Here is a 57,473-nt window from a genome sequence, read left to right as displayed (position 1 = left end):
GAAGGTGGCGCGCTCCGGGTCCAGCACGCGGCGGCGGAGCGCCTCGGGGGCCAGGGGCAGCGAGTGCGGAGGACCGCGGAACACCTTGTCCTCCTGCAAGGGCACGAAGCCCGCGGGCACCGCGTCCTCCACCACGTAGTACGCCGAGCGCGCGCGGTTGTTCCCACGCGCGTCCAGCGTCAGCTCCACGTAGACCTCCTCGCCCTGGGACACGGTGTCACCCGCCTCGAGCTTCACCTTCCCGCCCTCGCGCAGCACGTAGTAGCTCCGCGAGATGGACATGCCCTCCGCCTTCGGCTGCACCGCCGGCAGCGGGGTGAGCGTGGCGGCCTGGAGGGTGGCCACGCCGTCGAAGCCGTCCACGTCCACCGAGCGCGTGCCCGGCTCCAGCACCGCCACCAGGCCCATGCCGCGCGGGGAGAATTTCACATCGCCCTTCACGCCCTTCACCGCCGGAGGCGTCATGCCGCGGAAGGCCTTCGCGTCGCGCTCCAGCAGCCACAGCGAGTGCAGCAGCGCGGTGCTCCGGTCGAAGGTGGACAGGTCCGGCTCGGACAGCATCTCCAGGATGCGGCGGCGCGCACGGGTGACGTCCAGCGTGCCGAACGACGCGGCGTGCGCGGCGATGGCCGTCATGCCCACGCGCCGCAGCGGGAAGCGGAAGAAGGACTCGCTCAGCTCCATCTCCTGGCCCGGCTTGTACGCGGCCAGCGTGGCGAAGCCCTGCGCGCTCTTCGCCACCAGCGAGTTGATGCGCGCCTGGAGCGCGGGCTCCTTCATGACGCCCGCCTTCTCCGCGGCCAGCACCGCCAGCGCCAGCGGGTACAGGTCGCCAGCCTCGGCGCTCTCCACCAGCGCGCGCGCGCGGGCCGCCTGCTTCGGCCCCTCCAGCCGCGCCAGCACGTAGGCACGCGTGGCCTCGTACTCGGGAGACAGCCCCTCCTGCGCCTCCAGCCAGCGGGCGCTCTCGGTGAGGCGGGGGTCCGCGCGGTCCACCAGTCCGGCCTCCGCCGCGTAGGCCAGCCCGTCCAGGGCGATGAGGGTGAGCGGCAGGCTCGGCGTGTCATAGCCGCCGAACCAGGTGAAGCCGCCGCCCTTCACGGAGAGGTTGAGGATGCGCGCGGTGCCCTGCACGGAGCGGCTGCGCGCCTCGGCCAGCAGCGACTGCGTGTCCGTGTCCAGCTTCGACAGCGCGCCCGCCTGCTGGAGCACCTGGTACACCGCCACGTTGGGAATGGTGGTGGAGACGAGCTGCTCCAGGCAGCCGTACGGGTACGTGAGCAGCTCACGCACGTTGGTGAGCGCCGCGTCCACGATGGACGGCTGGAGCACCAGCTCCACGCTCGCCAGCTTCGCCTCCTGGGGCGCGGGCACCTGCAGCGTGCCGCCGCCCCAGGCGCTCACCTTCACCACGTCCTCCACCGCCGCCGGCTCCACCTGGAAGAGCTTGCGGTCCTTCAGCGGGTCCTTGCCGCCCGTCACGTCCACCGCGAGCTGCGCGGGGCCCGTGGCGGTGGCCTTCAGCGTCACGGGCAGCACCTTCTCGCCGCCCTTCGCCAGCTCCACCTTGTGCTGCAGCTGGTCCGCCTCGAGCGAGCCCGCCGACGCCAGCTTCACGTCCAGGAGCTGGCTGGCCGGGGACTTCTCGCCCGCGGACAGGCGCACGGAGGCGAGCGCCTCGTCACCCTCGCGGAGGAACTGCGGCAGCGCGGCGTAGAGGTTGAGGCCACCGCGCGTGGCGAACTCGGAGGTGCCCTCGCCGAAGCGGCCGGACGTGTCCGCCGCCACCGCCGTCACCACCCACAGCGTCTGGTTGGAGGGCAGCGTGAAGCGCACCGTGGCGCGGCCGTCCCGGTCCGTCACCACCGCCGGAGCCCAGTGCGCGGTGTCCTTCTCCAGGTCCTTCGCCTGGCGGCTGGGCGGCTTGATGGAGGCGAAGGCCTGGTCCGGCAGCCCCGCCATCTTCCGCGCGAGCTGCTCGCCATAACCGTAGCCCTGGAACTCGGCGGAGTAGAAGTTGGACACGTTGTTGCGCGCCGGCGGGTAGAAGAAGTCCAGCACCCTGGGGCGGAACTCGCTCTGGATGGCGTAGACGGCCTTGTCCACCACGCCCACGGAGACCTGCGCCACCACGCCGCGGCCCTCATGGTCCACGACGCGCAAGTCCAACGTCTGCTCGGTGAGCGGCGCGGCCTCGGCGCGAGCGGGCTGCACCTCCACGGTGAGGGTGCGCTCGCGCGGCACCACGCGGAAGGCCACCGTGCGCTCCTCCCAGCGGCCCGTGGCCGTGGGGTACGCGACGGAGGCATACACCGCGCTGCCGAAGCGCTTCTCCACGTTGAAGCTGTGCACCAGCGTGCGGCCGGTCAGCTCCACCACCTGCGTGTCATAGAGGCTGGCGCCGGAGAGCGTCACCCACACCGGGCCCGCGTCTCGGGCGCCGGGGCCCCAGCCGTCCGGCATCAGCGCCACCAGCCGCGCGGTGTCGCCCGGCTCCAGCGTGCCGGACAGCGACGCCAGCGTGAGGTTGGGCACCTGCGCCACCGGCTCGTCCGCGCCGCCGATGACGAGCAGCGACTCCTCGCCCTGCCACGTCTCACCCTTCTTGTCCTTCACCACCACGCGCGCCAGCACCGCGCCCACCTCGGAGGTGGGCACCTTCTCGCGGTGCGTGCCGTCCGCCGCCGTGGTGAACGAGCGCTTGCCCAGGCTCTTCTCCTCGCCGTCGGCCTTGCGAGACACGAACTCCACCTCGCCCTGCGTGACGCCGTAGGGCTTGCCGGACAGCGTGGTGGCGCGCACCGCCAGCATCGCCTCGCCGCCCTTGGCCACCACCGCGTCCGAGTACCGCGCCACGCCCAGCACCTCCACCTTCGACAGGAAGAACGCCGTGGTGGCGTTGGCGAACGTCTCCTGGTCGTCGCGCGCGCGGATGGTGAGCGAGTACCGGTACGGAATCCGCTCCTCGCCCGGAGCCAGCGCCGGCACGGACACCTCAATCTCCGCCTCGCCATTGGCGTCGAACGCGCTCGCGCTGGACCACGGGTCCTCGGCGGCGTCGCGCGCGGCCACGGACGAGTAGAGGCGCTCGGGGACGCTCAGCTTGCCCTCCGTGCTGGAGGCCGAGCCGTACGTCACCGCGCTGCCCCCGCCGCCCTTGCCGGCGTCATCCACCCACGCGGGCGCGTCCAGCAGGCTGCGATAGAGGAAGACCTCGTACTTCGCGCCCTCGGGGACGCCACCGGCGTAGCGGCGGGCGCGCACCTTCACGCGCAGCGTCTCGCCGGGCACCACCGTCTCCGACGCGGGCTCCACCTCCAGGTAGAAGGTGGGCTTCACGTAGTCCTGCACGCGGGCTTCGCCCTGGTGCGGCTGGCCATCCACCTCGGCCTCCACGCGCAGCACGCCGGTGCCCAGGTCCTCCGGCACCTTGAGCGTGCCGTTGAAGGCGCCGAACTCGTCCACCGCGGCGCGCGTGGTGAGGGCACGGCCCTCCTGCGAAATCAGCTTCACCGTCACCTCGCGCTTCTTCGGCGTGAAGAGGCGCGCGAGGAAGGTGTCCGGCTGGCGCACGAGGCCGCGGTACTTCACCTCGTGGCCCGGCTTGTAGATGGGCCGGTCGCTGTAGATGAACACGTCCGGCGCCACCGCCAGCGTGGAGTAGAAGTCCGTGTCGACAATCGCCGTGTCACCGCCCGTGGACGCGGTGGCGATGATGCGCGGCTCTGCCACCTCCAGCGTCACCTCGCCCTTCTTGTCCGTCTTCGCAGCCGGGCCCTTGCCCTTGGGCAGGTACACCTGCACGTCCGCGCCGACGGCGGGCTTCTGGTCCCTCCCCGCCACACGCACCAGCACCTGGCCATCCGTCTGCTTGAGCTGCACCGTCAAGTCACTGACGACGAGCACCACCTGCCCCTCCACCCGCCCCTGCACGAGCTGGAGGACGTAGGTGCCGGCCGGCAGCGGCGCCAGCACCACGCGGCGCTCCTGGAAGCCGCTGCTCTCGTTCGACGAGGTGAAGCCGGGGACGTTGAACTCGCGGTCGGCGCCGCCCAGGTCCAGGTTGAGCCACTGGCTGCGCGCCACGGTGAAGCCGGGCGGCACGCCCACCAGCTTCTGCGGCCCCTCGGCCACCCTGGCCAGCGGCTCGCCGGAGCCCGGCACGTCCGGCGGCCTGGGCAGCGAATCACCCACCACCTCGCGGAAGCCCGGGTTGAGCGTGTCGAGCAGCCACATGCCCGGCGCGCTCACGGCGTTGAGGCCGCGGCTGAGCGCGCGGCCCGGGTTGTTCAGCGTGGGCGGCGTCTGGTACGCGCGCCGCAAGTCCCCCTGCGCGCGGATGAAGGCATCCAGGCTGTCCGGCTTGAGGACGCGCAGCTCCACGGGGCCCTTGTCCTCGAAGGCCACGTCCACCGCCACCGGCTCCTGGCTGCCATAGGAGCGCGGCACGGTGATGTAGAGCGGCTTGGCCGCGGCCACGCCGGACAGCACCAACGCGGCCAGCGCCGCGAGACGAGCAACGGTCTTCATGACCCGAAACCTCCAGGAACCAGCGAATCGCCCTGCACGGTGCCGCGCAGGCCCAGGTACGGCAGCGACTCCAGGTCGCGCCGCGCCGCTTCGATTTCAGGGGGCACCGACTTCGGCATCGGCGCGTTGCGCCCCACGCGGGACTCGGACAGGAAGCCGTCCATGGTGAGGCCGCTGAGCAGCCGTCCCGTGTTCACTCCAAAGGCCACCGACGTGGGCGCGCGAAGCCCCGCCACCACCGGCCCCGCCGCGTTGAGCATGTTGGGCGTCTTGCCCTCGCAGGCCTTGCGCAGCCGCTCCAGCTCCGCGTCGTTGGACGCCATCACCACGTGGTTGCAGAAGGTGCCCGTCACCAGCCGGTTGTAGCCGCCGGAGAAGAGCTGCCGCAGCGCGGCCTCGTCCTCGGTGCGGCCCCAGAGCACCGCCATTTCAATGGGCAGCGCCGAGTCACCGCGCGGCGTCCACACCAGCGCCACCTGCCGCGTGCGCGTGGGGCCCTTGCCGCCGTCCTCCTTCCAGAACTCCTTCAGCGAGTCCTCGCCCAGCGACTCGGGCAGCTTGAGCTGCACGGCCAGCATCACCGGCGTCTCCTCCGGCACCAGCTTCAGCAGGTCGTCGGACAGCGGCGCCGCGTCCAGGCGCGCGGGGCCCTCCATGAGCTGGCCCGCGATGCCACGGCCCACCAGCTTGTTGCCCTCCACGCCGAACTGGAGCCGCGCGCCCGGGGCCAGCCCCACCACGTGCGTCAGGAGCTGCACCTCGCGGCCGTACGCGTCCGGGTCGAAGCCCAGCTCCACGTCCACGGTGTCCGCCGCCTTCAGCTCGGGCAGCGCCGCGCACAGGCCGTGGAGCACCGCCACCGGGTGACGGGCCAGGACCATGCGGTCCTCGGTGCGCGCCGCCCACAGCGTCTGCTCCGCCACCAGCCAGCGCTTCATCTCGTACGTGCCGGCGGCGCCGCCCGGGCAGCTCGACGCCGACATGCCGCCGCGGTTGGCCACGCCGTCCAGCGCCTCGAAGGCGGAGGTGGAGGCGGTGCCCGGGGCGGGGATGATGAAGGCGGGGGTGCTCGCCCGCGCGTCACCGGCGAACCACACCATGCGGAAGGGCGCGTCGAGGAGCTGGTTGGCGACCAGGTCCAGCACCGCGCCCTTGAACTGGCCCTTCAGGTCCTCGCCGGTGGAGCCGAAGAAGGCGGCCCATCCACCCACGAAACCCTGGCCCAGCGGCTTGCCGAGCTGCTCCTTCAGCCAGGTGTTGCCGGCCATCGCCTCGCGCACCTTGCCGGGCCGGTGCACGTCCACCCAGATGGCGGGAGGCGCGGCGGTGCCGGGCACCTCCATGGTGGCCACCTGCGTGTCGGGCATGCCCTCCACCTCGGCGCCCGCGCTGGGAGGGCCCTCCCGCGGGCCGGTGACGAGCGGAGCCCCACCGGAGCCGCCGGACGTCCCGCTGCGGCGGCCGAGCACGAAGGCGCCCGCGATGGCGGCACCAACGAGGACGGCGACGAGGCCGATGAGCATCGCCTTGGGCGGGCCGCGCCGGGGAGGCGGGGCCGCCGGAGGAGGCGCACCCGGAGGAGGGCTGGACGGAGACGTCATGGCATCCACTCCTTGAAGCGGAAGTAGCCGAGGAAGCCGGCGTTGTTCGGCACCGGGCGCCACTCCAGCGGCGCCTCGGTGGCAAGGTTCTGGAGGAGCCCGGTGCGCACCGCGGCGCCCTTCTCCCCCGGGTGGTAGACGACGCGAGCGGGCGCGTGGGCCCGGTCCTCCGGGCGCACCACCAGCATCAGGTGGAAGACGGGGCCGGAGTCGTGCTCCTGGCGGAAGGCGAGCACGTCGCCGGTGCGCAGCGACTCACGCGTGGCGTCGTCGCGGCCCAGCGGCCGGAAGCTGTGGGTCAGCAGCATCTCCGCGTCCGCGAAGTCGGCGGGGCGGCCGCGCTCATCCCTCCACAGCGGTGAGGTGAGGCGCTCCGGGGCGGCATGCTTGTACGCGGTGCGGAAGGCGAAGCGGATGAGGCCCGCGCAGTCGCGCTGGTCCGGGTGCCATGCGGCGTCCTGCTTGCGCACCTGCGCGAGCGCCACCTGCGCCACCTGCCGCCGCAGCAGCACGTCGCGCGACTCGGGCGCGGGCGCCGCGGGTGCGGACGCCTCCAGAAGCAGGAGCAGGGACAGGGCGAGCATGGAATGCGGTCAGTAACCGCCCTCGCCTTCGGCGCCGCTGGTCTGGAGCTCCTTGAGGGCCTCGGCGAGGTTGGTGGGCCAGTCCGGGTGCTTGGGCTTGGGGTCCTGCGCGGGGACGTACACCTCGGCCTGCCCGTCGCCGAGCACGTTCACCCAGGCCAGCACGCGGGTGGTGCCCGGGGTGGCCAGCGGGATGCGCACCATGCGGCGGATTTCGTGGGGCGTGCCCTCGAAGAGGGCGAGGTTGAGGGTGGCCACGGTGTGGGCCTTGTCGCCGCTGGGCCAGTAGTTGGTGGCCACGAGGTACACGCCCTTGGGCGGCGCGCGGTGGATGTAGAGGTAGGGGCCGTAGGCGGGCTGGTCGAAGTCACCGCCCTGCTCGTTGAGGAAGAAGGTGCCGCCGGAGGGGCTGGCGGTGTCGGCCCAGTAGACGTGGGCCATCTCCGTCACCTGGAGCTGGTCACCGGCCTCGCTGGAGCCGGTGGGCTCATAGATGTGGAGGTCGGTGTAGACGCCGTCGGTGTCGCTGGTGAGGACGACCTTGAAGGGGACGGGCGGAATCTGCGCGTAGCTGGTGGCCTGGGCGCGCGCGGTGCCGGCCTGGTTGGTGGCCATCACCGTGACGATGTTCTTCCCGCTGGCGGCGGGGAACTTGCGGCTGAAGCGCCCGCCGTAGGTGCGCATGAGGTAGCGGTCGCCGTTGATGGAGACCACCACCGGGTCGATGGTGGTGTCGCTGACGGTGCCCTCGACGAGCATCATCCGGTCCACCGTCCACCCGCCGGAAGGGGCGGAGAGACGGACGGTGGGCAGCGTCTTGCCCTTGCCGATGGGCACACCCTGCTGGCGTGGGTTGGCGGGCGCTGTCTGCGCCAGGAGCACGGCGAGGATGACGGAGAGCATCGCGCGTCCTTGTGGGAGGAGTTCCGCCAGAGCGTCGGCGGGCGGACAGACTGATTCAGCACGGGCCTCCATTTCAAGTCGCCTGCCAGTCGCCTTCCGGGGCGATTCGGGACGGGCGCGTGGTTGGCCCCCCCCCACGAAGCGCGGGCCCAGGGCCACGGAGGGCGTCACGGGGCGTGGCCCTTCAGCCGCGCTGGGAGTCCGGGCAGACTCCTACGCGCCCTCATCTCGGAGGTAGGAAAGACCATGATTCAAGGACTGGATCACGTTCAGCTCGCCATGCCCCGGGGCCAGGAGCCCCAGGCGCGGGTCTTCTACGGCGGGCTGCTGGGCCTGCGGGAGGTTCCCAAGCCGCCGGAGCTGGCGAAGCGCGGGGGGCTCTGGTTCGAGCTGGCGGATGGGCGCGGGCTGCACCTCGGCGTGGAGGAGCCCTTCCTGCCCGCGAAGAAGGCGCACCCGGCCTTCCGCGTGGCGACGCTGGACGCCCTGGCGGGGGCGCTGCGGGCGGCGGGGCATCCGGTGACGTGGGACGACTCCGTCCCCGAGGTGCGCCGGTTCCACGGCGCCGACCCGTTCGGCAACCGGCTGGAGTTCCAGGAGGCGGCCGGGGGCCAGCGCTGAAGTCGTCCCTCCCCGTGGGCTCCCGGGTCAGTTGGGGAAGCTGCCCACGTTGACGGAGAAGCCGAAGAGGAAGGCCGGCTCCCATTCGCCGCGTGCCCGCTTCCCCCACTCCACCCAGAAGACCGAGGCGAGACCGGACTCGATGCTGGACGGCAGCTTGATGCTGCTGGGGAACCGGACGGCCATGCCCGTCACCAGTGACAACTGGGGCGGCTTGATGCCGGCCTGGGGAACGGTGGACAGCAGCACGCCCGCGTGGAGCTGCGGATTGAACGAGAGGAACTGCTTCGCGTTGTCGAAGTCGTAGACCTCCAGCACGGCCAGCGCCCCGATGCCGAACACAGCGGCCTCCAGCCTCCTGTAGGACGTCGAGCTGGTCGCGTCGTAACCCGCCCCCGGCCAGCGCACGAGACCGGTCGGAATCTCGATGGTGAGGAACGCCCGCGGCCCGACACCCCGGACGATGCGTCCAGCGAAGTAGCTGGGCATCCGGCGCAGGTCCGCTTCCATCCGGGACTTCGGGAACGAGCCGTCACCCACCACGTACCCCGCCTCGGAGGCATGCGCGACGGTGACACGGACGACCGAGTAGTCCTCGAGCTGGATGCTGCCTCCCTTCTGCAGGAGGATGGGGACCTCGACCGTTCCATTCACCACCTCGAGGTCGTCCCGGTTCCGGAGCGTGACGGACTTCGTGAAGAGGTTCGTCTTCTCCTTCCCCTGCTCCTTCGGGAGGATGTCGGCGGTGATGGTGAGGGACTGCTCGCCCACGGACTGGAGCAACTCCAGCGCCTCGGTCTTCAGCTCCAGCGGCCCCTTGTCGTCCGAGGCCTCGCCGATTCCATTGCGCCGCAGGGAGATGACGACCTTGCAGTGGTCCAGGTCCTCGGCGGGCACGGCTCGCGGTCCCGAGTAGGCGGAGGCGATGACGGCGTTCGACTGATACTCCGGGGCGAGGCTGGTGACGGACCGCTCGGCGGTTTCGGTACGGGAGTTCTCACAGCGCACCGAGGCGCGTTCCTGGATGTCCAGCGCGCTGCGCAGCGGTTTGGAGCGCAGGTTCGTCTTGTGCTCCAGGTAGCCGAGTTCCAGGGTCTCTGAGCGCGGATCCTTCAACCCTGGCAATACATCTTTCACCAGGGGTTTGTAGACGGCCTGGAAGGAAAAGCCGTCGTCCGTCTCTCGCTGGGGAACCACGCAGAAGACACCGTCGTTCCCCTGGAGCCCCTCGTTCTGGTGTCCCCTGTCCTTGCGCTGCCAGACCTCTCCATCGCACGGATTGATGTGGAGCGACACGGGTCGCAGGCGCCACACGTTCAGGTTCTCGGCCTCGAAGAAGAGGAGGTTGTTCCGGTTGACAGCCAGGTCCTTGAAGCCCGCCGCCCCGATGTCTTCCCACGCCTGCCACCTGGAACTGCCCTGCTTGCCATGGGGCTCCCGGACTTCGACTCGCACTGGCCCCGCGAACGCGGGTGGCGTGTTGACGGCGAGCTGCATGGGGAAGGTGCCTTGTCGGAGATTCACGTTCGTGCCGTCGGCATATGCCAGCCGGAGGGTGGCCTTGCCCCCCGCATCCGCCACGACCTTGGAGATGGGAAGCTCAACCACGACTGTCGGAGACCAGCTCTCGGCCAGAGACTGCCCCTCGTCGGTCTTGAAGGAGGAGGGCTTCAGATGCTGCCCCGTGCTTACCTGGAGGCCCTCGACATGGACGCTCCACTGTCTCCATTGCTTCGCATCAAGGCATGACCAGTAGTCGAGGCTGCCGCTCTTGTACCCGACGATCTGAAGGTAGAGTTTGGTGTCGCGAAAGCCAGCCAAAAGCGGCGTGAGCGGAGTGACCTCGTAGCTGCACTCGTCCTGCTGCACGACTACGAGCAGATGCGTCTGCGGAGTCTCCCCCACATACACCCGGTCGTTCGGTAGGGAGAACAGGAGCCGAACGGGTTTGGAGAGCTGCGTTGGCGTCAGGGTCAGGGAGATGGGGGCCACTCCCCCTGCTTGTGGGTACAAGCACGTAAACTCGGCAGCATTACATGGAACCGCGGTCTTGACCGCCGCCGTTGCAGTCTGGGCCAGAAGCTGCAATTGCCTGCGCACCAGCATCAATGACACACTTACGGGGGCCTCGGGCTTATTGGGGGCTGAAATGACAGGGTTCAGTTCTGAATCCACGAGCCGCCACTTGCTGAACGAGAACTGGGTTGGCGCCAGAGACTGCCCCTTGGTGGCATCCAAGACCTTGACCCCAGGTGGGGCTCCGGCCGGCGTGAGACTCACTTGAAGCTCGGTGGGAAGCGCCTCCACCGCCCCCTCGAGAAGATAGGCCACCGAGCCATCCGTGGCGGTCGTCCAAGCGCCCTTACCGGCGGAGAAGTTGAGCGGCCGCAGTGCCCAGGCCTTCTGCGCCTCCGGGTCCTTGATGGACATTCCCTTGAGGACGAGCAGGAACTTCTGCTGCCCCATGCTGTCAGGCTCGATGAACGTGTCCGTGGGCGCCGAGCCCGCCGCCGTGGAGAAGGCTGGCAGGACAACGAGCCGGACGCGCTGCCCCGAAGTCCCCTCCGCGCAGGTGTCCGCGGCAGCGACACTGAGATTCCGGCCCCCAGTTCCCGCCGCGGCCACAGTGAATGTCTTGTCGTCCACTCTGGCGGCGGCGGTATGCCCGTCCTTGCACACGGAGTACCCCGGCGGAACCTTGTACTGAGCAGGCGCGCCAGCCTCCTCGTAATACCAGGTCAGCTCCGCCGGAGCGTCCGGCTGCGCCGCGGCATGCGTGGCCCCGAGGAGCAGGACCGCCAGGATGAACGAACGCGTGGGCTTCATGTGACGTCTCTGTCCTGAGCGTGGGGTGTGGGCTTCAGCCAGCATCCGGGGTGACTCCTGCATCGGGGCTCGTGCCCGCATCCGGGAAGAGGTCCTCCACCCGGGCGCCGAAGCAGGTGCCGTCGGGCCGCTCGCGCAGGCTCCCCGCGTCCGGCACCTCGCCCACGCACTCGCGCGAGGTCACGAACCGCGCCGCCAGGCCCGCGTCGGCACACTCCGGCGCGGGCTCGGCGCAGCGGCGGGCCGAGCAGAGGCAGAACGTATTGGCCCCTCCGCAGCGCAGCGGCTCTCCATCCGCTCCGAGCACGCCGCACCCCTGCTCCGCCGCGCCCTCCCCCGGACACAGCGGCTCACTCGAGTTGGCCAGCACGTAGTTGTTCGCGGCCTCGGGGGACACGCACTCGGGCCCGTCGTCCCCCGCGTCTTCGCCAGGGAAGGAGTAGCGCCAGCCGGACTCCGGACACTCCTCCGGCTCGGGCATGGCGCAGCGATTGTCCGTGCAGATGCAGCGCTCGTTGGGGGCATCACAGCGGGCCACGGCGTCCCCCTCGACCCGGACGCCACAGACGAAGTTGTCCTGTCCGGACACCACGGCACAGGCGGCGGGCAGCAGCGACGCGCCGAGGCCGCACACAAGAGCCAATGCGAGATTTCGCGGGTTCGACATGGAAGGGTTTCTCCGGGCGACGCGGGCGGTCTTCAGGGGGAGGGCGGGGGAACGCGGTAGGTCAGGGCAGGGTCCGCATCCAGCGTCAGCCCGAGGTTCGTCCTCATCCCGGACTCGCTGAAGCCGCGCAGGTAGCCCGTGGATACAGTCACGAAGAGGTAGCGCGTCACGCGCACGAGCAGCGACGGGGCCACGAACCACTGGGCGCCATGCTCCTCGTGCCGTCTGTCGCTGAAGCTCAGGCTGCCGTCGAGCCCCAGGCGCACGAGACTGTCCGTACCGAAGACCGGCCGGGGCAGTCCCGTGCCCAGGTGCGCCGAGAGCACGTACTCATGGTGGGCCCGTGGCCAGAACACCCGCCTCCAGGTGAGCTGTCCGGCGAGGTACCGGTTCGGCTCGACGATGAAGCCGAGCGCCGCCGGCCCGGCGCGCACCGCGTCTCCTCCCGGTGCCTCCACGGTCAGCAACTGGGCGCTGCCTCGAATGCCCATGCGCAGGGCGTCGGCCCCCTCCTCCACGCAGCTCGCATAGAAGGACCTCCGCCGCGCGGCGACCGAGGAGACGGAGCCCTGCAACGGGGGCCCCAGCCACGGAACGAGGGCCTCCACCGCGCCCATGCACTCCAGACGCTTCCAGTAGCGGGGGTCCCTGAAGTCCCGGAAGTCATACCCGAGCGTGAGGGCATAACGCCGGAGACGTCCCGCGGGCTCCCCCGCGGCAGGGGGCGGGTCATCCGACGGGGTGGTGGTGAGCGGGACCTGGAGCCGCAGGATGGGCAGCCAGAGATTGATTTCGTCACGAGGTTCGGGAGGAGGCTTCTCCCGGAGCGGGAAGTTCGGATTGAAGGTGATGATGCCCTGGAGCCAGGAGTCCTCCTCCGTGGAGGCCAGTCCCCAGGCCAGCGAGGCCGCGACCGTGTCCGGTCCGCCCAGCCGCTCGGTCACCCCCGCCTCGTCGGTCATGACGCTGGGCAGGCCGGAGTTGTTGCTGTTGAAGACATCCCCATCCGCGGCGCGGTCGAGGAAGTTCCAGCGGATTCGCTCGTCCACCTGCGCCGTGAGGGAGGCTGTCTTGCCAGGGTGCTTCGCGACGCTGGCGAGCCTGTCATTCCACCCCTCCATCCATTTCACGCAGAGCTTGCGACGCTCCCTGTCGCGGATGACCTCGGCCACGAGCGCGGACGTGGGGTTGCGTGGCTGCAACACCTCCGCTTCCAGGATGAGCTGCTGGCGCTCCAGCATCTCGAGGGCCTGGAGCAACTCCGCCCGCTGCTGCGCGCTGGAGACCTCTTCCCCGGGCGTCGTCGCGGGCGCGCCAGATGCCGCGGAGGTGCGGGCTCCATCCTTGGACACGGACGCGGCTGTGACCTCCAGCACCTGCCGCAGCCGCGTGACGCCCCCCTCAAGGGCCACCTGGTTCGAGGCGATGTCTTGCGTCAGCGTATCGGGAAGCTCGGTGCCAATCCCCCAGCACCTCGCGCGCTGCTCCCGGAGCGTTGCCCCGCCCTCCGCGGCCACCTCGCCCAGCACCTTGGCGCGCTCCACCCAGGCCTCATGTTGCCGCAGCAGCGCGTCCCGCTCCTTCTGCCCCAGCGCGGGAGCCGCCATCGCGGAGCACGCCCCCCCCACGCAGAGCCCGAGCCCCACCACGCGCCGCCACGTCCGCAGCTTCGATTCCAATACCCGCCTGGCCATGGCCCTCTCCGGTCGGCACGTCGCCACGTCAACCCGAGAGACACTCCAAGCGACTTCTGTGCCAACCAGTCAACACAGGCCTGGATGGAGGCTGCGTGAGACGGTGCAACCCGGATGCATCTGTTCCACGTGCGCAAGCGTTGCGTGAGCAAGCAGCCCTTGCGCCCGGGTCCGCGGCACACCATTCGAGGGCATCAGGTACGGGACGACCCACTCCGGATGTCCACGGCATCTCGCGGCGCGACGGGCTTCACCGCGGCACCCAGCCCCACTTCCACCCGGCCCAGGGCGAGCGCTTCGAGGTCATCGTCGGCGCCCTGCGCGCCGGAGACGTGCTCGACATTCCGCGGGGCGCGGTGCACCCCCTGTGGAACCCGGGCGACACGCCCACCCTCGCAACCTGGAGCACCCGGCCCGCCGGGCGCACGCGGGAGTGGGCCGGCTGCGAGGCTTCCGCCCGCCCATCCTTCCGCGCCCGGAGCCTCTCCGGGCTCACGGAGGCGCGGCGTTCCGCCACACGCGGTGGAGCGGCTCCACCGCGTGTCAGCGGTTTCCTTCAGGTCGAGGCGGGCTGCGTCTCGCCGGCCGGCTGGCCTTCCCGCGCCTCGCCCTGCTTCTGGGCGGCGGGAGCCCCGGCGGCCGCGGGAGCCGCGGGCTTGCCACCGGCCTCCTTCTCCCCCGGAGGCTGCTGGCGCTTGGCCATGGCGGCCTGGCGGGCCTGCTCGCGGGCACGCTGGGCGATTTTCGGCGTGGGGGCCAGAATCATGAACATCAGACGCCCTTCCATGCGGGGCGGCTGCTCCACGACGGCCACTTCCTTCAGGTCCTTCGCGACGTCCTCGAGGATGGCCGTGCCCTGCTCCTTGTGCGTGATTTCACGCCCGCGGAACTGGATGACGACCTTCGCCTTGTTCCCGTCCTCGATGAACCGCCGCGTGTTGCGGACCTTGAACTCGTAGTCGTGCTCCTCCGTCTTCGGACGGAGCTTCACTTCCTTGAGCAGGACCGTGACCTGGGCACGCTTCGCTTCCGAGGCCTTCTTCTTCTCCTCGTACTTGAACTTGCCGTAGTCCATGATCTTGCAGACCGGTGGACTGGCCATGGGGCTGATTTCGACCAGGTCGAGCCCCTCGGCACGGGCCATCTCCAGGGCCGCCTCGAGCGGCATGACCCCGAGCTGCCCGCCGTCGGACCCGACGACGCGGACCTCGCGGGCACGGATACGGCGGTTGGTTCTCTGGTCGCGGCTCCCGCCGCGGCTGCTTCTCTGTTCGCGAATGATGTGAGGCTCCTTCGAAATGGGTTTCAGGCCGGTCGCCTCAAAGGTGCGACCTGCCACTCCGGTACAACAAGGTGCCGGACGAGGATGTGAGGCAGCCCACCCCTTCCGTGTCCCAAGACTGGCAGGCAGCCCTCCGTACACAGGAGCGCCTCCAGGGACCCGCCCTCCTGGAAGGAGGGGAAGCCTGCGCTGGACTCTCTCCGACCCGGGGCGGCAATGCCAGAGATAACACGCGGCCCGCCCCCCTGCCGTGGAACCCCACGAGCGCCCCGGCGGAGACCGGCGGCACCTGGGGCATGGGGCCCTGGACGGGGTGTGGGAGGACGAGCCATCTCAAGGCCCGCCATCATGGGCTGGGGACGCTCCCGGTTCCAGGACCCCCCATCCCATGAAGGGCACTTTGTCGGCTGGACCGAAGTTGGGCCCCCCACGAACCGGCGCTTCAGGACAGGGGCCCTGCCCTCCGGGGCCGCGCTCCCGGCCCTGATTCCACATTCCAGGAAATTGAGCACTCCCAGCATGTCTCCTACCGGACCCGGGGTGGCACCTGGCAGGGGGACAGTGGCCCGCCCCGCCCGCTGCCCGCACACCCGGCGCTCAGGAGAAGCCGCGCGGTGGCATGGACGGCGAGCGGTGCAGCCAGTTGTCCTCGGGGTACCTGGCGGTGCCGTCGATGAGGTGCAGGGCGTAGGCGTGCCGGCTCTTCGGTGAGGTGTTGGGGCCGCTGCGGTGGGGCAGCAGGCCGTGGAGCACCACCAGCGTGCCCTTCTCCACCTCCAGCGGCACCATGCCCTCTTCCGGCAGGGGCGTGGGGTCGAGCACACGGAAGGTGGTCCCTCCGCCCTCGGCGCGGACGAAGCGCTTCTTCAGGCCCAGCGCGTGCCCGCCGGGCAGCGCCCACAGGCAGCCGTTCTCCAGCGTGGCGTCCTCCAGGGCGAACCAGAAGCCCAGGCAGGTGGGCGGCTCCGTGTAGAGGAACGTGGAGTCCTGGTGGGAGTTCACCTCGCCGCCGATGTGGGGCTGCTTGAAGATGTACATGGACTGGAGCAGCAGGGGCTCGCGCATCCCCAGCTCCGACGCGAGCGCGGCCAGCTCCGGCGTGCGGGAGAACCGGTCGAAGCGCGGGTCCAGGTCATGGAGCGCGTGGCCTATCTTGTTGATGGACAGCGTCTTGTCCTGCTTCAGCGAGCCGTCGGGCCGGAAGGCGCCCTCCTCGAAGAAGAACCGGATGGCGTCGCCGGAGGAGAGGAAATACGCGTCCGACGTCCGGGTCTGCTCGTGGGTGGTGAAGATGGAGACGGTCTCCGGCTGGAAGCCGGCCACCAGCTCCTCGGCGCGGGCCTTCAAGGCGTCACAGGCCGCCGCGGAGACGAACCCCGGCAGCACGAGATAGCCCTGCCGCTCGAAAAGTCCCGCCCGGTTCGTCATCCCAGCCTCCTGTGGCGCAAGGGGACTATCTCACGGGCGCCCGCTCATCGCCCATGCACCGGGCGAGCGGACACCCCGCGTCTCCCAGGCAACGGACACACGGGTAGCGCCAGGGTCGAAAGCCCCGGTCCCGGATGAAATCTTACTCAGCAGAGAGGTTATCAGCCTGTCCACCCATGGGGTAGTGTCCCGGCACGGGCGGAGCGGACCGCCCCCACTCAGGGACGGCTCTCATGGAGACACCACGGTCAATGCAGGACCTCGCGCCAGCCTCACTCCCACCGGGTACGGAGGTCGGCTCCTGGCGGGTGCTGGAGCGCAGGGGACGGGGCAACTACGGCGCCGTCTATCGCGTCGAGCGCATCGGGGACCCGGGCGCCGGGCCCTTCGCCCTCAAGCTGGCCACGCGCCCGCTGGACCTGCGCTTCGAGCGCGAGGCGGAGATGCTCTCCCGCATCCAGCACCCCGCCATCCCCCGCCTTCACGGAAATGGCCTGTGGCCCCACCCGGCGGGTCCGTTCCCCTACCTCGTCATGGAGTGGGTGGAGGGACAGCCGCTCTACGACTGGGGAAGGGAGCGGCACCCCACCTCCCGGCAGGTGCTCCAGGTCCTCGCGCAGGTGGCCCGGGCGCTGGAGGCGACACACGCGGTGGGCGCCGTCCACCGCGACGTGAAGGGCGACAACGTGCTGGTGCGCGCGAGCGACGGCCAGGCCATCCTCACCGACTTCGGCGCGGGCACCATCCGCGGCGCGGCCCCGCTCACGGCCCCACCGCTGCCGCCGGGAACGCCGCCGTACCGCAGCCCGGAGGCCATCCGCTTCCAGTGGGACTACCGCAGCCACCCGACCGCGAACTACGAGTCGCAGCCCGCGGATGACGTGTTCGCCCTCGGCGTCACCGCCTACCAGCTCGTCACCGGCACGTACCCACCGCCGCCACGCGTCGGCCACCCGGCAGCGGACGCGGGCACGGTGACACCGCTCACGCCTCCGCGCCTGTACGACCCGGCCGTGTGCGCGGAGCTCGATGACCTCATCCTGCGAATGCTCGCGGAGCGCCCCGAGGAGCGCCTCGGAGGCCAGAGCGCGGCCGTCGCGCGGGCGCTGGAGGAGGCCGCGGCCACGGCGGGCCCCCGGGCGGACCTGCCGCTCTCCGGGCCCGTGCCTCCCGTGCCCCACGCCGCCGCACGGGCCGGCGCGAGGAGCACCGGGCACACGCCCGCGCGTGCACACCCGTACGGCTCCGAGCACGAGCGCCCACACCTCCACGCGAGGAGCACCGGGCCTGACTCCATGCCCTCCCCCACGAACGGCACGGAGCAGCGGCCCGCGCCCACACCGCACACCTCCCACGGGCCCCTCTGGCGGGCCTGGCTCACGCTGGCCACCGTGGGCATGTCCCTACTGTCCGCCGCGACGGGCTGGTTCCTGCGTCCCGCTCCTGACTACGAGGAATTCGCCGTGGCACGGGCCACGCCGGACCTGGCTGCTTGCGATGGAGGCACCGTGGCGGTGGGAGACGCCGCCGTGGCCTCGCCCGTCACCATCCTCGCGCCGGTGCCTTCGCTCAACCTTCCTCCGGGCTTCCACCTGCCGATGCCGGACCGTCCCTTTCCCGGCCAGCGCAAGCCGCCCTGCAACCGCAAGGGCGAGGTGGAGCTGCGCGGTGGCTGCTGGTACGAGCTGGCCCGCGTGAAGTCCCCCTGCGACGACGACGCCTACGACTACAAGGGCGCCTGCTACCTGCCCTCCTTCCCCGTCCAGCGCCCGCACACCTCGGCGCCCGCCACGCACACGGCCCCCTGACGTCCTCCGGGGCACGGAGCGCCTCCCCAGCCCTCGCGCGAGCCCGGGAGGATGTGAGACACCCACGGGCATGAAGCGTCATGCCCCGGCCCCGGAACGCAACCGCGAGCCCCTGCTCGCCGTCCTCCGCGAGGTGATGCCCGCCTCCGGCACGGTGCTGGAGGTGGCGAGCGGCACCGGCCAGCATGCCGTCTTCTTCGCCCGCGCCTTCCCCGGCCTCCTCTGGCAGCCCACGGACGTGGACCCCGAGTCGCTGGAGAGCATCGCCGCGTGGCGCGCCGAGGAGGGCCCGCCCAACCTGCTCCCGCCCCTCCCCCTCGACGCGAGCACCGGCACGTGGCCCGTGACGTCCGCGGACGTCATCCTCAACGTGAACATGATTCACATCTCACCCTGGGCGTCCTGCCAGGGGTTGATGCGGGGCGCCGGGCGCGTGCTGTCACCGGGCGGACTGCTGGTCATGTACGGCCCCTACTTCGTCGAGGGCCGCGAGACGGCCCCCAGCAACCTCGCCTTCGACGCGTCCCTTCGTGCCAGGAACGAGGCCTGGGGCGTGCGGGAGCTCGGCGCCGTCACCGCCGAGGCCGAGCGGCATGGCCTGCGCCGCGAGCGCGTGGTGGACATGCCCAGCAACAACCTCACCGTCGTCTTCCGCAAGCCACCGGACGCGGGGCCCACGGGCTGAGCAGCCCTCCACGGTACACCCCCACCGGCAATGCGGCCCCGCGGACATCCGCCGGGAAACAATGGGGCCCCCCGCACGGACACGGGAGGCCTCCCCCCTTTACGGCGAGGGGGACCGCCACCACCCTGTGTGACTGATGGCCGGGCCACCCCGCGGCATTCGAGGGTGGGAGAGGGGACACGTCCATGCCGGACGCAGGCGCGAAGGCAGGCACCTTCGAGGGGGCCCTGTTCGCCTCCGTCCTGCACGCCCGCGCCCGGCAGGCCCGGGAGCGCGCACGCACCCTGTGGGTGGTGCCGCTCGTCATCGGCCTCCATGCCCTCGCGCTCCTGGGCCTCACCGTCTTCTGGCACGGCTCCGGCCGGGGCGGTGCCTTTGCCAGGAATGACGGTGGAGAGCTCATCCTCCGGCTCGTGCCGGCCCCCCCTCCGCCGCCCCCCGCGGCCACGGCCTCCTCCACCCCGGCCAGCGTCACCCGCGAGACAGTGGCTTGCAGGGCACGCCCCTTCCCGAAGCCCACCGTCTCCAAGCGTCCGCCCACTTCCAGCCAGCCGGAGCGCCCACCGGCCGGGACCGAGCAGGCACCGCCCCCGGACACCGTGACGGAGGAGGCCACCGCCGGCCTCGAGGAGGGAGTCCCCGGCGGAGTCGCGGGCGGCGTGGTGGGAGGCCTCGTGCAGGGCGTGCTGGGTGCGACCAACCCGGGCCTCGTCCTCGCGCCGCCGCCGCCCCGCCCCACGGAGGAGCAACTGACGACGTGGCGGGAGCAGTACTTCAAGACGATGTTCCGCGACCGCTTCGAGAACGTGCGCTACCCGCATCAGGCGGCCATGGCCGGCATCCAGGGCAGGCTGGTGGTGCGCATCTCCGTGGGCGCGAGGGGCCAGCTCCTCGGCCTGGAGATTGCCGGCCGCTGCCCCCACTCCGTGCTGTGCGACGCCGCGATGCAGGCCGTGCGCGACGCCGCGCCCTTTCCGGCACCACCGCCGGAGCTGGGAGGGCGCGTCACCGTCGAGCTGCCCTTCAACTACCACCTGCGCTGAGTCACGGGCCCGGCCCCTCGGCCGTGGGCAGCCGCATCCCACTCCGGAGCCCCCACGTGCCCTGCTACCGCACGGCCACGCCCGCGTCCTGGAGCGCCCGCAGCGCCCGCCAGTGCGCGAGGTTCCACTCGGGCCAGGTGGCGCCGGCCTCCTCCGGCAGCCGGTCCGCGAACCGGCCCAGCATGCCGGCGCGCCACTCCACGGAGGAGCCGGTGCCACGCACCAGCGCCGGCACCACGTCCGCGGAGAGGGTGCTGAGGTAGCCCACGTCCGGGCGGCCCGGCTCGGTGGGGCTCGCGAGGTTGAGGCGGACGATGAGCGCGTCCGGGTTGATGGCATTCACCGCCACCACCGCGCCCAGCGCCGTGGCGAAGGCGCCGATGGCGAACCGCTCGGGCCGCCACCACAGCGTCACCGCGCGCCACGCCAGCACCGCGCCCAGCGCGAACATGAAGACGTGGGTGAAGAGGCGCAGCCGCGTGTAGCCAAAGGCGTCCTCGTAGAGCGCCATGCGCTTCACCGCCGACGCGAGGATGACCAGGGTGAGCGCCACCATGAGAGAAGCCCCCACCCGGAAGGCCCCTTCCGCCAGCGGGGACTCCCGGCGAGTCCACCGCGCCAGCGCCATGACGAGCGCCAGGGTGAGCATGGACACGACGAGCAGCTCGAAGAAGCCCCGGCGCGCGTACTCCGCATAGGTGTAGCCCTCCGCGGGAGACGAGGCGCCGCCGATGAACAGGTACGCCACCTGGAAGCCGGCGAACACGAGGAAGAGCGCGTCCACCGCGAGGATGAGCGTGAGCGCCTCCGTGAGCCCCAGGCGCGGCCGGGCCGGCGCCACCTCGTCCTCTCCCAGCTCCCGCCCCTTGCGCCGGCGCAGCGCATGGCCGAGCACCCCCGCCGCCACGCACGCGGAGAACAGCACGCCGATGGCGCGGCCGATGGCCGTCCCGAACAGCGCCCACAGGTCCACGGCCAGCACCCGGCTGATGGCCGAGGCGAACGCCGCGTCGGCGGACTCCAGCAGCACGCCGAACACGGTGAGCACCGGCAGGGCGATGAGCAGGCCGCGAGCGAAGGGCACCAGGCGCGGCGCCTGCTCGCGCGCGACCTTCAGGTCCACCGAGTCCCGCACGAGCGCGGGCGGGTACGACATGCCCTTGAGTACGGAGCCCAGCGCCACCAGGGGATAACCCACGAGCCCCAGCCTCTGCACCCGGCCCGCCCCCCAGAAGTGCGCGAGCAGCAGGAGCAGCACGCCCGACGTCAGCACGTTGAGCACCAGCAGCCACGGGCTCGCGCGCACCGCCACGAAGCCGGAGATGACGAGCAGTGGCGCCGCGAGCCATGCATTGGGCCGCGCGCGCTGCCACCCCTCACGCCCACCCAGCAGCGCGAGCGCCCCCAGCAGGGCCACCACCATCAACGGGAAGGACACGCCCCACCGAGGCCGGTCCAGCAGCACCTCCGCGAGCACGCCCAGCCCCAGGGCCGCAACCAGCATGGGACGCGGGGCGCGCACCTGGGGCGGCAGCAAGGCGGCGGGAAGCGACGGCCGGTCCGGCGCCGGGAAAGGAGACGCTCCGGAGCGTGGCGCCATGCCGGGGGACGACGCCTGGGACAAAGCGGCGGGCGCGCCGAGAGGGGCCGGGTTCTGGGGAACGTACGTGGACATGACTGCGCACCTCGGACTGGGAGACGGCTCGAGACGTCCCCAGGATGCGCACGGCCCCGGCCTGGAACGTCGCTCCCGGGGCCGAGCGGTCGGGCCCCGGTGCCGGACGGTCCATCCCCTTCCCTGGCCGGCCCGGCCCTGGCGCCCGGCGCCGGAGGGCGGCGCGCGCTACCCGGCGCGCATCCAGCCTTCGCGCTCCAGCAACCCCGCCACGCGCGCGGCCACCTCGTCGCGGATGCGCTCCACCTGCTGCACCGTCTTTCCCTTCGGGTCCTCCAGCGGCCAGTCCTCGCGCTGGAGCCCCGGGACATGGGGGCACGCCTCGCCGCAACCCAGGGTGATGAGCCAGTGCGCGTCGCGCGCCAGGTCATCCGTCAGCAGACGGGGCTTCGCGTCAGAGAGGTCGAGGCCGATGTCACGCATCGTCTCCAGCACCTCCGGGTGCACGCGCTCTCCGGGCTGCGTCCCCGCGGACAGCGCACGCGCCTTGTCCGGGTCCGCCATCACATTGAAGAACGCCGCCGCCATCTGCGAACGGCCGGCATTGTGCACACAGGCGAAGATGACCTTTTTCATTTGAGCTGCCCCTCCGGTTGCTACGAATCGACGCGCCCCTCCCCCCAAGCGCTGGTGCCAGAAGCGGGTTCACACCGCCCTTCACGGACAGCGTGCATTCCGAGGCTGGCACATCCGGAGGCTGGATGCTCGCAAAGAGAGGGACCGGACCCTCGCCCGCCCCCCTGGGTCTGTCTTTACGCACCCCGTCACAATGGCCATCCGGTGACACCCGCACGCCCGCCCCGGTGACAGGGCGGCGTTGCCCCTACCGTTCCCCACCTCTTCCCGGCCGCCTGGAGGCAGCCCTCACGGAGGGATGCATAGGTTGGACAGAGCCATGCAGAACATTCCGACATGGGTCTGGGCGGTCTTCTGGGCGGTGGTGCTGGTGCTGCTCGTCGTGGACCTGCTCGCCCACCGGGGGCGGCATGGCGAGTCCCACAAGGCGGCCGTCATCTGGAGCTGCGTGTGGGTCGCGGCGGGGCTGCTCTTCGGCGGCCTCGTCTGGCGGGTCTTCGGCGCCCGGTCCGGGCACGAGTACCTCGCGGCGTACTTCATCGAGAAGAGCCTCAGCCTCGACAACGTCTTCGTCTTCCTCGTCATCTTCCGCAGCCTGGGCATCCCCTCCCGCTTCCAGCACAACGTGCTCTTCCTGGGCATCTTCGGCGCGCTCGTCTTCCGCGCGCTGTTCATCTTCCTGGGCGCGGCGGCGCTGGAGCGCTGGAGCTGGGTGGCCTACGTCTTCGGCGGCATCCTCCTCTACACCGCGTGGCGCGTGTACAAGGAGGACCCGGCGGAGCAGGTGGAGAACAAGGCCGTGCGCTGGCTGGCGCACCGGCTGCCCGTCACGCAGAAGCTGCACGGCAAGTCGTTCCTCGTCCGGCTCGAGGACGGGCGGCGCGTCGCCACGCCGCTGCTGCTGGCGCTGATGGGCCTGGAGCTGACGGACATCCTCTTCGCGGTGGACTCGGTGCCCGCGGCCTTCTCGGTGACGCAGGACACCTTCGTCATCTACAGCTCCAACGCCTTCGCCATCCTCGGCCTGCGGGCGCTGTACCTGCTGCTGGCCGGCACCGTGGGGCAGCTGCGCTACCTCCACTACGGGCTGGCCGGAGTGCTCGCCTTCGCCGGGTTGAAGATGGTGCTGGAGCCGTGGCTCCACGTCCCGCCGCTCGTCTCGGTGGCCATCATCGTCACGTTCATCACCGTGTCGGTGTGGGCCAGCCGGCGCGTCCAGAAGCGCGAGGACCTCGCCCGCGCCCGGCTCGGGGAGGAGGAGCGCCCCAGGGGCCCCACGCGCCACACCGAAGTGGAGGCGTGAGGCCCGGAGCGCGCCCGGACGCTAATCCAGGTCCTGCGCGGTGCCGCCACCCACCATGTTGATGTTGCTGGAGGCGCCGCCCAGGATGAAGCCGTCGAAGGCCGAGTTGGCCATCACCTGCACGCGGTCCTCGTACTTCTTCAGCAGCTCCACGTTGGCGGCGGCCACCTTCTTCGCGCCCTCGGACAGCCCGCCCGGCGCGTCCTCCTGCTGCTGCCCCAGGGAGTCGGCCGTGGCCTGGAGCTGCGTCCGGGCCTCCTCCAGCGCCTTGCGCTCCTCGTCGGAGAGCGAGTCGCTCTCCAGCTTCTGGTCCAGCTCCTCGAGCTGCTTGTCCAGGGCCTCGCGGCCCTCCGCCATGGCGCCCTGCATCTTCTCCATGCCGTCCGCCATCATCGACGCGTAGACGGTGGAGGTGATGGTCTGGAACTCGGCGGGAGACATGCCGTGCTTCTTCAGGTTGTCGATGTACGCGGCGCGCACGTCGGCCGCCAGGCCCATCATCAGGCTGGCCGCCTCCATGGCCGCGCCGACGTTGGCGTCCTTGTTGCCCTCACCGCCGTACTTCTCCTCGAAGGCCTTCGACTTCTGCTCGAAGTCCTTGAACACCGGCATCGCCCCCTCGCGAATCGCGAGGTAGGTGTCCATCCGCTTCGCGTCCAGCTCCAGCACCTCGCCCTCTGGGGGCGCCTGGAACGGGTGGCTCTGGTTGAGCTGCACCAGCTCCTGCTCCTGGGCCTGCATCCGCTGCGCGGCCTCGATGGAGCCGCCCACCTTGTTCTTGACCCACATGCCGCCGGCGACCAGCAGGCCGAAGCCGACCAGCATGAGGACTCCGCAGCCAATGCCGACGCCGATGAGAACCTTCTTCATGAACCCCTCCCGAACGGGTACTCCACCACGCCCCCGTGCTAACCGGGCAGGCCCCCGGGGAGCAAGGCCCCCCCTCTCCCACTCTGAGAGTCCATGAGGACGGCGCCGCGGGTCCTGGCCGGCGCGCCCGGGTGGCACCGTGGTGGCCCGGGGCCGCGCCCGCGAGGCCATTCACGCCCCGGCGGACGTCTCCGGGGCCCGCACCTCCACCTGGCGCGGCAGGCGCACCAGGACGGTGGTGCCCTCCAGCTCCGTGGAGCGCACGCGCAGCCCGCCGCCGTGCGCGTCCACGATGTGTTTCACGATGAACAGGCCCAGGCCCAGGCCGCGGCCGTCGCGCATCTCCTGGGGGGCGGCGCGCTTCAACGGCTCGAACAGCCTGTCGCGCAGCTCCTGGGGAATGGCCGCCCCCTGGTTGTGGACCGCCAGCACCACCGCGTCACGCGTGCCACGCGTGCGCACCCGCACCGGGCAATGCTCCGGGCTGTACTTGAGGGCGTTGTTGACCAGGTTGGTGATGACCTGCGCCAGCCGGTCCGGGTCCCACTGCCCCCGGCCGTCGCCGCCGCGGTCCACCTCCAGCCGCCGCCCCGGCCAGGCGAGCTGCACCTCGTCCACCACCTGCCGCGTCAGCTCGTGCAGGTCGAGCGGCTGTGGCTGCATGGGGATGCCACCGCCCAGGCGGGCCTGGGTGAAGTCCAGCACGTCGCGCAGCATGCGCGTGGCGCGCTCGGCGCTGGAGAGGATGCGGGCCATCACCTTGCGCTGCCGCTCGTCCAGGCCCTCGCGCCGCAGCAGCGTGGTGGTGGCCATGGTGATGGCGGCGATGGGGTTGCGCAAATCATGCCCGACGATGCCGATGAGGAGCTGCTCGAACTCCGCCCGCCGCCTGGCCTCCTGCTCCGCCTCCCGCTGCTCGGTGATGTCCTGCATGGCGCCCACCATGCGCACCGCGCGCCCCGTGGCGTCACGCACCACCTGTCCCCGGTCGGAGATGACCGCCCACGTCCCGTCCCCGCGCAGGAAGCGGTACTCGTCCGCCCAGCGCTCCTCGCCCCGCTCGATGACGGCCTTCATGTCACCGGCCACGCGCTCGCGGTCCTCGGGGTGGATGCACCCGGTCCACCACTGGATGTCCAGCCGCGGGTGGCCGGAGCACAGGCGGAACTGGCTCACGGCCAGCTCGCTCCACTCGATGCGGCCGGTGTCTATCTCCCAGTCGTAGATGACGTCGCTGGTGGCCAGGGTGGCCAGCCGGTAGCGCGTCTCCGACTGGCGCAGCACCTCCTCCGCGCGGCGGCGCTCGGTGATGTCCAGCGACACGCCCGCCACGCTCACCACCTTCCCGCCGGGCCCGAACACCGGAGAGATGTACGCCATGAACCAGGAGCCGCCCAGCTCCAGCTCCAGGGACAGGGACTCACCGGCCCGCGCGCGGCGCGCGGCCTCGATGAGGTCCGGGCGGTTGGCGTACACCTCGTAGGTGGAGCGGCCCACCAGCGCCCCCCGCTCCAGCCCGAGCGCGCGCAGCCCCTCCCCCTCCAGGAGGGTGATGGTGCCGTCCGCATCCGCGGACCAGAGGATGACGGGGAGCTGGGTGATGACGCGGCGCAACTTCTCGCGCGCCTCGTCCCGCTCGCGCTGGAGGCGCCTCGCCTCGGTGACGTCCGTGGAGATGCCGCAGACCGCGACGATGCGGCCCTCGGTGTCCGGCAGCGGGAACTTGAGCGACTGGTAGACGTGCGGCCCATCCGCGCCCGTCACCTCCTCGTCGGCGATGAGAGGCTGGCGGCCGGCGAGCACCCGCCGGTCGCTGATGGCGCAGACCTCCGCCAGCTCGGGTGGGAGCAGCTCCGCGTCCGTGCGGCCCACCACCTCGTCGCGAGTCCTGCCGATGGACTGCCCCAGGGCGCGGTTGATGAAGAGGTAGCGGCCCTTCGAGTCCTTGGCGTAGATGGAGGCCGGAGCGTGGTCGAGGATGGCGAGCAGCGTCGACTCCGTCTCTCGCAGCGCGCGCTCCTGCTCGCGGGTGTACTGCACCACGGAGTCCGCGAGGCTCGCGTCGAGCGCCTGGTTGAGCACGCGCAGCTCGGCCAGCTCCGGCCCCCAGCCCGCCTCCTCGAGCACCTCCAGGAGGGTGTCGCGCAGCAGGCCGTGCTCGAGCACCACCGCGTCCAGGCTCATGCCCGCCTGGTAACGGCTCCGGCCGTGCCTGCCGCCGACGGCCCGCGCCCTCTCCAGCTCGGATGCCACGAGCCCCCCCCGGATGATGTCCACCAACGAGTCCACCAGCTCGGGCATGTGGTCCAGCCGCTCCTCGCGGGTGAGCGAGCTCTCCCCGAACATCTTGCCCACCCGCACCTCCCAGCGCCGGATGAGGTCGTCACGGCAGGCCTCCATCAGGTCCGGAAGGGCACGGGCCGGCGTGGCGCAGGTGCTCATGCGAGCGCCTCCCCCGCCGGGCCCCAAAGCCCCGCCCCGCCAGCGAAGCCTCCGCCTGAAATGGCCTTCCTGGGTGGATGAGCAGAGGGCATGGCCGTCACCCTTTGGATACACCGCGTGAGACATGGGGGCTCCCCGTCCCCGCGTGCCGCCCGGGTGATGCCTCGAAGGGGAGGCGGCCACGAAGGCGCCCCCCATCCCGGGCGGGCACGCGTGCCCGCCTGCCCCGGTGCGGTGCCATCCCGGACGCTCAACGCAGGCAGGGGACCGGCGCGCAGGCCCCCCACACTCCTCTCCTCGCGCGCCGGGCCTCGGCCTCCAGTGATTCGAACTCCGCGCGCCGCGCGCTGCCCGCGGGCGGCACGTGCAGCACACAGGCATGGCCCCTCTCCACCAGGAGCGTGTTCACCTCGCGCCCGTCCACGGACACATATGCGAGCAGCCGGCCGAAGCGGTCCGCGCAGGCTTCACCGTACGCGAGCGCCACCTGACGCCCCTCCACGAGGTCGCGGTTGAAGGCGTGGGCCTCCGGGCCGAAGCAATCCCTCGCGCCTCCCGCGCTCTCCGGCGCGTCCGCGAGCAGGTAGCGGACGCGCTCGCCACCTTCCAGGAGCAGGGTGTCTCCGTCGATGGCCTCCACCACCCGGGCCGTGTCCGGGCCACACGGGGACCGGGTGTCACCGCCGCAGGCCAGGAGCGCGGAGGCCAGCATGACGCTCACAGCGCGCATGGACGGTTCTCCACGCCCGGCGTCCCCCGGTCGCCCAGGCCATAGCGGGCCCCGGTGGGCGCGGGACAGAAGCTGCCCGCCAGGTCATTGCGGGCGGGGTCGCTCCGGGACGGGTCCAGCTGCGAGGCCACGCCCGGCACCGCCGCGGCCGTCCACGTCACGGCATCCAGGAGCCTCCCGTCCACCGAGAGCCGGAGCATGTGGCTCCCCGCGCTGTTCGCGAGGTTGAACGAGAACGTGCCGAGCACCACGGGCAGTCCGCCATTCGCGGACACGTCGGCGCTGCGTGCGATGACGGCACGGCTCCCGGCCCTCAAGGACAGACACAGCGTCGAAGCGAGCACCGTGCTGCTCCCGCTCCCGCTGGACAGGCTCACCCCATTGAGGTCCACGTCCGCCAGGGCGAGCACCTCGACCCACTCTCCCGTGGCGTCCGCCACCGCGACCGGGTCCGCCATGAACTCGGTGAGGACCAGGGAGCCCGCGTCCGGCACCCTCGGCGTGCGAGCCCGTCCGGTCGACCGGTCGATGCAACCGGGCGTGGAAGTCCCCGCGTCCCCCGCACCCGCGTCCGGAACGCCGGCATCCGCCATGACGCCTCCGTCCGGGACGCCCCCATCCGAGCCACCGCCCCCGGTGCACGCGCGGTTCGCGCGCCCCGGCGTCCCCAGGTTGCCTCGCGTCCCATAGGTGTCGGTGGCCCGGCACCAGGCCTCCTGTGAGTCATTGCGGCTCGCGTCCGCCAGGAGCGCGGACACCTGGGAGGCCACGCCCTCCTCCGCCGGGCCGTACACGGCCGCGTCGATGAGGACGTCTCCCGCCCGCACCATCACCACGCCGCCCGCGTTGCGCAGGTCCACGCCGAACGTGGCCACGGGCTGGGGCAGCCCGCCGTTGAGCACCGCCTCCGTGCGCCGCGCCAGCACCCCATGTTCCCCGGCCGAGAGCGATATGCACCGAGCCCCCTCCACCCTCGTCCCCGCCGAGTCCGAGCCCACCGTCACCCCATTGAGGTCCACGGGCACGGTGGCCATCACCTCCACCCACTCGCCCAGCGTGTCGTCCCCGCGCGGGTTGGCCATCACCTCGGTGATGACCAGCTCTCCCGGACGCGGCCTCGCCACGGGCCGCGCGGCCTGGGCCCCCACGGGCACACACGTCTCCACGACGCCCGCGTCCGCCGCGGGTGTCACCGGAGGGCCGGCGGAGTCACACGGAGCATTCGCCGTCCCCGGGCTCCCACGGAACGTCCCCGCGTCCCCCACGCCCGTCGTCCCGTCACACCAGCGCGCCGGGTCATCATTGCCGGCCGAGTCCGGAACGAGCCGGCCGTCGTAGGCCCGGGCCACGCCGCTCTTCGCGGGCGCGGTGAGGTGGACCTCGTCGACCACGCGCTCCCCGCATCGCACGCCCAGCAGCCCACCGGAGTTGCCCAGCGCCCCGAGCGCCTCGCCATACGCATGGTCCACGTGCGCGGGCAATGCCCCCTCCCGGACGTCTCCGAGCACCAGATAGCTTCCTGGCGCCAACGGAACGGCTTGGGTGAAGACATGGGCCCGCTCCTGCGAGCCATCCGAGCGCGCGGCGTAGAGCGTCAGCCCATTCAGGTCCACGCGGGCGCGCGTGGGGTTGTGCAGCTCGACGTACTCCTGCCCCGTGTCCGTGCCCTCGGGGTCATTGAGGTACTCGGTGATGACGAGGTCCCCGGGCAGCAGCCCGGCGCACGCCGCGTCCACACCTTCGTCCAGGGACGGCCCTCCACAGCCCCATGCGCCGAGCAGCGCCAGCATGACGCCCCCACCCACCCTCCTGCCCCACTCCCTCATGTCGGCAACCCTCACGTTCCGCTCTCTCCTTTCCATGCGCGTCAGAAGCGCGTCTCCAGCTCCAGGTGAAAGAGGTGGCGCGGCGGGTCGGGCGGTACGCGCGCCACGCTCGCGTCCTTCAAGTCCAGCACCCACGCGTACCGCGCCCGTGCACTCACCGTGCCGAAGGCGGTCCAGCGCGCGTCCACCGAGGCGCGCAGCTCCTGCCGGAGCCGGCTGCGCTCGGAGAGGTCCTCGTCCTTCCACACCACGCGCCCGCCCAGCCGCAGGGACTCGTCCGGCCGCAGCCGCACGTCGAGCACGGCCTGGGCGTCGTACCGGGGCCCTCCGGCCTCGGGCTCATCCACCCGCGCGTGCCCGTACTGCGCGGCGAGCGATACTTCCTCGGAGGGCTCGGACCGGACCCGCGCGATGACGCCATACCGCCCGCGGGAGCAGTCCAGCCCCGAATCGGACTCCGCGTCCTCGGAACAGGGGACCTCCGCCCCGAGCCCCGAGTCGCGCAGCTCCACCTGGAGCGACGGCTGGAACAAGGGCCACACGAGCCAGTCCGCGCGGGCGGAGGCGCGCAGGTGCGCCGTGCCCGCCGTCCCCGGAACCGCACCGTCGGCCGGCAGCGTCCACGCATCCACCTGCCCGCGCAGCCGCCATGCGCGCTCCTCCCGCTGGAGGTAGCGCACCCGCGCGCCCAGCTCGTTGCGCACGCGCAGCCCCTCCAGTGCATCCGGCCCGGAAGGAGCACCGCTGTATGGGTTCGCGAAGTCGCGGCCGTAGTAGCGAAGCGCCAGCTCCAGCTCCTTCCTCTCGCCGGAGAGCACGGTGCGCTGGAGCGCGCCGAAACCTCCTCCGCCCTCGGGCGCGGAGTCGAAGCTGCGGGTGCCCTCGAAGAAGAGGTCCACCGCGCCATGTCCCCAGGCGGCGTCGAGCCCCACCGCGCCGAAGCCACCGCCCGCCGGATAGCGGGCCCCCGGCTGGAAGTCGAGCCGGGCCCCCTCCACGGCCCACACCGGCCGAGCCGCCCAGCCCGTCACCCCGAGGTGCGCGCGCGATGACGTGGACAGCGTCGCGTTGCCTCCGCCGGCCCACTCGTTGAAGACCCCTGGCAGCGTGCGCGCGGTGAGCTTCTCCAGGCGGGAGCCCGGCAGGGGCACGCGCACGTCCGGAGCCTTGCAGCCGCCGCGTGCACGGACGCACGCGGCGGAGTCCAGCACCGCGTGCCGGGGCAGCGAGCGGAGCTGATACGAGCCGAAGCCCGTGAGCGACAACTCCGCGCCACGGCCCACGGGCCCGCGCACGGTGCCCGCGAGGCCCCGGAAGCCTTCGTCCCATCCGAAGTCCGGAGTGACGTCGGAGAGCCGCTCCTCGGCCTCGCAGCCGTCTCCCCCCAGGAGACACTCCCGCTCCAATCCACCCGGTGGGCGCACGCCATCATCCGGAAGGAAGCCATCCGGCGCGGGCAGGGCGGTGGTGTCCAGCGTCAGCCGCTGCCCGAAGCCCAGCCGGTACGTGCCCGCCAGCACGGAGACACGCTCGCCCGTCCACTGCGCGTAGAACTTGGGCAGCACCAACGCCGCCCCGGGCGCGTCCACGACGAGCGCCCGTGTTCGAGCATCCCGCCTCAGCGCCCCCAACCTCCGGCGCGCGAGTGACACGAGCACTCCCGCCCGCAGCCCCGCGAGCCCCGCCGCGCGGACCTGCAAGGCCATGGGAGGCAGCAACGAATCCGACGCGGCGAATGCCATCAACAACCGCGCATCACCCGACAACCGCCCCGGCTCGCGCTCCGCGAGGAACGGCGCGAGCCTCCGCGCCTCCTCCTCCGTGAGCGCCTCGGCCACATCACTCGAGGCCCCATCTCCAGAGGCGCCCCCCTCCGCGCGAAGCCGCAGCACCCCATCCACATCCGCGTACGTCAGCCCGGGCAGTCCATACAGCGTCGCCCGCGTCGCGAGCCGTGAATCCACCCCCGTCCGCCGCAGCGCCAGCAGCGCCGCGAGCGTCTCACCGGAGATGGCGCCCTCTTCCACCAGCGCGAGGAGGTCCAATTCCTCTCCCGCCTCTGGCTCCACTTCATACGGCGCGGCATGTGCGGGCAGCGCCCGGCACCACCAGCAGCCCAGCAACCCAATCAATGACAGCGAGAGGACGCGACGCACGCCGCGCACCCTCTGCACATCCGGGACCACTCTTCCCTACAGCAACACCCCAGCTTCACGGCGTCCGAAGCCCGGACCGGGCGTCCAACTTCCGGACGCGCCGCGGCTCACGCCCACACGGCCCGGGGGTCCACCATCAGCAGTTCCTCGGTGACCGACCAGGCGGCCACGGCCCGGGCCTGCGCGGCGGCGTGGCGGAGACGGGACTCCTCACTGCCATCCAGCTCCGCCTGCGCCTGACGCAGGTCGGACTCGGTGGTCATCAGCAACGCCGCCAGTTGCATGCGCTCCAGTTCCATCCGCGAGACTCCAGCGCTTCAACCTGCCGCTCCCTCGAAGTATGGCAGGGGGGCCCCACGGCCCTCGGTTCAGTCGAAGCCCTGTGCAGACCCGGGGCCAGCCCCCCAGGCCACCCACCAGCTAATCACAGTCCCTCCCTTTCGCGATGTGTACCCGGAAACCACCCGGGGGCCGTGGACCGAAGACGTCGTCCCATCCATGTATGCTGTCACCGCGCCTCATGGGTCACGTCCACATCGTCCGAGACTTCCCCTCCCCGCAGGAGGGCTTCGCCCGCACCGTCCGCGTCTACACGCCGGACGCGTACGACGCGATGCCGCACCACCGCTTCCCCGTCCTCTACATGCATGACGGGCAGAACGTCTTCGCCCACCCGGAGTCGGCCCGCTTCGAGACATGGTGCGCCAACCTCGCGCTGGAGCAGGGTGTGGGCGAGGGCCGGCTGGAGCCGTGGCTCATCGTCGCCATCGACTCGGGCGCGGGGCGGCTGCAGGAGTACTCACCCTGGGACGAGCCGCGAAACCAGACGAAGGCCCGGGGCGAGGCCTACGGCCGCTTCCTGGTGGAGCACCTCAAGCCGCGGGTGGACCGCACCTGGCGCACCCGCCCGGAGCCCGAGTGGACGGGCGCCATGGGCTCGTCGCTGGGCGGGCTGATGTCCCTCTACCTCGGCTGCCGCTACCCGGACGTGTTCGGCCGCATCGGCGCGCTGTCCCCCACCGTCATGTGGAGCGCGGGGCGCCTGTTCCAGGAGTGGGCCGCCCACAGCCGGCGCTGGACGCGCATCTACCTGGACGCCGGCGAGCGCGAGTTCATCCACGGGGACGGCGTGCCGCTCAACTACGGAGAGGCCACGCGCGCCTTCTACGAGCACCTCAAGCACCTGGGCTACGCGGACCACGAGCTGGCGCTGGTGCTGGAGCCCGGGGGCGAACACCACGAGCGGGACTGGCAACGCCGGCTCCCCCACGCCATGCGCTGGCTGCTGGGGTGAGGCGCGCCTGGTGACTCCCCGCAAGCCGGTCCCCGTCGAGCAGCGGCTCGTCTACGTACAGGTGGTGGAGGGGCTGCTCCAGCACGGGCTCCACGGCCAGGTGTCCCCGCGGCTCAAGCAACGGCTCAAGCAGGTGGGCGTCGATTTGGACCGGCCCCTGCTGCCGGCCTACCCGGTGCCGCTGTGGGCGCACTGCCTCAACATCGTCGTCGAGGAGACGTACCCGGACCTCCCCCGCGAGGAGGGATTCCGCCTGCTGGCCGAGGCGCACGTGCAGGGCTATGGGCGCACCGTCATCGGCCGCGCGGTGTATGGCGTCATGCGGCTGCTCGGCCCGCGCCGGCTGGTGCAGCGGCTGCCGCAGACGCTGCGCGCCACCGACAACTACACGGAGGCGGAGCTCCTCGAGCGCGGCCCCACCACCTACGAGATGCGGATGAACTCCGCGCTGGACGCCCCCGGCTACGCGGAGGCCCTCTTCGAGGCCATGCTGCGCGTGGGCGGCGCCGAGTCACCCGGCGTGACGAGAATCCACGTGGACGCGTCCGTCCCGAGCTCCACGTACCTGCTCACCTGGACGGAGCGCTGAAACGCGTCAGGCGGTGGCCTGGATGAAGCGCACCGCCTCGTGCATGGCGTCCAGGTCCGCGTGCCGGGTGAGGTACATCTCCTCGCCCATGAGGCTGTGGTACACGGCCGGCAGCTCGCCCTTGTACATGAGCAGCGAGCCTCCCAGCTTGTCGACAACCTGCTTGTGCGTGTGTTTGTAGTGGCGGCTCTTGCGCCGCGCGCTGTGACACACGTGGTAGCGCGGCGTGTACCGGAAGTCCGCCACCGGGTCCCCCGTCACCATGCGCGCCCACAGCCGGTACACGTCGATGTCGCACGTGTAGTTCATCATGTCGGTGATGAAGCCGCCGGGCGGGCGGAGGTTGACCTCCAGCACGATGAAGCGCCCGTCGGGCAGGCGGAAGAACTCCAGGTGGAACCAGCGCTCGCGCAGGCCGCAGGCGGCCACCACCTCGCGGCCCAGCACGTCCAACCCGGGGGGAATCGCCTGGAGGCTCCAGAAGGAGATGTCCCTCTTCTCCAGCACCGTCTCCATGCCGCCGTCGCTGTACTGGTGGCTGAGGTTGAAGACGATGGCGCCGTGCCGGTCCACGAGGCCGTCGTAGGTGACGATGGTGCCGCGCACGTAGGGCTGGGCCACGTAGGACGTGGGGAAGGGATGCGACAGGGCGGCGTCCACCTCCGCGTCGCTGGACACCTTGAAGGTATGGGCGGCGCCCACGCCCACGTCGGGCTTGAGCACGAGCGGGTAGCCCACCTTCGCGGCGAAGGCCTTCACCTGCGTGGCGTCGCGCACGCGGATGAGGTCCGGGTGGGGCACGCCGGCCGCGCGGAAGACCTCGGCCATGCCGGACTTGCTGCGCAGGCGGTGGATGTCCGCGGGCTGGAGGCCGGGGACGTGGAAGTCCTCACGCAGGCGGGCCTCCACCTCCAGCCAGGACTCGTTGAGCGAGTCGATGCGGTGGATGCGGCCGTGCTTCCACGTGAGGTAGCCGGCGGCGCGAAGGAGCGCCTCCTCGTCATGGAGGCTGGGGACGAAGAAGTACTCGCGCAGCGACTCGCGCAGCTCGGAGCGCAGCGAGTCGTAGGGTGCGTCGCCAATGCCCAGCACCGTGACGCCGCGCTCGCGCAGGGCGGTGACGAAGTGGAAGAACTGGGGCGGGAAGTGGGGGGAGATGAAGACGAAGTTCATGGCTCCTCGGGGCGGGTCCCGACGAGGGTGACCATAACGGCGCCCCGGGGGTCGGGCCCACTTCCTTGCCAACCCTCCAGGCAGGTGTCCGACATTTGCGCTCCAGGCCCCTTCCCGCGTGGAGAAGGGGCCCGGAGTCTCACGGCGCGTCGGCCGCCCTACTCCTTCCTGCACTTGCGGCAGTCGCCGTTCCGCTCGAAGGCGCTGAAGTCGTCACCGTCCTCGTACCGGCACTCGTCCGCGGACTTCGCGCCGATGCGCACGTCGTCCGTCACGTAGTCATGGAAGATGATGCACACCTTGGCCTCCTTGTCGGGGCCCGGCACCTCGAAGCGGTAGTCCGCCTCCAACTCCTTGCATGGCCCACCCTTCGACTTGAGCCGGTCCGTCACGTCCTCCCAGCCCCGCGACTCCGTGAAGAGCTTCACGGTGAAGTCCTTGACCGGGCACTTTCCGAAGTCGAGGAAGATATGGGTGATGTTCTTGTCGCGCTCGATGGCGTCGAAGCAGATCTTCTTGCCGCACTGGTTGTCGTGCTCGTCGTCCTCGAGCTGGGTGAGGTAGCGCTCGGTCGGACTCGGACCGGCCGCCTCCTCCATCGGCGCCTCACCGCCGCAGCCGAAGCCCACCATCCCCGCCATCACCGCCGCCACGACACCCGCTTTCCACTGAAGCATCAGACGCCCCCCTCGTGTCATGCCCGAAGGCCTCAACTGGGAGCGGCCATCGCTCCCGCGTGGCGCATCGAGCAACGCATGTGCCGCCCCGCGAGGGTGTCAGGCCCTGAAAGGCCCACCACGCCAGGGAGGCATGTCTCACAGACCGGGAGACGAGGCCGACGCGTGATTCACGTCCGTTGCCGGGCTGGGAGAGAGAGGCCCACGGGCGCTCGGCTTCTCTCCGTGAGTCCTTCGATGGAATCCCCGAGGGAAAAAACCTCGCTGGGGCCTCGGTGACTCAGCGTACTTGCGGGAGGGCTGGCGCGGCGTGTTATCTCGCCCGGGCATCCCAAGGACTCACGGTGGCCGTGCACCGGGAACGGATGCCTGGGAGCCCGCAGCGTTGGAGAGACCCGCCATCATCGAGGAGGCCCGGCCCACCCGCGGGAGCGCGTGGGTGCCCTGGCTGGGCGCGGCGCTCGGAGTCCTGTGGTTCCTGTGGGTGGGCGGCGTGCCGACACTCGACCCGACGAACCTCGACTGGCTGGGCGGAGGCGACCACGCGCAGCACGTCCTCGGCTGGCTCCACTTCCGGAACGCGCCGTGGGGCTTCCCGCTGGGGAGCACGCCCGGCCTCCTCCACCCGCTCTCCACGACGGTGGGCTTCACCGACTCGAACCCGTGGGTGTCGCTCGCGCTGAAGCCCTTCTCGCGCTGGCTGCCCCGGGACTTCCAGTTCATCGGCCCCTGGTTCGCGCTGTGCTTCGCGCTCCAGGGGTGGATGGGCGTGAAGCTGATGGAACGCCTCACGCGCAGCCCGGCGCAGCGCCTGCTGGGGGCGTCCCTCTTCGTCATGGCGCCGGTGCTGCTCAGCCGGCAGGGGCACGACACACTCTGCGCGCACTGGCTCATCCTCGGGCTGCTGTGGCTGCACCTGCGTCCCCGCGAGGAGGCCCGGGCGGCCTGGCGGGACGTCGCCTGGGCGTTCGCGCTCACCGGGCTCGCCACCGGCATCCACCCCTACCTCATGGCCATGGTGTTCCCCCTCACGCTGGCGCTGCTGTACACGCTGGTGAGGCGGGAGCAGCTCCTGTCCTGGCGCGCCGGGGGCGCGGCGCTCGCGGGCCTGCTCGGGTGGGTGGGAGGACTCCTCTTCCTGCTCGGCTACGTGGGCCACGGGCGGGCCCTGGCGACGGACTCCAGCTTCGGCCACTTCAGCGCGGACCTGCTCACCCTCGTCAACCCCATGGGCTGGTCGCGCCTGCTGCCGAGCCTGCCCACCGGCCCCGGACAGTACGAGGGCTTCGGGTTCATCGGCACGGGCGCGCTGCTGCTCGCCGGGGTGCTGCTCTGGAAGCGCGCGGACGTGTGGCCCCGGGCCCGGGAGGAGCTGAAGTCCCGGAGGCCGCTGGGAATCGCCGTGCTCCTCCTGACGCTGCTGGCCGTCTCGACGGTGGTGACGGTGGCTGGCTGGAAGGTGCTCTCCCTGCGAAGCGTCACCCAGGTGCTGCTGCCGGTGCTCGCGCCGTTCCGCGCCTCGGGGCGGTTCATCTGGGTGCTCGACTACACGCTGCTGACGGGCCTGCTCGCGCTCGTCGTGTGGCGCTGGAGGCTGCAGCCGCGAGTGGCCACCGGCCTCCTGCTGGCCGCCGTGGTGCTCCAGCTCCTGGACACGGACGACGTCTGGTGGCGGGGCCGCTTCCACGGGGTGCCCTGGCCCCGGCTGCGGGCCCCGGAGTGGGAGCACGTGGACCCCTTCTACCGGCACGTCGTCCTCTACCCGCCCTTCATCAAGGACTGGCAGGAGCCCTGCGTCGCGAACGCCTTTCCGGAGAACGCCTACGTGCGCTTCGGGGACCTGGCGTACCGCAAGGGGATGACGACCAACAGCGCCTATGTGGCCCGCTTCGACGCGCCCCGGCTGAAGGCGGCCTGCGAGGCACTGCGAGCGGACATCCGGGGCGGCCGCTTCGCGGAGGACACCCTCTACGTGGTGGACACGAAGGAGCGTGACGCCTTCCAGCGTCCCGAGGCGGGGCTCACCTGCGGCGTGCTGGACGGGTACACCCTCTGTGTGGCCGCGAAGGAGGGCCGCTTCCGGGAGGCGCTCCGGAGCGCGCCGTCCCCTTGAGGGCGTAGGTCCACGGGAGCCTCGCCCGCTACGCTGGGCTCATACCCAGAGTCACCGGAGACGTCGTTGGAGTCGTTGGGGTGGGTGGAGTGACTGTGAGGGACGTGTGCGACACTGGGAGGATGAGCACGCACTCCATCCCGCCGGTGATTGAGATTGGCCCGCGCGACACCGCGTATCAGGCCGCGTTCTGCGACTACGTGTCCCAGGTGTTCCGGCGCGCCAGCTTCCGGCGCTGGTGCGAGTGGGGCGAGTGGGACGACGCGTACCGCGCGTTCTCCGTGGTCGAGGACAGCCGCGTGCTGGCGAATGCCTCGGTGATGCGGATGCGGCTGCTCCTGGAGGGCCGCGAGGTGACGGGCTTCCAGCTCGGCGCGGTGGGCTGCCTGCCCGCGCAACGCGGCCGCGGACTGGCGCGCGTGGCGATGGAGGCGGCGCTGGCCTTCTGCGGCGAGGCGCCGGTGCTGCTGTTCGCCAACCCCACCGTGCTCCAGTTCTACCCACGCTTCGGCTTCGTCCCGTGGCGGCAGGACGTGTTCTCCGCTCCGCACGAGGCCGTGCCCGCTGGCACTCCGGCGCCCACGCTGGACCTGTCGGATGCGGGAGTGCGGGCGGGCCTCGCCGCGCTGTCGGACGAGGGGCTCCCGGTGACGGAGCGCTTCGGCGCGCGCGGCTATTCGACCATCGCCTCGTGGTACGCGGCGAACGGGTTCTCACGGCCGCTGCGGCGGCTGACGGAGGACGCGTGGGTGTTCGCGGGCGTCGAGGGCGACACGCTGTACGTCGATGACATCTTCGCGCGCGCGCCCTTCGACCTGCGCGCCTGGATTCCCCGCCTCATCGACCGGCCCATCCGGAGCATCCAGCTCGGCTTCACCCCGGAGCGCTGGTGGCCAGAAGCCTCGGTATCCGGCGAGGACACCGAGGCCTACCTGTTCGTGCGGGGGCTGACGCTCTCACGCGAGCCCCACCGCTTCCCCGTGCTGGCGCATACCTGACGCCCGCGCTTCAGTTCCGCCAGCTTCCGTCCACCAGCCGCTGGATGCGCTGCTCCAGCGGCGGGTGGCTGGCGAAGAGGGCCATCATGCCGCCGCCGCTGATGCCGAAGGCCTGCATGTTGGCGGGCAGCATGCTCGGCTCGCCCTGCTGCCGGCGCAGCCGGTCCAGCGCGCGCGCCATGGCGCCCGGGTCCACCAGCGTGGCGCCGCCATGGTCCGCGCGGAACTCACGCCGCCGGCTGAACCACGCCACGATGATGCTGGCGCCGATGCCGAACACGATTTGCAGGACCAGGCTGGTGAGGAAGTAGGCGGGCCCCATGCCGCCGCTCTCCTCCCCGTCCTCCGAGCGGTTGAGGAACCGGTCCACGAGGAAGCCCACCACGCGGCTCAGGAAGATGACGAAGGTGTTGAGCACGCCCTGCAGGAGGGTGAGCGTCACCATGTCGCCGTTGGCCACGTGGGCCACCTCGTGGCCGAGCACCGCCTCCACCTCGTCGCGGCGCATGCCGTGGAGCAGGCCGGTGGACACGGCGACCAGCGCGCTGTTGCGCCGCGCGCCCGTGGCGAAGGCATTCATGTCCGGGCTGTCGTAGATGGCGACCTCGGGCGTGGCGATGCCCGCGTCGCGCGCCAGCCGGCGCACCGTCTCCACCAGCCACAGCTCGGCCTCGGTGCGCGGCGAGTCGATGACGTGCGCGCCGGTGCTCCACTTCGCCATCGGCTTGGAGAGCAGCAGCGAGATGATGGAGCCGCCAAAGCCCATCACCGCCGACATGATGAGCAGCGCGGTCAGGTTCAGCCCCGACCCCTGCCGGGCGAGGAAGCTGTCCACCCCGAGCAGCCGTCCGACGACGGCCAGCATCGCGACCACCGCCAGGTTGGTCAGGATGAACAGCGCGATACGGCTGGCGAACCGACTCTTCATGGCCCTCACTCCGAAAGAACTTCGTTGGCCGCAACATTCAGCAGCGCGGAGCCGATGCAAGGGCTCCAGGCCGCGCACTGTCGTGGCGGGTGAAGAACAAGGCTCGGGCCGGGGCCTTCCAGAGATTGTTCCTTCGGCGAGGTGAGGTTTTCCCTATGGTTGTGGCAGCGGCGGGGCCGCATGTGTGTGTCATCCGCCTCACAGCGGAGGCGCCGTGAGCCGCTCGCCCAGGAGGTGGACGTAGCGCGCCCGGCTGATGTTGCGGCCGGTGATGACCACGGCGATGTCGCGGAAGCCCTCCGGCGGATGGCGCAGCAGCGCGGCCACCGTCGCGGCTCCGGAGGGCTCGACGACGAGTTGGTGCTCCTCGAGCAGCCACGCCATCGCGTCCTGGATGTCCGCCTCCGGCACGAGCAGCACCCGGTCCACGTACTTTTGGGCCAGGGGCAGCGTGAGGGTGTCCGGCTCCGGCTGTGCGCCCAGTCCATCCGCGATGCTGGGCCGGGCCTCCACGGGCACGGGCCGGCCGTGCCGCAGCCACTCCGCGAGCACCGGGCTCACCTCGGGCTGCACGCCCCAGAGCTTCATGCGGGGGTTGCGGTCCTTCATCGCCACGCCCATGCCGCTGATGAGGCCGCCCCCGCCGATGCCCACCACCGCGAGGTCCACCTCCGGCAGGTCCTCGAGCACCTCCAGCCCCACGGTGCCGCCCCCGGCGATGATGTCCGGGTCGTTGTAGGCGGAAACGAAGAGGCGCTGGTGTTCGCACGCGTGTGCCTGGGCCGCCTCGCGCGCGGCGGGCACGGATTCGAAGAAGTGGAGCCGGGCGCCATTGCGGCGCATGACCTCCACCTTGCGCGGGTCCGCCGTGCGCGGGAGGAACAGCTCCACGGGGACGTCGAGCCGCCGCGCTGCGTACGACAGGCCGATGCCATGTCCTCCGGCGGTGGAGGCCACGGCTCCACGCGCACGTGTGGCCTCGTCCACGGCCAGCAGCTTGTTGAAGGAGATGCGCGGCTTGAAGCTGCCCGTCACCTGGAGGCACTCCAGCTTGAGGAAGACGCGGGCGCCGAGCCGCTGGGAGAGCGCGGGTGACGGCTCCAGCGGCGTGTGCCGGATGAAGGGGGCGATGCGCTCGCGTGCCTGGTGGATGGACCGGGGCGTGATGAGGGTGTGCGGCTCGGAGGACATGGAGACTCCCGTGTGCGGCACCGCGCCGGAGCCTGGGGGGCCTCGGGCGGGAAGGCCCCATGGATGTGCCACCCGGGGCCTCCGAGAGGAATGGGCAGGAGCGCGGGGGCAGGCATGCGAGAATGCAGGGGTGGACTGGAATGACCTGCGCTACCTGCTCGCGGTGCATGAGGGCGGCTCGCTCGCGGCGGCGGCGCGCAAGCTGCGCGTGGACGCGGCGACGGTGGGCCGGCGGCTCGCGGCGCTGGAGCGCTCCGTGGGTGTCCGCCTGCTGGAGAAGGCCCCCGGAGGGATGCGGCTGACCGTCGCTGGCGAGCAGGCGGTGCAGGCCGCGCGGCACATCGACGAGACCGCCACCACGCTGGAGCGCCAGCTCGCCGGGGCGGATGTCCAGGTGTCCGGAAGCGTCCGCGTCACCGCGCCCGAGACGGTGGTGAGCCACGTGCTCGCGCCCCACCTGCCCGCCTGGCACGAGCGCCACCCCGCACTGCGGCTGGAGTTGCTGGCGGCCACGCAGGTGCTCAACCTGTCACGCCGTGAGGCGGACGTGGCGGTGCGGCTGTTCCGTCCCCAAGAGCCCACCACGCTCACGGTGCGCAAGCTGGGCGAGCTCTCCCTCGCGCTGTATGGCTCCAGGACCTATGTGCGCCGGCATGGGCGCCCCCGGCTGGACGCCCTGCGCGAGCATGTGCTGCTCGGCTACGACGAGACCCTGGCACAGACACCGGAGCAGCAGTGGCTGGAGCGCGCGGGGGACGGGGCCCTCTTCGCCCTGCGCAGCAACAGCCGCTACGCCCTGCTGGAGGCCGCGCGCAACGGGCTGGGGCTCACGGTGCTGCCCTGCTACCTCGCGGACGGAGTGCCGGGCCTCGTGAGACTCTCGCGCGTGGATGACCTTCCCAGACGCGAGGTCTGGCTGGCGGTCCACCCGGACCTCCAACATGCCTCGCGAGTGAGAGCGGCCATCGACCTGCTGGTGGAGGTCTTCCAGCAGGAAGGCGCCAGGCTGCGGGGCGAGCGGACGGGGTGAAGTGGCGGGAGCCAGTGCTTCAGATCCTGCCGAGGAAGCCCTTCAGCACCCCGGCGACGTTGGAGCCCAGGTCCTCCACCGCGTACCCGCCTTCCTGCACGAACACGGTGGGAGGCTTGAGTCCCGCCAGCCGCTCGCCCATCAGCGGGAAGTGCCGCGTCTCGAGCTTGAAGGCGCTGATGGGGTCGCCCTCGTACGTGTCCACGCCGAGCGACACCACCAGCGCGTCGGGCGAGAAACCACCAATGCAGTCCAGCGCCGCGTCCAGCGCGGTGGCGTACTCCGCCCACGTGGTGCCTCGCGGCAGCGGGAAGTTGCGGGTGTAGCCCTCTCCCTCTCCCGCCCCGCGCTCATCGGCATAGCCGAGGAAGTACGGGTACTCGGTCTCCGGCGTGCCGTGGATGGAGACGAAGAGGACGTCGGAGCGCTCCCAGAAGATGTCCTGCGTGCCGTTGCCGTGGTGGTAGTCCACGTCCAGCACCGCCACGCGCGCCTTCCCGTGGTCTCTCAGGTACTGCGCCGCCAGGGCCGCGTTGTTGAGGAAGCAGTACCCGCCATAGGTGGAATGTGCCGCATGATGGCCGGGTGGACGGCACAGCGAGTAGGCGCTCCGCTCGCCCTGGGCGACGTGGGCCGCGGCGGTCAGCGCGCAGTGCGCGGCGGCGAGCGCGGCGTCCCACGTGCCCTCGACGATGGGCGTGCCGGCATCGAACGCGTAGTACCCCATCCTGCCGTTGATGCCGGAGGGGATGTGGTCTCTCCGCAGGCTCCGCGCCGGGAAGCCGCTCGGCAGCATGAAGCCGTCCTTGCCGGCGGCCCGCCACTCCGCGTGCGCGGTGCGCAGGAACTCGACGAAGCCTGCGTCATGGACGCGCAGCAGCGACTCCAGCGGAAACTCGCGCGGCCCGCCCACCTCGAAGCCCTCGCGCCGCAACGCCTGGAGGATGTAGTCGACGCGAGACGGCATCTCGAAGCACGGCACCAGCTCACCACGATGCAACTCCTTGCCTCCATCGTGACGGGCGTGCAGCGGAGAATGGACGACCTTCATGGGGAGCGACTCCAGGCGCGCGGTGAACGGAAGCGGCGCGAGGCCGAATCCTACGAGCCGCCGTCCCGGGTGACGAGCCCGCCAGTCATCCGGCGACTGCCCGGTCAGTCTCTCCGTGTGGCCAGAGCTTCACCCCTTGCGGATCTCCGCCCGCAGCGCGGCGACCAGGTCCCCCGCGGCGAGCCGCTTCACCTGTCCTGCGTCCGTGTGACGGAAGCGGAGCGCATAGCCCTCGCTCCCCTCGGGCAGTGAGGGGTCGTCGGAGAGGCCCGCGAAGAAGGTGGGCGCACCGCCGAGCTCCAGCCGTGGCACCTCCCGCGCGTCCTCCAGCCGGCGCAGCCGCCGGAGGAAGCGGCCGGCGTCCTCGTCCGGCGAGCGGGTGAGGACGGCCACGCCCCCATTCCTCCGGCGCACGTGCACCGTGCGGGTGCGCGCGGCCGCGTGCAGGCACGCGAGCTCCCAGAGGGTCGGCCTCGCGCCGGTGCCGAAGTAGGCCATCGTGTCCTTGCCGAAGTGGGCAATGTCTCCGCGAGCGCGCCGCACGCTGTGGAAGACGTCCTCGGACGGCACCTTCACGTCCACCCAGCGCATCCGGCGCTCCACGAGGTCGATGACGAGCGGCACCGAAATCCTGGCGCTCCCTTGCAGGTCGAAGCGCTGCTCCACCGAGCGCGCGTCGAAGTGACGCCCGGCCGTGCCCTCGCGCACCATGAAGCCCGCGAAGGCGTCCTCCATGCGGTCGAAGGGCACGCTGTTGAAGGAGAACACCACCGGCACCGCGTAGCGCACGCCCTGCTTCAGCAGCGCGGGCGCGTGCACGTCCAGGAACTCGGCGCCTCCGAGTGGCGCCGGTCCGGAGGTGACGTCTCCGGAGTGCACGGCGGCATCCCCCGAGAGGCGCAGGTTCGTGTAGTCGCACAGGTCCACGAGCCACCACTTCTCGTCATAGAGCGCCACCGACAAGTCGAGGTCCACCCGCGTGTCCTTCGGCTCCGTCCAGTGCACGAAGAAGCGCAGGTGCTCGCCCTGGGGCAGCTCCAGCACGCTTCCGCGCGGCACCGCCACCAGCGCGCGCGACGCGGTCTTCTCCGCCAGGGGCACCAGCAGGTCGCCGAGCTTCTCGTCGAGCAGCGCCTGCGGGAGGGAAGGCAGCCGCTCCGCGCGCCGGAGCAGCTCGCGCTCCAGCGTGCCGACAAGCTGGCCGATGGTGTCCCCGGGCAGGAGTGGCCGCCGGTCCTCGGTGCCCCAGGCGTGGGTCGCCTCTCCCTTGGGGAAGAACACCCGCCGTGCGAAGGGCGCGTTCCGGCGGCGCAGGTGCGCGGCGGCGGTGAGCAGGAGCGCGGGCGCGGCGCGCGGTGCCGCCGCTTCCAGGGTGGCGGCGAGCTCCTTCTCGCTGGAGGCGCCATCCCCTCCGCCGAGCGCCGTGCGAGCCACGTGGTCCAGCCGGCGCAGCAGCTCCCCGGGGCGCTGCCGGAGGAGCCGCAGCGCGCCGTCCAGATTCCGCCGCCCCAGGGCCTCCTCCACCTGTGCGCTCCACGAGCGGAAGCCCACCGTGAAGCCCCCTTCCACGGGACGCGCCGGGAAGGCCTCTGGAAGCGCACGGGCCTGGGCGAGCAGCGCCTGACCGAAGTCCGTCTCCGGCGACAGCACCGTGCCACGCAGCGTGGCGAAGGCGAGCGCGACGTTCGGGAACTCGCTCCAGCGCTCGAAGACGTGGAGCTGCCCCGCCATGGCCTTCCAGAGGCCCGGATGGCGGTGCACGTCCTCGGTGAGGTTCAGCAGTGGGAGGGACTCCAGCGTCTCCATCACGGCGCGCCGCAGCGGGCGCGGGTGGCTCTTGAGCGGAACCTTCACCGACAGGTCCGGGTTCCCCCCGGCCCACGCGACGAGCACCCGGAGGATGTCCGTCGCGGTCCTCAGGTGCGAGGCGGCGCCGCCCAGCACGTCGCCCATGGCCGCGGGCTCACGCAGCAGCAGGGCGCCGACGACGTGGGCCAGGGTCTCCTTCACGGGGATGCGCGCCGGAAGCCAGCCGAGCGCCCTCAGCCCGAAGCCGAAGACGAGCGTGCGGAGCACGTCCAGCTCGTCCGGGCGAAGGACGGTGGCGCGCGCGAGCAGTCGCTGAAGCACCTCGCGCGCGGCGGCCTCCAGGTCCGTCCCCAGCGACAGCCGCGTCATGTGCCCATGCCGGCGCACGTAGAGGGACGGAGTGGACGGGTGGGTCACCGGCTGGAAATAGGGCTGCCCTGGAGAGACACGCCGGTGGCAGATGGGACACGCGCTGTACTCACGCGGGTCGAAGCAGCTCGTGCAGACGACGTGGGCACACGGGTCGAGCGCCCGCACCGTGGCCACCTTTCCACAGTGGATGCAGGGGTGCTCGCCTTCCTGGAAGAGCCACACCCGCACGCGCTGCACGAACAGCGAGTCGGTGTCCACCGGCACGCTGGCGGGGAAGTTCAGGAAGAGGGGCACGAAGGGCCGGTTCTGGCCAAGCGATTCCGCGAGCGTGTCGAAGACGAAGCGCCCCACCGCCGCGAGCGTCTCGGGCGGGAGCGCGGCGAGCGCGTCCTGGAGCGGGCCGGAGAGCGTGTAGCCCAGCGCGAGCAGGTCCGCTTCGAGCGCGCGCACGCCCGCGCGTCCCTGGGGCGAAGGCGCGCGGGTGACGGGCTGCGTGGGGACGAAGACGCGAGACGTCCGCTGAAGCAGCAGGGCCGCGGTGGCGTCCGTGGCCCCGGGCAGGTCGAGCGCGGGCGAAGCCACGATGCCTCCGGTGAGAGAAAAGCGGGGCGGAGAGCGGATGCACTACCTATCGGGAGTGAGAAGGAAGCACACCCAGAGCCGCCCCGGCACCGCAGTGTAGCAGAAGCGAGGGCCTGCAAGGGAGGCGGGCGTCGGCGCCTCCCCCACGAGGTACGCTGGGGCGTCAATGCCCCAGGACCCCCGCGACCGAATCCCCGACGTGCGTGACGGCCTCACCCGGGTGGAGCGCATCATCCTCCACGCGCTGCACCGGCTGGAGCAGGAGCAGGGCGGCCGCGCCGTGCCCACGGCGATGCTCTACGGGCACGTCGTCGAGCAGGTGAATCTCCGCCCCGACGAGTTCCAGGACCTCCTCGCGCGCCTCGTGGGCCGCCGGAGCCCTTGAGCCTCCGGCGGCGGCGCGCCCTCCCCGGCTCAGCTCTTCGTGATGGGCCGGTAGCGGATGCGGTGCGGCTCCAGCGCCTCGGGGCCGAGCCGCTTCTTCTTGTCGGCCTCGTAGTCCTGGAAGTTGCCCTCGAAGAAGAACGCCTTGCTGTCCCCTTCGAACGCCAGGATGTGCGTGGCGATGCGGTCCAGGAACCAGCGGTCGTGGCTGATGACCACCGCGCAGCCCGCGAAGCTCAACAGCGCGTCCTCCAGGCTCCGCAGCGTCTCCACGTCCAGGTCGTTCGTGGGCTCGTCGAGCAGCAGCAGGTTTCCGCCGCTCTTCAGCATCTTCGCCAGGTGCACGCGGTTGCGCTCGCCGCCGGACAGGTCCTTCACGCGCTTCTGCTGGTCCTGCCCCTTGAAGGCGAAGCCCGCCAGGTACGCGCGGCTCGGAATCTGTCCGCCCTTGCCCAGGTCCAGGTGGTCCAGCCCGCCGCTGACCTCCTGGAACACCGTGTTGTCACCATTCAGCGCGTCGCGGCTCTGGTCCACGTAGGCCAGCTTCACCGTCTCGCCGATGCGCAGCTCGCCCGCGTCCGGCTTCTCCATGCCGGTCATCATCCGGAACAGCGTCGTCTTGCCGGCGCCGTTGGGGCCAATCACGCCGACGATGCCGCCGGGCGGCAGCTTGAAGCTCAGGTCGTCGATGAGCAGCCGGTCTCCGTACGCCTTGCGCAGCCCCTTCGCCTCCACCACCAGGCCCCCCAGCCGGGGCCCGGGAGGGATGATGACCTCGCCCGTGGGGTCGCGCTTCTCCTGCGTCTGGTTGAGCAGCTCCTCGTACGCGGAGATACGCGCCTTGCTCTTGGCCTGACGCGCCTTCGGCGACTGGCGCACCCACTCCAGCTCGCGCTTGAGTGTCTTCTGACGGTGGCTCTCCGCCTTCTCCTCCAGCTCCAGCCGCTTCTGCTTCTGGTCCAGCCAGCTCGAGTAGTTGCCCTTCCAGGGCACGCCCTCGCCGCGGTCCAGCTCCAGAATCCACTCCGCCGCGTTGTCGAGGAAGTAGCGGTCGTGGGTGATGCAGACGATGGTGCCCTTGTACTCCTTCAGCGCCTGCTCCAGCCACGCGACGCTCTCCGCGTCCAGGTGGTTGGTGGGCTCATCCAGCAGCAGCAGGTCCGGCTTCTCCAGCAGGATGCGGCACAGCGCCACGCGGCGCTTCTCACCACCGGACAGCGTCGTCACGTTCGCATCGCCCGGGGGCAGGCGCAGCGCGTCCATGGCCATCTCGATGGTGCGGTCCAGCTCCCAGCCGTTCACCGCGTCGATGGCGTCCTGGAGCCTGGCCTGCTCGGCCAGGAGCTTCTCCATGGCGGCGTCGTCCATGGGCTCGGCGAACTTCGCGCTGATTTCGTTGAAGCGGTCCAGCGTGGCGCGAATCTCCTTGAGGCCCAGCTCCACGTTCCCCTTCACGTCCAGCGAGGGGTCGAGCTGCGGCTCCTGCGCCAGGTAGCCCACCTTGGCGCCCGGGTCCGGCTTGGCCACGCCGAAGAACTCCGTGTCCACGCCCGCCATGATGCGCAGCAGCGTCGACTTACCGGAGCCGTTGGGGCCGATGACACCAATCTTCGCGCCCGGGAAGAACGACAGGTAGATGCCCTTGAGGATCTCCTTGCCATTCTTGACCTTGCGCAGGTCCTGCATCGTGAAGATGAAATTCTGGGCCATCGCGGCTTTCCTGCCTCCGGCGGGGTGAGGGGCTCTGCGGATACCAGGGTGGAACACCGCACTCAAGCCGCGAGCGTCCCTACCTCCCGCTGCGAACGGTGTCCGGACCGGCCATGTCCCCTGGCCACCCGGGCACCCGGGCCACGCCAGCCCCGCCCGGCCGCCCTCAACCCCAACCCCCTGAAACCACGAGCCCCCGAAGCGACGTGGCGTGCCTGGAGCGCCGGGCAAATCCCACGGAAAATGCCGGTCGAATTCCGCGGACCTCGTTCGACCACTCGCCGGGGAGGCTCCACTCCCCCTGAAATGACGAGGAACACCATGCGCTACGTGCTGGCCATCTACGAGAACGAGAAGCAGTGGGAGTCGATGCCGAAGAGCGAGGCCGACCAGGTGATGGGCGAGTACTTGGCCTTCACCGAAGGCATCAAGAAGAGCGGCAACTACGTGGCCGGCGAGGCGCTGCAGCCCATCGCCACCGCCACCACGGTGCGCATCCGCGACGGCAAGCGCCTGACGACGGACGGCCCCTTCGCCGAGACGAAGGAGCAGCTCGGCGGCTTCTACCTCATCGAGGCGGAGAACATCGACCAGGCCATCGCCATCGCCTCGCGCATTCCCGCCGCGCGCACCGGCTGCATCGAGGTCCGCCCCGTCGTGGACTTCTCGCAGCCGCAGGGCTAGCGCCTCCCGACAGCGCGCATGAGCACTCCCGGCTCCCTGTTGGAGCGGACGTACCGTGAGGACCATGGCCGCATCGTGGCCACGGTCATCCGTGTGCTCGGCGGAGACTTCGCCGCCGCCGAGGAGGTGGTGCAGGAAGCCTTCGCGGATGCGCTCGCGCAATGGCCTCGCGAGGGTGCTCCCCGTGAGCCCCGGGCCTGGCTCATCCGGGCCGCGCGCAACAAGGCGGTGGACCGCGTGCGGCGCGGGGTGCGACTGGGCGCCCGCATCGACGCGCTGGAGGCGGTGGCGCGCATCGAGCAGGCGCTCACCCCGCCCCCGGATGGCTCGGAGTGGCAGGCGCTTCCGGATGACACCCTGCGCCTGCTCTTCACCTGCTGCCACCCGGCGCTCGCGCCCGAGGCGCAGGTGGCGCTCGCGCTGCGCACCCTGTGCGGCCTCACGACCGAGGAAATCGCACACGCCTTCCTCGTGCCGCCGGCGACGATGGCGCAGCGGCTGGTGCGCGCGCAGCGCAAGATTCGCGACGCGGGCATCCCCTACGTCGTACCGGACGCCGACGCACTGGGTGAGCGCACGCGCGGGGTGCTGCACACCGTGTACCTCGTCTTCTCCGAGGGCTACGCGGCGACGGACGGGCCCGATTTGCTGAGGGTGGAGCTGTGCGCCGAGGCGCTGCGCCTGGGCCGGCTCGCGCGCTCGCTCCTGCCGCGCCACCCGGAGGTGGCGTCCCTGCTCGCGCTGATGCTGCTGCACCACTCGCGCCGCCGCGCCCGCGTGGCCGAGGATGGGGGCCTCGTCCTGCTGGACCGGCAGGACCGCGCGCTGTGGGACGGGGAGGAGATTCGGGAGGGCCTCGCGGAGCTGGACGCGGCGCTCGCGCTGGGCGCCCGTGGGCCCTACACGCTCCAGGCCGCCATCGCCGCGCTGCACGCGCAGGCCGCGCGGCCCGAGGACACCGACTGGGCACAGATTGCCGTGCTCTACGAGCGGCTGTGCGAGCTGTCCCCCGGCCCCGTCGTGGAGCTCAACCGCGCGGCGGCGGTGGCCATGGCGCGAGGCCCCGAGCACGGACTGGCGCTGGTGGACGACCTGGAGACCTCCGGACGCCTCACCCGCTACCACCTGCTGCCGGCCGCTCGCGCCGAGCTGCTGCGGCGCCTGGGCCGTCACGAGGAGGCGGCGGCCAGCTACCGGCGCGCGCTGGCGCTGGTGCGGACCGGGCCGGAGCGGCGCTTCCTCGAAGAACGGCTGCGCGAGCTGCTCGATGGAGCGGACGCATAGCCGCGCCCGGGTGCGCTACCGCGACGCCTTCCACGCGGCCAGGTAGGTGGGCGCCTCGGCGGAGAAGCCCGTGTGCCGGGGCTCCCAGTCCAGCAGCCGCCGGGCCTTCGACGCGTCCGCGGCCTGGTCCAGCGCGAGGCACTCGGCGAACTCGCGCATGCCCTCCGGCGCCTGCGACGCGGGCACCCAGGTGACGCGGGCCTTGCCTCCCGCGGCGCGCACCGCCGCGTCCACCATGTCACGCACGCGCTCGCGCGAGCCGTCCCCGAGGAGGAAGGCCTCTCCCGCCACGTTCCGCTCCGCCGCGCGCACGTACGCCTCCGCCAGGTCCTCCACGTGCACCGTCACCCAGCGGTTCGCGCCGTCGCCGAAGACGCGCAGGTCTCCCTCCACCGCGCCCTGGAACCACATGCCCGTGAGGCTGCCCGAGCGCCCGTACACCACGCCCGGCCGCAGCACGACGCCGCGCACCGTCTCCGCCGTCAGCACCCGCTGCTCCAGCGCGGGGCGCCACGCCACCTTCGCGGGCGGCCGGAGCGGCGTCGCCTCGTCCACCACCACTCCGCCCGTGTCGCCCTGCACCCAGATGCCGCTCGTGTAGAGGACCGTGCGCTTCGGCGCCCCCGGCGCCCCGGGCCGCAGGAAGACGTCCAGCACCTTCCCATCCAGCTCCGCCGCGTCCGCCGCGTAGTCCACCGCGGCGTGCACCAGCACGCTCGCGCGCGCCGCCTCGTCCGCCCAGGCCGCGGGCGCCTGGAGTGTCCCGTGCACCGGCCGAATCTCCTCCTGCTCCAGCAGCTTCGCCTTGGCCGGCGTGCGCACCAGCCCCGCCACCTCGTGCCCCGCCCGGCGGAACGCCCGCGCCACGTGGAAGCCGATGGTGCCGGTGGCACCCGTGATGAAGACCTTCATGTCCCTGCTCCTTTTCGCGCCCGGACCTTCCCGGCGCTTCGCCCTGGTGGATGTAACCGCGCCCTCCCGCGCTGATAATCTGGCCCGGCGTGGAAGGACCTTTTCCACCCGGGAAACAATCCCAGAGGAGAGCGCGTGGACCAGTTCGGCGCGATGACGGTGTTCCGGCGGGTGGTGGAGGCGGGCAGCTACTCAGGCGCCGCCCGCGCGCTGCGCATCTCCGTGGCCAGCGCGAGCAAGCAGGTGGCGTGGCTGGAGCAGCGCCTGGGCGCGAGGCTGCTGCACCGCACCACGCGCCGGCTCGCGCTCACCGAGGCGGGCCGCGAGTACTACGCGCGCTGTGGCCGCATCCTCGACGAGGTGGCCGACGCCGAGGCCCGCGTCGCCGAGCGCGAGGCCGCCGTGCGCGGCAACCTCCGCGTCACCGCGCCCTTCTCCTTCGGCCTGCTGCACATGAGCGCGCCCGTCACCGCCTTCGCGCGCAGCTACCCCGACGTGCGCGTGGAGCTGGTGCTGAGCGACAGGCTGGTGGACCTCGTCGAGGAGGGCTTCGACGTGGCGGTGCGCATGACGGCGCGGCCGGCGGACACCTCCCTCGTCTCGGTGAAGCTCGCGCGGGCCCGCCGCGTGGTGTGCGCGGCGCCGGGCTACCTGAAGCGCGCGGGGCGGCCTCGCAAGCCGGCCGACCTCGCGCAGCACCGGTGCCTCATCAACCCGGCCACCGTGTCCCCCACCACCTGGCTGCTGCGCGGGCCGGAGGGGCCCCTGGCCGTGGAGGTCCACGCCGCGCTCGCCGTCAACAGCAGCATCTCGCTGCGGGACGCCGCGCTCGCGGAGCTGGGGCTCGTGCTCATGCCGGAGTTCGTCGTGGCGGAGGAGCTGCGGGACGGACGCCTGGAGGCGGTGCTCACGGCGTACGAGCCGGAGCCGCTGCACGTGTACGCGCTCCATCCCCACGGGCGCTTCGTGCCCCGGCGCGTCCGGCTGTTCGTGGACGCGCTTCGCGAGCAGTTCTCGGGCGCGGGGTGGCGGGCCCGATAGGGGACCCGCCACCAGGAGGACGCCCTACTCCGCCTTGCTCGCCGCCGCCGGGTCCGAGGAGGTCGCGGTCTTCATCCACGCCGAGCAGGCCGCCCGCACCGCCTCCAGCTCCTTCTCCGTCCGCTGCTCCACGACGGGGCAGAGGTACGCCTCGCGCCACAGCGAGAGCGCGCCGGCCGAGCGCTCGACGTGCACGGCCTCCACCGCGTCCGCGCCGACCAGGAGCGTCTCCTTCAGTCCGTCGTCATCCAGGTCGGCGTCCACCAGCGTGACGGGCTTGCCCTTGCGCATCAGGTCCAGCGAGAGGCGCCGCACCGCCTGCGTGCCCGACACCTGGAACACCTCCAGCGCGCCCGGCCTGCCCGCGCCCGGCTCATCCCGCAGCAGCCACACGTCCGGTCCCATCGTCCGCACCGGCACGTAGCGGTGCCCGCCGCCCGGTACGAGCTGCGCGTACGCGAGCCGGCCATGGTCCGAGCGCACCACCCATGCCCGCCCCGTCCCCGACAGGCGGCAGAGGTGCGTCACCCGGTCCTCCGCTCCGCCCAACGCCAGCGGCGTGCAGCGGAAGTCACCCTCCACGCGCTCGCAGGCCTGTGCCTCTTCCTCCGCCTCGGGTGACTCGGCCGCCGCGGCCTCCGGCGTGGGCGTCACGCCGTCAAGCGAGGCCCACTCCGACAGCACCGACGACACCAGCGACAGGTCCTTGCCCTCGACGCCCTTGCGGAAGCGCTGCTCCAGCGCCTCACCGCCCCGGGCCTTCTGTGCCTCCTCCAGCGAGGCCCGCAGCGCCGCGGGCACCTCCGCCTCCTCCATCCGGGACTTCAGGGTGCCAGCCTCTCCGCGCCAGCTCGCCGCCAGCCACGTCTGCGCCTGCTCCAGCGCGCGGCGCTCGGTGGCGCGGGCACTCTCCGCCTCGCTCAGCCGCGCCTTGAGGCGCTCCACCTCGGCCGTCAGCGCCTGCGCCCGGGCCTCCTCCTCGCGCAGCGCGGCCCGCGCGGCCTCCTGCCGCTTCCGGGCCTCCACCATCCTGGAGTCCTCGCCACACCCGGCGAGCACGAGCCCCACCAGCCCCAGCACGAATACCCGCTTCATGGCGTCACCTCCCCGGCCACCTTGCCCTCGGTCCCCGCATCCGCCTCCACGGGCGCCGCGGCGGCGGGCCCGGGCTGTCCGTCACAGGCCTCCAGGTACGCGGCCGGGAAGCGCTTGGGCTCCTTCTTCAGCGCCTCGCACACCTCGCCTGGCGCCAGGGGCATCACGGGGTCCTGCCCCTTCTCGCTGGAGAAGCGGAAGGCCGACACCTGCCCCTGCCACAGTCCGACGAGCATGGCGCCCTTCATCCCGGGCAGCGGCGCCAGGGACACCTCGCGCTCCTGGCGCAGCACGTCCTCGAGCTCGAACCGCGTGTGCAGCGCCGACAGCGTGTCCGCGTCCGGAGGTGCCTCGCCCGTCCACAGCGCCGTCAGCGCCGGGTGCTCCAGCACGTAGGTGGCCAGGGCCGACTGGAGCTCCTTGCCATCCACCGCCAGCTTCCGGGTCTCCACCGTCACCACGAAGATGCCGGGCGCGGGTGAGGCCTCCAGCCAGGCCCTGCGTGACACGCTGACCGGCTCGGGAGGCAGCGGATTGCCCTCCTCGTCCGTCGCCGGGGGCGAGTCGGGCGTGGCCGGCTCGCACGAGGCGAGGCACTGCTGGTACTCCAGCTCCTTCGCCGCCTCCTCTGCCTCGCGCTGTGCCTCGGCGGCCGTGGCCTCGGCGGCCTCCGCGGCCAGCCGCGCCTGGCGCACCTCGTAGGACTCGTCGCTCTCCTCCGAGTCGTCGTGCGACTCGTCGTAGGTGCTGAGGTCGCCACGGGTGTCGGCACCACACGCGCACGGGTCCTCGTAGCGGTCGAAGCGCACGTCACACTGGTGGACGCAGGAGTTCTTCTCCGTCTCGGCCGCGCACGTGGCGAGCCCCGTGGTGTTGGGCGGGTGGTACAGCTCGTCCGTGGGGCTGGGGAAGTCGCTCGCGTACAGGTGCCCCCCGTGCTCGAACGCGATGCGAACCACCTCCTGCGTGGTGGGCAGGTCATCCACCGCGTAGGTCGAGGTGCCGGCGGACGTGGGCTCCGGGTACCCGAAGGTGGCGGTGCAGAAGGCGGCGGTGGGCAGCGTGTCCCCCGTGCGCGCCAGGGACTCACACGTCCAGGCCGGCCACGGGGACAGCCGCGCGGGGACCTCCTCGCAGGCGTCCTCATAGGGGGACGCCTCGCAGGGGCCACAGGTGTCGGGCCCCTCCCCCTCGGCTTCGGCTTCCGCCTGCGGCTCCGACTCCTCCTTCTTCACCTCCACGCAGGGCCGCTCCGGGTCGAGCAGCCCGGTGGCCAGCGCGTGGAGCGCCTCCGCGTCCTTCTTGCGCGTGGCCTCCTCCAGCAGGAAGCCGGACCGGGCGGCCTGAAGGCTGGCCTTCAGGGTGCCGTCCGGCCGGAGCTCGCTGCCCTCCAGGTCGGCCAGGTACGCGGCCGCGGCCAGGGTGCGGTGGTGCGCGCTCTTCGCCGCGTCCGCCTGGGCTCGCACCTCGTTGATTTGCTGGGAGAGCTTCGCCCGCTCCTGCTCCAGCCCCTCGCGGAAGGACTTCGCCTCGGCGAGCTTCTTCTCCGCCGCGGCGGCCTCCTGCTCCTGCTTCTCCCGCTCCGGGTTGCCGCACGCACACAGTGCGAGCAACACCAGGGCGGACCCCATGATGCGTCCTGAACGGCTCATGTGTCGGAATGCCCCCTCAGGAAAGGGAGCATCGCGCAACAGCCGGCCCGCTGTCAGCGGTGGGGCGCGCTCACCCCACCGCGGCCCCGGAGGCGCGCTCGAAGGGATATCGGTCCGGGGTGCGCAGTCGCCTCGCGCCCCCACACGCCACGGCGCTGGACCTCCGCTCGGGCTCCGCCTTGCGCGCCAGCACCGCGACGGCCCGCTCCACCGCGAGCCGGATGGCGGCGTCGGGCACATGCTCCCGGGCCTCCACGGAGTGGGGGCTGGCGCCGCGCTTCCCCACGGTGAGCATGCACCGGTGCCTCGGCTCACCCGGCCCCGCCGCATCGGCCTCCTCGAGGAAGAAGATGGCCCAATCCACTTGAAGCTCCGCTACCTCCAGTGCCCGCCGCAATTCCTGCCGGCAGCGCCCCTGAAGGTCACGGGCCGCCCAACCCTGGCGGACGCGAACCCTGACATACATTGCCTGTGCCCCCCACTCGGCCCGGTGGTTCAGACAAGGCTAGACGTCGATGGGCTGCCCTCCAAATCCACACACCTGCAATCAAGTGTCAACTGTTCCAGACCGTGCATCCCCACAAGCGCACACTCCACAACAACCCCGCCGGAGGCACCGGCTGCCCTTGCGGAACGACGCGCCCCCTGCTACTGGCCGGGCGCGGCGGTTCCCGCGTCAGGCGTTGTCACCGGGGGCGCGCTGGACGGCCCCCTCAGCGCGTTATGGATGAAGCCATGGGCCTCGTTGCCGCTGTGGTCGAGGACACGCCCGCCGCTCTTCTCATCCATCGGCCAATAGCCAGACAGCCCCTCCGCGCCCTCGTCCGGAGGGTCGTTCATGCCCTCGCGAATCTGTTCCTGGGTGCGGGCGACACTCCAGATGCGCACGTCGCGGATGTTGCCATTGAAGGTGCGCTCGCCTCCGCCGCCCTTGGAGCCAATGGCCCAGCGGGCGTTCATGGGAAGGCCGCCGCTCCCTTGAGCGGGACTCTCGGCCAGCAATTCACCATTGCGGTAGAGCCGCCACTTCTCACCATCATAGACGCTGGCCACGTGGACCCAGTTGTTCAGGTCCTGCGCCGGCATGCTCGAGATGACGCCACCAAACGGCTGGCTCTCCGAGTAGGAGCCGGTCTGGTAGTTGCCGAACAGGATGCGTAGGAAGATTTCCCCGTTGGGAGCCGTGACGAAGCCCCGGGCCACGATGTTCTGGATGGCGGTGTTGCTCGTCGGGCGAATCCAGGCCTCCAGGGTGATGGGCCCGGTGATTTCCAGGGGCAGGGGCTGGCCCAGGTCCACGAAGGAGGTCGTCCCGTTGAAGGTCAGCACCGGTGCCGGAGGCGGCGGCTCGGCCTGGGGCTCCTCCGCCACCGGGCCGGAGCCTCCCGTGCCCTCGTCCTTTTCCCCGTCATGCACCAGCACCCCCGTCACCACCGCGATGAGGAGGACCGCCGCGACGGACACGGGTATCCACCAGGGTATCTTCTTCTTGGGAGCCACCACCGGGGCGGGCACCCGGACCGACACCGTGGGCCCGTCAGCGAAATGCTCGTCGGGGTTGGCCTGGTCCGCCACCAGCAGGTGGAAGGCATGCTCGCCCGCCCCCTGTGACGGTGGAACGGCCACCTGGACCTGGAAGACGTGCGTGCCATTCGGGGGGAACTCCCGCTCGGCCTCTCCCGCGAGGGAGAACCACTCGGGGGGCGTCGGTCCTTCGGGAACGACCACGGCCCTGCCCCGGACGTGCCGGCCGAGCGAGTTGGTGACGGTGAACGCCACCTCGGCCCGCCGGTCTCCTCCCAGGCGCAGCGAGGGTGACGTGGTGGTGATGTCGAATGCCCGGGCCATGAAGCACCTCCAATCACGGACGGCAGGGCGGGGCTCCGTGCCCCGATGAATAGAGAGTGGCCATAGCCGGCGTGAGGAGCGGCACGCGCACCCGCGCCCCGCCCGGAGCCAGAGCGAGGCTGCGCGGCGTCCACTGCTCGGACCACCCTCCCCGGAGGGCAGTCCTGGTGGACGCGGTCAGGCACACCGAGCCCCCGGCTGCTCCTCGTGAATGCCCCCCGGGGCCCGGCATTGCCATGCTTTTGCAAGTGCCTGGGGGACTGCTCTTCGGGGTGGAGGCTGACCATGTCGCTGGAGCCGCAAGAACTCAGGGAGCGCTTCGAGGAGCTGCTGGAAGGGGCTCCCCTGGGCATCGCGGTGCTGGACACGGAGTTGCGCTTCGTGGAGCTCAATGAGCGGCTGGTGGCCATGCGGCTGATGACTCCCGATGGACAGCCCCGCGAGGCCTGTCTCGGCCGGCGCGCCTCGGAGGTGCTCCCGCCCTCTCCCGCCGCCGAGCAGTTCCTCCGCTGCGCGCGCCGGGTGCTCGACACGGGCCGCTCCGTGGACCGTGAGGTGCTTGCCCTCGCCCCCGAGGCGCGCCCCGAGGCACGGCACACCTACTGCGTCACCTTCCATCCTTCGCGCCGTGATGCCGTCATCACCGGGGTGTATGCCTTCGTGGAGGACATCACCGCGCGGCACCAGCTCCAGGAGCAGCAGAAGGAGTTGCTGGCACGCGAGCGCGCCGCCCGGGCTCGCGCGGAGGCGGCGGCCCAGGCGCTCGGCGAGAGCGAGGCTCGCTACCGGGCCATCCTCGCCGCGCTCGACGAGGGCGTCGTCGTGCAGAGCCGGGAGGGGGACATCGTCACCGCCAACGCGAGCGCCGAGCACATCCTCGGGCTGTCGGTGGACCAGTTGGCGGGCCGCACCTCCATGGACCCTCGGTGGCGGGCCATCCACGAGGATGGCTCCCCCTTCCCGGGGTCCGAGCACCCCGCCATGGTGGCGCTGCGCACCGGCGAGCCGGTGAGGAGCGTGCCCATGGGAGTGCGCCGGCCCGACGGCTCGCTCATCTGGCTGTCCATCAACGCCCAGCCCCTGCGCCGGCCCGGAGAGGCCGAGCCGTACATGACGGTCTCCTCCTTCTTCGACGTCACCGGGTTCAAGAAGGCGCTGCAGGACATCCACCTGAGCGAGCAGCGCTTCCGCTCGCTGGTGGAGGCCACCACGCAGATGGTGTGGACGACGGACGCCACCGGCATGGTCCGGCCGGAGTCGGCGAGCTGGATGGCCTACACCGGACAGGACGTGAAGACGTCCACGGCGCCGAAGGGCTGGCTTGAGGCCGTGCACCCCGAGGACCGGGAGCACGTCCTGGCGGAGTGGCGGCGGGCGGTGGCGCGCAAGGAGCCCCTGCGGCTGGAGAGCCGCGTGCGCCGGCACGACGGCGAGTACCGCCAGTTCCTGGTGCGGGCCGTGCCGGTGCTCGCCCCGGACGGCTCCATCCGGGAGTGGATTGGCACCCATGCGGACATCAGCGAGGCGCGGCGGGCGGAGAGCGAGCGCGCCCGCCTGCTGCTGGAGGCCCAGCAGGCCGTGCGGGCGCGGGACGAGTTCCTCACCGTGGCCGCGCACGAGCTGCGCACGCCCCTGACGAGCCTGCGTCTGCACCTGCAGCTCCTCCTGCGCCAGCTGGCCCGCGCCAGCCCCGAGGTGGCCGAACAGCTCGCCTCCCGCTCCGAGGCGCTGGAGCGGCAGGTGGGCCGGCTCGCCGGGCTCATCTACACCCTGCTGGACGTGTCCCGGCTGACGACGGGGCGGCTG

Annotated in this window: 45 protein-coding genes (2 of these 45 cut by a window edge); 15 read left to right on the top strand and 30 right to left on the bottom strand. The window is 71.5% G+C overall.

From position 1 onward, the window contains the following. The 4 genes in view from K8638_RS28570 to K8638_RS28555 are tightly spaced (at most 9 nt apart) and all read right to left on the bottom strand, a layout consistent with a single transcriptional unit that may run on beyond the window. Nucleotides 1–4,530, bottom strand: the 5' portion of a protein-coding gene (locus tag K8638_RS28570) for an MG2 domain-containing protein (RefSeq protein ID WP_223757816.1). The gene continues 192 nt to the left of window position 1, outside the view; only the first 4,530 of its 4,722 coding nucleotides appear in the window; it begins with the start codon at nt 4,528–4,530; its stop codon lies beyond the left edge, outside the window. Beyond that, nucleotides 4,527–6,131 (bottom strand): hypothetical protein, encoded by a 1,605-nt coding sequence (locus tag K8638_RS28565; protein WP_223757815.1) that lies wholly within the window; start codon nt 6,129–6,131, stop codon nt 4,527–4,529. Before K8638_RS28565 ends, K8638_RS28570 begins: the two co-directional genes overlap by 4 nt. Beyond that, complete coding sequence (locus tag K8638_RS28560; protein ID WP_223757814.1) at nt 6,128–6,715, bottom strand: DUF1175 family protein; 588 nt, start codon at nt 6,713–6,715, stop codon at nt 6,128–6,130. The genes K8638_RS28565 and K8638_RS28560 overlap by 4 nt, the downstream gene beginning before the upstream one ends. Before the next feature lie 9 nt (nt 6,716–6,724). Continuing rightward, on the bottom strand, nt 6,725–7,618 hold the full coding sequence (locus tag K8638_RS28555; RefSeq protein ID WP_223757813.1) for a DUF2135 domain-containing protein: 894 nt from the start codon (nt 7,616–7,618) through the stop codon (nt 6,725–6,727). 246 nt (nt 7,619–7,864) lie between these two features. Here K8638_RS28555 and K8638_RS28550 point away from each other — a divergent pair, with 246 nt between their 5' ends. Further along, nucleotides 7,865–8,239 (top strand): glyoxalase, encoded by a 375-nt coding sequence (locus tag K8638_RS28550; RefSeq protein WP_223757812.1) that lies wholly within the window; start codon nt 7,865–7,867, stop codon nt 8,237–8,239. 27 nt (nt 8,240–8,266) lie between these two features. On the opposite strand, the gene K8638_RS28545 is transcribed toward K8638_RS28550, so the two are convergent. The 6 genes from K8638_RS28545 to K8638_RS28520 form a co-directional block, all read right to left on the bottom strand. Then, on the bottom strand, nt 8,267–11,065 hold the full coding sequence (locus K8638_RS28545) for a hypothetical protein (protein WP_223757811.1): 2,799 nt from the start codon (nt 11,063–11,065) through the stop codon (nt 8,267–8,269). A gap of 34 nt (nt 11,066–11,099) precedes the next feature. After that, nucleotides 11,100–11,732, bottom strand: a complete 633-nt coding sequence (locus tag K8638_RS28540) for a hypothetical protein (protein ID WP_223757810.1) — start codon at nt 11,730–11,732, stop codon at nt 11,100–11,102. 32 nt (nt 11,733–11,764) lie between these two features. Continuing rightward, complete coding sequence (locus K8638_RS28535; protein WP_223757809.1) at nt 11,765–13,426, bottom strand: hypothetical protein; 1,662 nt, start codon at nt 13,424–13,426, stop codon at nt 11,765–11,767. A 194-nt stretch (nt 13,427–13,620) separates the two neighbouring features. Then, on the bottom strand, nt 13,621–13,788 hold the full coding sequence (locus tag K8638_RS28530) for a hypothetical protein (protein WP_223757808.1): 168 nt from the start codon (nt 13,786–13,788) through the stop codon (nt 13,621–13,623). A gap of 194 nt (nt 13,789–13,982) precedes the next feature. After that, on the bottom strand, nt 13,983–14,708 hold the full coding sequence (gene infC, locus K8638_RS28525; protein WP_223757831.1) for a translation initiation factor IF-3: 726 nt from the start codon (nt 14,706–14,708) through the stop codon (nt 13,983–13,985). A gap of 597 nt (nt 14,709–15,305) precedes the next feature. Then, on the bottom strand, nt 15,306–16,136 hold the full coding sequence (locus K8638_RS28520; RefSeq protein ID WP_223757807.1) for a phytanoyl-CoA dioxygenase family protein: 831 nt from the start codon (nt 16,134–16,136) through the stop codon (nt 15,306–15,308). 251 nt (nt 16,137–16,387) lie between these two features. Between K8638_RS28520 and K8638_RS28515 the strand changes: the two genes are divergently transcribed. The 3 genes from K8638_RS28515 to K8638_RS28505 all read left to right on the top strand — a co-directional run bounded on the left by K8638_RS28515 (nt 16,388) and on the right by K8638_RS28505 (nt 19,672). Further along, a complete protein-coding gene (locus K8638_RS28515) occupies nt 16,388–17,944 on the top strand; it encodes a serine/threonine-protein kinase (RefSeq protein ID WP_223757806.1) in 1,557 nt (518 codons plus the stop codon). Nucleotides 17,945–18,014: 70 nt separating this feature from the next. Continuing rightward, a complete protein-coding gene (locus K8638_RS28510) occupies nt 18,015–18,629 on the top strand; it encodes a DUF938 domain-containing protein (RefSeq protein WP_223757805.1) in 615 nt (204 codons plus the stop codon). A gap of 185 nt (nt 18,630–18,814) precedes the next feature. After that, nucleotides 18,815–19,672, top strand: a complete 858-nt coding sequence (locus tag K8638_RS28505; protein WP_223757804.1) for a TonB family protein — start codon at nt 18,815–18,817, stop codon at nt 19,670–19,672. Between the two features lie 64 nt (nt 19,673–19,736). On the opposite strand, the gene K8638_RS28500 is transcribed toward K8638_RS28505, so the two are convergent. After that, complete coding sequence (locus tag K8638_RS28500; protein ID WP_223757803.1) at nt 19,737–21,176, bottom strand: DUF4153 domain-containing protein; 1,440 nt, start codon at nt 21,174–21,176, stop codon at nt 19,737–19,739. 339 nt (nt 21,177–21,515) lie between these two features. Beyond that, entirely contained in the window at nt 21,516–21,923 is a 408-nt protein-coding gene (locus tag K8638_RS28495; RefSeq protein WP_223757802.1) for an arsenate reductase ArsC, read from the bottom strand. Between the two features lie 319 nt (nt 21,924–22,242). Here K8638_RS28495 and K8638_RS28490 point away from each other — a divergent pair, with 319 nt between their 5' ends. After that, nucleotides 22,243–23,226 (top strand): TerC/Alx family metal homeostasis membrane protein, encoded by a 984-nt coding sequence (locus K8638_RS28490; protein ID WP_223757801.1) that lies wholly within the window; start codon nt 22,243–22,245, stop codon nt 23,224–23,226. Between the two features lie 21 nt (nt 23,227–23,247). Here the strand turns inward: K8638_RS28490 and K8638_RS28485 are convergent, their stop codons facing one another. From K8638_RS28485 to K8638_RS28460, 6 genes are all read right to left on the bottom strand, one after another. Further along, on the bottom strand, nt 23,248–24,096 hold the full coding sequence (locus tag K8638_RS28485) for a hypothetical protein (RefSeq protein ID WP_223757800.1): 849 nt from the start codon (nt 24,094–24,096) through the stop codon (nt 23,248–23,250). Between the two features lie 171 nt (nt 24,097–24,267). Next, nucleotides 24,268–26,538, bottom strand: a complete 2,271-nt coding sequence (locus K8638_RS28480; protein ID WP_223757799.1) for a PAS domain-containing sensor histidine kinase — start codon at nt 26,536–26,538, stop codon at nt 24,268–24,270. 250 nt (nt 26,539–26,788) lie between these two features. Next, nucleotides 26,789–27,268, bottom strand: a complete 480-nt coding sequence (locus K8638_RS28475) for a thermonuclease family protein (RefSeq protein WP_223757798.1) — start codon at nt 27,266–27,268, stop codon at nt 26,789–26,791. Next, nucleotides 27,256–29,094: a lamin tail domain-containing protein gene (locus K8638_RS28470; protein WP_223757830.1), complete on the bottom strand. Its 1,839-nt coding sequence runs from the start codon at nt 29,092–29,094 to the stop codon at nt 27,256–27,258. Before K8638_RS28470 ends, K8638_RS28475 begins: the two co-directional genes overlap by 13 nt. 41 nt (nt 29,095–29,135) lie before the next feature. Then, complete coding sequence (locus K8638_RS28465) at nt 29,136–31,250, bottom strand: hypothetical protein (RefSeq protein ID WP_223757797.1); 2,115 nt, start codon at nt 31,248–31,250, stop codon at nt 29,136–29,138. A 107-nt stretch (nt 31,251–31,357) separates the two neighbouring features. Beyond that, complete coding sequence (locus K8638_RS28460; protein WP_223757796.1) at nt 31,358–31,549, bottom strand: hypothetical protein; 192 nt, start codon at nt 31,547–31,549, stop codon at nt 31,358–31,360. A gap of 221 nt (nt 31,550–31,770) precedes the next feature. On the opposite strand from K8638_RS28460, the gene K8638_RS28455 reads away from it, so the two are divergent. Together K8638_RS28455 and K8638_RS28450 are read left to right on the top strand one after the other, a co-directional pair. Then, on the top strand, nt 31,771–32,544 hold the full coding sequence (locus K8638_RS28455) for an alpha/beta hydrolase (protein WP_223757795.1): 774 nt from the start codon (nt 31,771–31,773) through the stop codon (nt 32,542–32,544). Between the two features lie 10 nt (nt 32,545–32,554). Further along, nucleotides 32,555–33,133: a DUF2378 family protein gene (locus K8638_RS28450; protein WP_223757794.1), complete on the top strand. Its 579-nt coding sequence runs from the start codon at nt 32,555–32,557 to the stop codon at nt 33,131–33,133. A gap of 6 nt (nt 33,134–33,139) precedes the next feature. Here the strand turns inward: K8638_RS28450 and K8638_RS28445 are convergent, their stop codons facing one another. Both K8638_RS28445 and K8638_RS28440 read right to left on the bottom strand, forming a co-directional pair. Further along, nucleotides 33,140–34,306: an acetyl-CoA carboxylase biotin carboxylase subunit family protein gene (locus K8638_RS28445; RefSeq protein WP_223757793.1), complete on the bottom strand. Its 1,167-nt coding sequence runs from the start codon at nt 34,304–34,306 to the stop codon at nt 33,140–33,142. A 158-nt stretch (nt 34,307–34,464) separates the two neighbouring features. After that, on the bottom strand, nt 34,465–34,983 hold the full coding sequence (locus tag K8638_RS28440) for a hypothetical protein (protein ID WP_223757792.1): 519 nt from the start codon (nt 34,981–34,983) through the stop codon (nt 34,465–34,467). Nucleotides 34,984–35,368: 385 nt separating this feature from the next. Between K8638_RS28440 and K8638_RS28435 the strand changes: the two genes are divergently transcribed. Beyond that, a complete protein-coding gene (locus tag K8638_RS28435; RefSeq protein ID WP_223757791.1) occupies nt 35,369–37,096 on the top strand; it encodes a DUF6311 domain-containing protein in 1,728 nt (575 codons plus the stop codon). Between the two features lie 122 nt (nt 37,097–37,218). Next, nucleotides 37,219–38,094: a GNAT family N-acetyltransferase gene (locus K8638_RS28430; protein WP_223757790.1), complete on the top strand. Its 876-nt coding sequence runs from the start codon at nt 37,219–37,221 to the stop codon at nt 38,092–38,094. 10 nt (nt 38,095–38,104) lie between these two features. Here the strand turns inward: K8638_RS28430 and htpX are convergent, their stop codons facing one another. Together htpX and K8638_RS28420 are read right to left on the bottom strand one after the other, a co-directional pair. Then, nucleotides 38,105–39,022: a protease HtpX gene (htpX, locus tag K8638_RS28425; RefSeq protein ID WP_223757789.1), complete on the bottom strand. Its 918-nt coding sequence runs from the start codon at nt 39,020–39,022 to the stop codon at nt 38,105–38,107. Nucleotides 39,023–39,220: 198 nt separating this feature from the next. Then, a complete protein-coding gene (locus K8638_RS28420; RefSeq protein WP_223757788.1) occupies nt 39,221–40,213 on the bottom strand; it encodes a threonine/serine dehydratase in 993 nt (330 codons plus the stop codon). A 130-nt stretch (nt 40,214–40,343) separates the two neighbouring features. On the opposite strand from K8638_RS28420, the gene K8638_RS28415 reads away from it, so the two are divergent. After that, nucleotides 40,344–41,243, top strand: coding sequence for a LysR family transcriptional regulator (locus K8638_RS28415; RefSeq protein WP_223757787.1), 900 nt, complete (start codon nt 40,344–40,346; stop codon nt 41,241–41,243). Nucleotides 41,244–41,262: 19 nt separating this feature from the next. Here K8638_RS28415 and K8638_RS28410 read toward each other — a convergent pair whose 3' ends face one another. Further along, complete coding sequence (locus tag K8638_RS28410; RefSeq protein ID WP_223757786.1) at nt 41,263–42,294, bottom strand: histone deacetylase family protein; 1,032 nt, start codon at nt 42,292–42,294, stop codon at nt 41,263–41,265. A gap of 129 nt (nt 42,295–42,423) precedes the next feature. Continuing rightward, entirely contained in the window at nt 42,424–45,057 is a 2,634-nt protein-coding gene (locus tag K8638_RS28405; protein ID WP_223757785.1) for an MXAN_6230/SCO0854 family RING domain-containing protein, read from the bottom strand. Between the two features lie 166 nt (nt 45,058–45,223). On the opposite strand from K8638_RS28405, the gene K8638_RS28400 reads away from it, so the two are divergent. Continuing rightward, nucleotides 45,224–45,442, top strand: coding sequence for a hypothetical protein (locus K8638_RS28400; RefSeq protein ID WP_223757784.1), 219 nt, complete (start codon nt 45,224–45,226; stop codon nt 45,440–45,442). A 29-nt stretch (nt 45,443–45,471) separates the two neighbouring features. On the opposite strand, the gene ettA is transcribed toward K8638_RS28400, so the two are convergent. Next, nucleotides 45,472–47,151, bottom strand: coding sequence for an energy-dependent translational throttle protein EttA (gene ettA, locus K8638_RS28395; protein WP_223757783.1), 1,680 nt, complete (start codon nt 47,149–47,151; stop codon nt 45,472–45,474). A 321-nt stretch (nt 47,152–47,472) separates the two neighbouring features. Here ettA and K8638_RS28390 point away from each other — a divergent pair, with 321 nt between their 5' ends. Then, the gene (locus tag K8638_RS28390) at nt 47,473–47,835 is read left to right on the top strand and encodes a YciI family protein (RefSeq protein WP_223757782.1); all 363 of its coding nucleotides are present in this window, start codon (nt 47,473–47,475) and stop codon (nt 47,833–47,835) included. 18 nt (nt 47,836–47,853) lie between these two features. Beyond that, complete coding sequence (locus K8638_RS28385) at nt 47,854–49,119, top strand: RNA polymerase sigma factor (protein ID WP_223757781.1); 1,266 nt, start codon at nt 47,854–47,856, stop codon at nt 49,117–49,119. 15 nt (nt 49,120–49,134) lie between these two features. Here the strand turns inward: K8638_RS28385 and K8638_RS28380 are convergent, their stop codons facing one another. Next, nucleotides 49,135–50,031 carry an NAD-dependent epimerase/dehydratase family protein gene (locus K8638_RS28380; protein WP_223757780.1) on the bottom strand — a complete coding sequence of 299 codons (897 nt, stop codon included), beginning with the start codon at nt 50,029–50,031 and terminating at the stop codon, nt 49,135–49,137. A 135-nt stretch (nt 50,032–50,166) separates the two neighbouring features. Here K8638_RS28380 and K8638_RS28375 point away from each other — a divergent pair, with 135 nt between their 5' ends. Next, nucleotides 50,167–51,072: a LysR family transcriptional regulator gene (locus K8638_RS28375; protein ID WP_223757779.1), complete on the top strand. Its 906-nt coding sequence runs from the start codon at nt 50,167–50,169 to the stop codon at nt 51,070–51,072. A gap of 24 nt (nt 51,073–51,096) precedes the next feature. On the opposite strand, the gene K8638_RS28370 is transcribed toward K8638_RS28375, so the two are convergent. From K8638_RS28370 to K8638_RS28355, 4 genes are all read right to left on the bottom strand, one after another. Then, nucleotides 51,097–52,167, bottom strand: a complete 1,071-nt coding sequence (locus K8638_RS28370; RefSeq protein WP_223757778.1) for a hypothetical protein — start codon at nt 52,165–52,167, stop codon at nt 51,097–51,099. Continuing rightward, entirely contained in the window at nt 52,164–53,798 is a 1,635-nt protein-coding gene (locus K8638_RS28365; protein ID WP_223757777.1) for a hypothetical protein, read from the bottom strand. The genes K8638_RS28370 and K8638_RS28365 overlap by 4 nt, the downstream gene beginning before the upstream one ends. A gap of 91 nt (nt 53,799–53,889) precedes the next feature. Then, the gene (locus K8638_RS28360; RefSeq protein ID WP_223757776.1) at nt 53,890–54,183 is read right to left on the bottom strand and encodes a hypothetical protein; all 294 of its coding nucleotides are present in this window, start codon (nt 54,181–54,183) and stop codon (nt 53,890–53,892) included. Nucleotides 54,184–54,467: 284 nt separating this feature from the next. Further along, a complete protein-coding gene (locus K8638_RS28355; RefSeq protein ID WP_223757775.1) occupies nt 54,468–55,667 on the bottom strand; it encodes a LamG domain-containing protein in 1,200 nt (399 codons plus the stop codon). A gap of 285 nt (nt 55,668–55,952) precedes the next feature. Between K8638_RS28355 and K8638_RS28350 the strand changes: the two genes are divergently transcribed. After that, on the top strand, nt 55,953–57,473 hold the 5' portion of the coding sequence (locus tag K8638_RS28350; RefSeq protein WP_223757774.1) for a PAS domain S-box protein. It continues 489 nt past the right edge of the window; only the first 1,521 of its 2,010 coding nucleotides appear in the window; its start codon is at nt 55,953–55,955; the stop codon falls past the right edge of the window.

Origin of the sequence: Myxococcus sp. RHSTA-1-4 (genome assembly GCF_020037125.1) — a bacterium.
GTDB lineage: Bacteria > Myxococcota > Myxococcia > Myxococcales > Myxococcaceae > Myxococcus.
The sequence above is the reverse complement of the archived record's forward strand: the minus strand, read 5'-3'. Positions and strand labels throughout refer to the sequence as shown.

Bases quoted from the DNA above. Each gene is read 5' to 3' on its own strand.
- K8638_RS28565 (WP_223757815.1), bottom strand. From the start codon at position 6,131: ATGACGTCTCCGTCCAGCCCTCCTCCGGGTGCGCCTCCTCCGGCGGCC.
- K8638_RS28560 (WP_223757814.1), bottom strand. From the start codon at position 6,715: ATGCTCGCCCTGTCCCTGCTCCTGCTTCTGGAGGCGTCCGCACCCGCG.
- K8638_RS28555 (WP_223757813.1), bottom strand. From the start codon at position 7,618: ATGCTCTCCGTCATCCTCGCCGTGCTCCTGGCGCAGACAGCGCCCGCC.
- K8638_RS28550 (WP_223757812.1), top strand. From the start codon at position 7,865: ATGATTCAAGGACTGGATCACGTTCAGCTCGCCATGCCCCGGGGCCAG.
- K8638_RS28545 (WP_223757811.1), bottom strand. From the start codon at position 11,065: ATGAAGCCCACGCGTTCGTTCATCCTGGCGGTCCTGCTCCTCGGGGCC.
- K8638_RS28540 (WP_223757810.1), bottom strand. From the start codon at position 11,732: ATGTCGAACCCGCGAAATCTCGCATTGGCTCTTGTGTGCGGCCTCGGC.
- K8638_RS28535 (WP_223757809.1), bottom strand. From the start codon at position 13,426: ATGGCCAGGCGGGTATTGGAATCGAAGCTGCGGACGTGGCGGCGCGTG.
- K8638_RS28520 (WP_223757807.1), bottom strand. From the start codon at position 16,136: ATGACGAACCGGGCGGGACTTTTCGAGCGGCAGGGCTATCTCGTGCTG.
- K8638_RS28515 (WP_223757806.1), top strand. From the start codon at position 16,388: ATGCAGGACCTCGCGCCAGCCTCACTCCCACCGGGTACGGAGGTCGGC.
- K8638_RS28510 (WP_223757805.1), top strand. From the start codon at position 18,015: ATGAAGCGTCATGCCCCGGCCCCGGAACGCAACCGCGAGCCCCTGCTC.
- K8638_RS28505 (WP_223757804.1), top strand. From the start codon at position 18,815: ATGCCGGACGCAGGCGCGAAGGCAGGCACCTTCGAGGGGGCCCTGTTC.
- K8638_RS28500 (WP_223757803.1), bottom strand. From the start codon at position 21,176: ATGCTGGTTGCGGCCCTGGGGCTGGGCGTGCTCGCGGAGGTGCTGCTG.
- K8638_RS28495 (WP_223757802.1), bottom strand. From the start codon at position 21,923: ATGAAAAAGGTCATCTTCGCCTGTGTGCACAATGCCGGCCGTTCGCAG.
- K8638_RS28490 (WP_223757801.1), top strand. From the start codon at position 22,243: ATGCAGAACATTCCGACATGGGTCTGGGCGGTCTTCTGGGCGGTGGTG.
- K8638_RS28485 (WP_223757800.1), bottom strand. From the start codon at position 24,096: ATGAAGAAGGTTCTCATCGGCGTCGGCATTGGCTGCGGAGTCCTCATG.
- K8638_RS28480 (WP_223757799.1), bottom strand. From the start codon at position 26,538: ATGAGCACCTGCGCCACGCCGGCCCGTGCCCTTCCGGACCTGATGGAG.
- K8638_RS28475 (WP_223757798.1), bottom strand. From the start codon at position 27,268: ATGCGCGCTGTGAGCGTCATGCTGGCCTCCGCGCTCCTGGCCTGCGGC.
- K8638_RS28470 (WP_223757830.1), bottom strand. From the start codon at position 29,094: ATGAGGGAGTGGGGCAGGAGGGTGGGTGGGGGCGTCATGCTGGCGCTG.
- K8638_RS28460 (WP_223757796.1), bottom strand. From the start codon at position 31,549: ATGGAACTGGAGCGCATGCAACTGGCGGCGTTGCTGATGACCACCGAG.
- K8638_RS28455 (WP_223757795.1), top strand. From the start codon at position 31,771: ATGGGTCACGTCCACATCGTCCGAGACTTCCCCTCCCCGCAGGAGGGC.
- K8638_RS28445 (WP_223757793.1), bottom strand. From the start codon at position 34,306: ATGAACTTCGTCTTCATCTCCCCCCACTTCCCGCCCCAGTTCTTCCAC.
- K8638_RS28440 (WP_223757792.1), bottom strand. From the start codon at position 34,983: ATGCTTCAGTGGAAAGCGGGTGTCGTGGCGGCGGTGATGGCGGGGATG.
- K8638_RS28430 (WP_223757790.1), top strand. From the start codon at position 37,219: ATGAGCACGCACTCCATCCCGCCGGTGATTGAGATTGGCCCGCGCGAC.
- htpX (WP_223757789.1), bottom strand. From the start codon at position 39,022: ATGAAGAGTCGGTTCGCCAGCCGTATCGCGCTGTTCATCCTGACCAAC.
- K8638_RS28420 (WP_223757788.1), bottom strand. From the start codon at position 40,213: ATGTCCTCCGAGCCGCACACCCTCATCACGCCCCGGTCCATCCACCAG.
- K8638_RS28410 (WP_223757786.1), bottom strand. From the start codon at position 42,294: ATGAAGGTCGTCCATTCTCCGCTGCACGCCCGTCACGATGGAGGCAAG.
- K8638_RS28400 (WP_223757784.1), top strand. From the start codon at position 45,224: ATGCCCCAGGACCCCCGCGACCGAATCCCCGACGTGCGTGACGGCCTC.
- ettA (WP_223757783.1), bottom strand. From the start codon at position 47,151: ATGGCCCAGAATTTCATCTTCACGATGCAGGACCTGCGCAAGGTCAAG.
- K8638_RS28390 (WP_223757782.1), top strand. From the start codon at position 47,473: ATGCGCTACGTGCTGGCCATCTACGAGAACGAGAAGCAGTGGGAGTCG.
- K8638_RS28385 (WP_223757781.1), top strand. From the start codon at position 47,854: ATGAGCACTCCCGGCTCCCTGTTGGAGCGGACGTACCGTGAGGACCAT.
- K8638_RS28380 (WP_223757780.1), bottom strand. From the start codon at position 50,031: ATGAAGGTCTTCATCACGGGTGCCACCGGCACCATCGGCTTCCACGTG.
- K8638_RS28370 (WP_223757778.1), bottom strand. From the start codon at position 52,167: ATGAAGCGGGTATTCGTGCTGGGGCTGGTGGGGCTCGTGCTCGCCGGG.
- K8638_RS28365 (WP_223757777.1), bottom strand. From the start codon at position 53,798: ATGGGGTCCGCCCTGGTGTTGCTCGCACTGTGTGCGTGCGGCAACCCG.
- K8638_RS28355 (WP_223757775.1), bottom strand. From the start codon at position 55,667: ATGGCCCGGGCATTCGACATCACCACCACGTCACCCTCGCTGCGCCTG.